The sequence below is a fragment of the Paenibacillus sp. V4I3 genome, assembly GCF_030817215.1.
GTDB lineage: Bacteria > Bacillota > Bacilli > Paenibacillales > NBRC-103111 > Paenibacillus_E.
Genome location: NZ_JAUSZA010000001.1, coordinates 3420887 through 3478557 on the forward strand (window position 1 = coordinate 3420887; position 57671 = coordinate 3478557).

Genomic DNA, 57671 nt, shown 5'->3' on the forward strand with positions numbered 1-57671 from the left:
GCGTCAGCGGCTTCAGTTTGAGCGGATTCCTTCAAATGCGTTCATTACCAAATGCTGCACATAGGAATCGTCTAACTTTCCACCGATCACCAGCAAGCGATAGAAAATCGGCCCGTAAATGAGATCGGTGCTTAATTCAATATCGAGATTTTTTTTTAATTCCCCGCGCTGAACCCCCTGCTCCAGAAGACTCCTGGCCTCAAGCCGACGTGGATGGAAATATCGGGTCCGATAGGCCTCCGCTAATCCTGAGTCAAACTGCCCCTCGCCTATTAACTCCGTAATGATTGTACCCTCCCGACTTGTCAAAAACCGGGCTAAATTCGTGGCGTGAATAAGAACATCATTGAATGCCGAGCCCGTGTTAGGCACGGGCAATCTTGCCGATGCGGCAGATAGAAAACCATCAATCACCACGGCAGACTTATTAGGCCACCATTTATAAATGGTGGCTTTGCTAACCTTGGCGCGATCAGCAATTTTTTCAACTGTGACCGATCCAAAGCCATCTTCCAGCAATAAATCATAGGAAGCGGAAAGGATAGCCTTTTGCGTTTCAACATTACGCGGCCGCCCTCTTTTGACCTGCACCGGAATCATCCCTTTCGAATCAAAACTAGATAAGTATAAACTATACGTTCAGTATATCAAATATGAAACAAAAAGTAAAAATAAAACTGGCTATTTACAAAACGATACGTTCAGTATATGATTTAATCAATAATTAATGAACTATACGTTCAGTATTTAATTTGTGATGGGAATCAAAAGTGATTTATGCTTCCGTAACTTGAAAAATAACCACGAGGAGGAGGAGCTACAAAAGAACAAGTAATGAAAGAGAGCTGCATCTGTCTGATAAATAAAATTATTTCCAAATAAGGAGTGGTACCTATGATTGCTTCAAAAAAACAAGTAATCGAGAAAAATATTCCAACATGGTTAACCATGCTTCTTGCGACTGCGTGCGGTATCATTGTAGCTAATCTTTATTATGCACAGCCTTTGGTGGGGTTAATTAGCTCTTCAATCGGGCTGTCTGCTAGCAGTGCTGGCTTGATCGTAACATTAACCCAGATTGGATACGTTGTCGGCTTGCTATTTATTGTACCTTTGGGTGATATTGTTGAAAACCGAAGGCTAGTAGTATTATCGTTACTTCTCACAGCAGTTGCCTTAATCGTAACAGCAATGACGAAAAATCCTATGCTTTTCTTAGCGGCTTCCCTTTTTATCGGATTGGGGTCGGTCGCAACGCAAGTGCTCGTACCTTTTGCATCATACCTTGCATCAGAATCTACACGCGGCCGCGTTGTTGGCAATGTCATGAGTGGTCTGTTACTTGGCATCATGCTTTCACGTCCGTTATCGAGTCTGGTGGCTGACTTCTTTAGCTGGCAAGCAATATTCGCCTTATCAGCCACAGCTGTCATTGTCTTGGCGATCTTACTGTCAAAAGTGTTGCCAGCAAGAAGGCCAACGGCAAGCACGAACTATGTAGCGCTGCTTGTCTCAATGTGGCATCTGCTGCGAACTACCCCGATCTTACGCCGTCGCGCTGCTTATCATGCGTGTGTGTTTGCGACTTTCAGCTTATTCTGGACAACTGTTCCGTTATTATTATCTGGCCCCGTTTTTCATTTTTCTCAGAAGGAGATTGCTTTGTACGCACTTGTTGGAGTCGCAGGTGCAATAGCTGCGCCTGCGGCTGGCCGCTTAGCTGATCGGGGCTGGACTAGACCCGCCACAGGAATAGCTCTCGGTATTGTCATCGTTTCAGTGTTGTTGCCGCTGATGATCCAAACCAATTCCCCTATCGGAATAACAGTTTTAGTTATATCAGCTATTCTGTTGGACGCTGGAGTATCCGCAAATCTTGTACTGGGACAACGTGCGATCTTCTCGTTGGGACCGGAAATTCGAAGCAGATTGAACGGGCTATTCATGGCTATTTTCTTTTTTGGTGGCGCTTTGGGATCTGCTTTGAGTGGATGGGCATACACATCAGGGGGGTGGAGTGCAGCACTATGGATTGGAATAATTTTTCCGATCATTGCCCTGCTTTATTACGCCACAGAGAAGAAGTAATTCTTTGAAGAGAAGTTCTTTAAGTTAAACTTTAGCAGTCAGCAAATTTGACTGCTAATTTTTTTGAAAATCCTAAGAAAACGCAAGTTAACGTGCCCGATGATCTATGGCGACTATTACTTCGCTGAAGCGGTATGCAAGCTGCGCGGCTTACAGGAAACATTCTGGTAAGAAAAGGCAATTAATGATATGAATTAACAGATCCAATTCTATAACCGGTACAATAGAAGAAGCGGCCTTCTCGAATAAGAGAAAAGGCCGCTTCTTTTTACTACCTACTGCGATTTCCCAACTAACTTTTTCGATAATCTCATCTACAATCCATGGGGCTTATCTACAGAAAATCGTAGTAGGGGATACTTTTCCGCAACAAGGATTGAATGATGCCGCGAAAGAAGTCACAACTATGAAGAAGGAGAGTAAGAATTAAAATATCTATTTATTTCGTTTAATAAATCGTGTATGATATATCATGTGAAACATAATGAAAACTACTTAACATAAATCCCATTAAGAAGGTGAGGTGATTGAAATGAAAAAGAGCCTAAGCCGCTATGTACTAACCGATGAAATCTATACATTGTTAAAGGAACGAATCCTTAACCATGAAATTGCTTCTGGTGGAAAAATCAATATTGATCAGCTAGCCCGCGACCTTGAAGTCAGTAACATTCCTATTCGAGAAGCTCTCACTAGATTAACAGCAGAAGGCTTGGTGAATACAGTGCCTTTTAAAGGTATGTATGTGGCTGAAATGTCGCTGCAAGAGCTGGATGAGATGTTTGAAATTCGGATGGAACTGGAAGGCTTGGCTATAAAGAAAGCCGCCCCCCAAATACCGGGTGTTTCCATTGCGGAACTGGAGCGGGCCATGCAAAGCTGGTCTAGCAGAAAACCGGCGGAATGCGAAGAAAAAATTCGTTTCATTGCCGAAATGAACGAAAGCTTGCATGGTTTAATTCTGGATCACTGTGACAACCATTCTTTAAACCAACTTATCCATTTATATATAGAAAAAATTCAGAGATACTTAACATTCATCCATAAAGGGATAGATCAGCAAGTGATTGAAGAAGAGTGGAATGAACATATGCTTGTCGTAAAAGAGTTGGCTGTTGGCAATTTTGAAGCTGCAGAAGAAGCTTTGCTTCAGCATTTAAAACATTCTCATATTCGGACTAGAAGTTTCTTTCTTTAATTTCTCAGAAAAAATCATACATGATATATGATATCGAAGAATGGAGGTAAGGTAACTCTAATGAATCTAGCAGGAAAAACAGCCATTGTAACGGGGGGCGGATCGGGTATCGGCGAAGCGATTGTCCGCTTGTTTGCTGCCCAAGGCGCTGCTGTCATCATAGCCGACTGGAATGAGCAGGGAGCATCACGGCTAGCAGAGGAATTAACATCGTCCGGACATCAAGTTGTGGAGGTAAAAGTCGATGTTTCAAGAGATTCGGATGTCCGGGAGCTTATTCAAGAAACCCTACATAGATTTGGACAGTTAGATGTACTAGTCAATAATGCAGCGGTTATTTTACCTAAGTTTCTGGAAGAAGTGGAGGAAGAGGAGTGGGACCGACTTTTTAATATTAATTTGAAAAGTGTGTTCCTGATGGTCAAGCACGCCATTGCTGAGTTAAGAAAAACGCGTGGTGCGATCGTCAACATGGCTTCCCTCAACGGTTTGATTGGGCAAAAGATGAATCCCGTTTATGCTGCAACGAAAGGCGGAGTTGTCGCCATGACCAAGGCATTGGCATTGGATTACGCACCGGATGGTGTCAGAGTGAATTGTATATGTCCGGCCGGTGTCTCTACACCCCTCCTGCAGCACTGGATTCAAGAGCAGGATGATCCGATGGCTACGATAAAGATATTGAATGATATGCATCCAATTGGCCGACCGGCAACCTCGGAAGAAGTTGCACAAGCTGCGTTGTTCCTAGCAAGCACACAATCCGGTTTCATTACAGGTGTTGCTCTTCCGGTCGATGGCGGAGCTTCACTTGGCTACTAATAGATTTTACTCATAAAAACTAGGGAGATGTATCCGATGAAAATTACAAAAGTAGAAAGCTTTGTTTTGCATGTACCGATTACACCGCCAATTACAGATGCCATCAACGTCGCCACACACTGGGGATTAGCCGGTGTTCGCATCTATACAGATGAAGGCTTTGTTGGATACGGTTACACAGGTACGTGTGCCCAGGGTGATGATATGATCGTCGATACCATTGATAAATACTATGCTCCACTTTTGGTTGGGAAAGATCCGTATATGGTAAGAGAATTATGGGATGACATGCGTTTTGGCAAAATGCACTGGATCGGCAGATCCGGTGTAACGCACATGGCGCTTGCAGCTGTGGATATTGCGATATGGGACATCATGGCGAAAGCCTCGGATAAACCTCTTTGGCAGTACCTCGGCGGGGCTAAGTCCAAACCGATTAAAGCCTATAATACGAACGGCGGCTGGCTCAACTGGTCAAAAGAGCGTTTGCTGAAGGATGTAACGGAGATTGTAGAGTCAGGCTTCACAGGCGTCAAAATCAAAGTCGGTAAGCCGGATCCGCGTGAGGATTATGATCGCTGCAAGGCGGTAAGGAAGGCGATTGGTAACGATGTCATCTTTATGATTGACGTCAATCAACAGTGGAATATTAATACCGCTATGACTTGGGGCAAAAAGCTTGAAGAATTCGATTTGTTCTGGTTGGAGGAGCCACTTAATCCTGATGACATTATGGGTCACAAAAAGCTCGCTGACGAGTTAAACGTTCCGATTGCTTTAGGGGAGCATGTTTATAACAAATATGCGTTCAGAGATTATATTCACCAAGGCGCAATCGAATATTGCCAAGTTGACGTAACTCGTGTCGGCGGTATAACGGAATGGCTGCAAGTGGCAGGTTTAGCAGCTTCCTATGATGTGCCGATCTGTCCGCACGTGGGCGATATGGGTCAAATCCATCAGCATCTTGTAGCATCTACACAAAATGCAATCATGCTGGAGTACATTCCATGGATTCGTCATATTTTTGAAGAGCCGGCTACGGTGAAAGAAGGGCATTATGTACTGCCTCAAATGCCAGGTGCTTCCACGACGATTCTTCCTAAATATTTTGAAGAATATCGGATTAGATAGGGCTTCGATATACACAAACAGGATGGTGGTCGTTTTTGAAGCGATATGGAAGCGTAATCGTTGATATACAGCCGATAAAGCATTTAAATTATGATATTAAATTTTAAGAAAACTTCAAGGAAGTACATTCACTTATAGAACAAAAGTCGATTGGCAGATGCATTGCGGAAGCTGGTCGGCGTAAGATTCGTCATCTGTTTGAACGATTTCATAAAATGCTGGCTGTCATGATAGCCGAGCTCCAGCGCAATTTCATTGATGGTCATATTCGTGTCAGTCAACAGGAAGGAAGCGGCTTCAATCTTCTGCTGCAAAATAAACCTTTTGAGCGGCACCCCGGCAATCTTGGAGAAAAGGTGCGATAAATATTTTGCATTGTAGCCGAAGTGCTCCGCAATATGTGAGGCCTGAAGCTGTTCACCTCGGTTCCACTTAATATAGTCAACAATGTCGTTAAATAGCTGCAGCTGTTTCAACTTTGGCTGAGAGGCATTCCTGCTTCTAAAAGTTTGATTGTATAGCTCACACAGAATACTCGTTGCCAAATAGTTATTCAACGTTGGATCTTGATAACTTCGAATAGAATCTTGCAATTGCTTCATCATGACAATGATCCTATCCGCACTTCTTAACGTGCCTTTGCTTGGAATCGCGATGGATCCTGCCGGGCACTCAAAAGCTTCTTCTTGATAAGACCCGGTCAGTTGATCATCTGATGTGAAATGCAGCCAATAAAAACTGCAGTCGGAGGCCTGGTAACCGTATTGTTTGGTCCGAGGAGGCATGAGCAGATAATCGCCTTCGTGCAAGACGTGCATCTCCTGTTCATCCGCGATATACAAAATACCCTTGGTCTGCACGAAAAGTTCGTACTCCATCAGCGTTCTTCTCATGTGCATCCAATCAGGTGAGGGAGCAACGAACTTACCCGTCATGACCAGCTGCAGCGGTTTCTCTACTTGAAAAGTATGGATCATCATAGGGGCTCGCCGCCAATCTAACCTTTTGACACCTGGATGAGGTGCGCTTGTTCTAAGCATAACAAGGTATTCGAACGATGACAACCTTGGTGATGTGCCTTTTCCATTATCATATATCTGACTTTTTTACACGAATTCGATCGTTTTGCCACTTACCCTTTCGCTCGTTTAACGGTAATCTGAAGAAGATTAGAGCACTAATAAATAGGGTCAGTTGAAAGGGCGGGAATTAGAATGATGGAAGCTACGCTGATGCGGGACGCATTGCAAGATTTTGGATTGGATCAAGTAAAGCTTGTCGGCGAGTATCATGTCAATGCGGTTGAAAAAGAACTTCTTTACTTACGCAGCTACGATGTCGATCGCTTGCTGGCCGGATTCCGGGAGACCAGGGGGCTGGTACCCAAGGCCGAGAAATACCCCGGTTGGGAAAATACAGAGATTCGGGGCCATACGCTAGGTCATTATATGACGGCGTTAGCGCAGGCATACTCCCATACGAAAGATCCGGCATTCCTAGAGAGGTTATCATACATCGTTTCTGAATTGTCACAATGCCAATTTAGTAGCGGTTATCTTTCAGCGTTTCCAGAGACACTCATTGATAATATTGAGAACAAGAAGCCGGCATGGGTTCCCTGGTATACGATGCATAAAATCATTGCGGGACTGGTCGCTATCTTCCACGCGACGCAATCCCAAGCGGCACTCGACGTTGTCGTGCAATTAGGCGACTGGGTCGCGTCTCGAACATCGCGATGGTCGGATGAGCTTCAAGCTACCGTACTGGCTGTGGAATATGGCGGGATGAATGACTGTCTCTACGAGTTGTACAAGATTTCCGGCAGCTGGAAGCATCTGGAGGCGGCTCATCAATTTGACGAGCTTCCATTGTTTGAAGCGATCCATCAAGGCAGGGATATTCTGGCGGGGAAGCATGCCAATACGACGATTCCTAAATTTATCGGAGCCTTGAATCGTTATTTGGTATTGGGTGAGAGCGAAAGCTTCTACCTTGATGCCGCTAAGAAGTTTTGGGATATCGTTGTCCATCATCACAGCTATATGACCGGCGGCAACAGCGAGTCGGAGCATTTCGGAGAACCGGATATCCTCGATAGGAAACGTACGGACATCACATGCGAAACCTGCAACAGCTACAACATGCTGAAGCTGACCCGTGAATTATTCAAGCTCACAAAGGATAAAAAATACGAGGACTTCTACGAGACAACGTATATCAACGCAATTCTCTCCTCGCAGCATCCGGAAACTGGAATGACGATGTATTTCCAACCGATGGCGACAGGTTACTTCAAAATCTACAGTTCGCCCTTCGAGCATTTCTGGTGCTGCACAGGCACGGGGATGGAGAGCTTTACGAAGCTGAATGACAGTGTCTACTATCATAAAGATGATGAGCTTTATGTGACTCAATTCGTCAGCTCGAGCGTCGACTGGCGCCAGAAGCAAGTAAAGCTTACACAAAGCTCCGGCATCCCTGATTCCGATCAAGTGACGCTTAGGATTGAGACCGAAGATCAGCAAGCCAAAGCTTTCAAGCTCTATATTCGCGTTCCGCATTGGGTCACAGGGAATATCGAGGCCAGATTGAACGGCGGGCTGATTGCTTTGGACATACTTGATCACCGCATCGTGATTGAACGGAAATGGCAGCATGGCGATATGCTTGTATTGACGCTGCCCATGAACGTATTCGTCTCGCGGCTGCCGGATAATCCGAATGCGGTTGGTTTTCAATACGGACCCGTTGTGCTGAGTGCAGCACTGGGCACGGAGGATTTGAACCAAGCCCAAACGGGCATTATGGTAAAGGTGCCTACCCGCAGAATGCTGATCAAAGATTTCTTGATACCGACCGGGATGCTGCCTGACCAATGGCTGGAAGGGATTGATCGGCATCTTGTGAAGGAAGGCAGTGAGCTTGTATTCAAGCTGCGAAATACGGACGAGGATGATCGGCTCATCTTTACCCCCCATTTCAAGCAGCATGAAGAGCGATACGGCATCTATTGGAACATCGTCGAATCGGATTCCAAGGAATTGAAGCGGCACTTGGAGCAAGCCAGCATGGAACAGCTCGTTAAAGAAGCTACGATCGACAGTGTTCAAGTAGGCAACGATCAGTATGAACTGCAGCATGCAGTTAAGGGAGAAGGAACCGTCAGCGGGGCATGGGAAGGTCAAAATGGACGGAATGCGAATCCCGGCGGGTGGTTTAGCTATGAGCTGAAGGTAATTCCGGGCATGGAGAACCTGCTGCAGGTGACTTACTTATCCATTCACAATGACCGTGTGATGCATATTTATGCAAATGGCGAGCTGTTGACTAGCGAGCGGTCGGCGCCGGTGTCCAGACGCGAATTCGTAACTAAGTACTATTCCATTCCGGAAGCAATGATTAACGGGAGAGATCAAGTGGAGTTTAAGTTTGTTCCGGAAGATAAGCGTAATGGGATTTACGGCGTCCTGCGAACGATGAGATCAGACTACAAAGAATAGAGCCTTAAAAGAAGAGAGGTCGGTGGGAACTCCGAACTTCGGCATAGCTAATCGAACACCGACACAAAAACGCCACCGCATAATACGGTGGCGTTTTTGTGTGCTTGGCACCACATCGTTCTAACGGGTGAAAGAGGGAAACAAGAAGGTTTTCCTTCTTGCTTCTTTTTTTTATTGTCTATTTACATATTTAAAGTCTTAGTGTACTATTGCACTAATACAATAATTCAATTTTTCAGTTTCATTAAGAAGGAGAGATTTGGATGAAGGCGTGGGTAGCTTTATTTAAAAAAGATTTTAAATTAACAAGAACCGTATTTTTCGTAGGACTTGTCATTAATTTATTGATTGTCATGTTGACGTTATATATGGGGATGAAATCAGATCATACCTTACTTATTTTCTTACCCTTAGTAGTTGCTATTGTTTTGCATATTTTATATTTTCCGATAATGGTATTTATTAGTTTGAAAATAGAGGCAAATCAACTGCATCTATGGCTGCATAATCCTAGGCCGGCTTCTTCATTGTTAATTAGTAAGCTGGTGAATGGGCTAGTGATGCTCGTTATTTCATTATTGATGTTATATGTGATGTCTGGATTGCTAATCATACCCAAGTTCAACTTAATTGAAGCGTATTGGACGGATACTTGGAAATCGGGATTATTCATATTTCCTCATATTATTGTAATTTCTATAATGATTGGTGTTTGGGTGTTATTTCTTTGGGCGCTATACCAATCCCTTAAATTTGCAATCGGGCGTTGGAGCTGGTTAGTCGTTATTGGGGCAGTTATCATACTTACTTGGATAACTGCCCTATTCGAATCCACTAAACTGTATAGTTTAGTAACGAAATGGGGAAGTATTACCTATGATTTTCCTTCTTTTTCAATACAACCTATACAAACATATGCAGGAGAATATTTGTATACCTTCATTTTTATCATTGGATTATTCTTTCTGAGCGCATGGATTGTTGACAATAAAGTTGAGGTGTAAGAATGGAAGAATTTAATGCTTCAAAGCCAATTTATCTGCAATTAGCGGATCGAATCAATCGACAGATTGTAAGCAAAGAACTGAAAGCAGGTGAGAAGCTTCCTTCAGTCCGAGAAATGGGGATCAAATACAGTGTAAATCCAAACACAATTCAGCGTACTTACAGTGAGTTGGAGCGTGAGGGTATCCTGGAAACGAAAAGAGGTCAAGGTACATTTGTCACGGAACAAGAGGATCGCTTGGTACATCAACGTGAAAATTTAAAAAATGAGCAGATCCAATCGTTTGTCCAGGTCATGCAGGAAATGGGGTTCACCTCTCATGAAATCATATCAGGGCTACAGAACCACTTAAGCAAATTTGATAAAGGAGATGAGTAATTTGATTCAATTGACGAATGTTTCTAAAAAATATGTTAAACAGCCCGCACTCACTAACATTTCATTCACTTTGCCCATAGGTAAAATCGTTGGCATTGTGGGCGAGAATGGCAGCGGGAAGTCAACGCTATTGAGACTTATTTCCGGACTATCGCTTCCTACGAGCGGGAGGGTAACCGTAAATGGAGAGACTGCCAATCGAAGAATCAGCAAAGTGGTTTCTTATTTATCGGAGCTTGGTTCTTTTTATTCTATATTCACAGTACGTGAAGCAATGGATTTTCAGGCTTCCCAATATACGGACTTTAACATGGCTAAAGCGGAAGAAATCATGAAGTTTACGCAGTTGGAGCCTCATATGAAAATCAAAGATCTCTCGAAAGGAAATCGTGGTCGATTAAAAATCATGCTTACTTTGGCCAGAGAAGTACCCTACATTCTAATGGATGAACCACTGTCCGGACTTGACCCCATGGTGCGAGAATCTATCGTTAAAGGAATGATTTCTTATGTTGACTTGGAATTTCAGACACTCATCATGACAAGCCATGAGATTGTGGAAATTGAATCATTACTGGACTGCTTCATTGCGATCAAAGACGGATCATTACTAAGAATGGCTGGTGTGGATGAATTACATGAATCAGAGGGTCTTGGTATCACGGATTGGATGAAGAAGAATTATGTCTAATCCGGGAATATCTGGGTTAATCTGCTCATTGCAATTGGTAATCATTAGGAGGGGAAGATATGAGAGCAATTGTATACGCGAAATACGGACCGCCCGATGTTCTTCATTTGAAAGAGTTAGAAAAACCTACACCCAAGGACAATGAAATACTGGTGAAAAACTATGCGACAACGGTAACAGCAGGGGACTGGCGTATGCGAAAGGCTGACCCGTTCGTTGCAAGACTTTACAATGGAATCCTAAGACCAAAAAGAGTAACGATATTAGGGTTTGAGTTAGCCGGGGAAGTTGAAGCAGTAGGCAAAGATGTAAAACGGTTTAAGAAAGGTGACCAAGTTTTTGCGTTCTGTGGTATTGGCTTCGGTGCATATGCCGAGTACAAATGTCTGCCTGAAGATGGCATGGTGGCTATAAAACCGACCAATCTGACGTATGACAAGGCCGCCGCTGTTCCTATTGGGGGCTTAACGGCGCTAAATGCTCTTAGAAAAGGAAATATTGAAAGTGGAATGAAGGTTCTTGTTTATGGAGCTTCTGGAAGTGTAGGTACTTATGCGGTACAGCTTGCCAAATATTTTGGGGCGGATGTAACAGGAGTATGCAGTACCACGAATATTGAAATGGTGCAATCGATAGGAGCCGATAGGGTAATTGATTATACGATTCAGGATTTTACAGCGAGTGGAGAACGTTTTGATTTAGTCTTTGATGCTGTTGGGAAAAAAATATCGAAAGTCACAAAATCAACATGCAAGAAAGCGCTTCGGTCGAATGGAAAGTATGTGAGTGTAGATATGTCACGAAAGGATCGTGTTGAAGATCTAGTCTTCCTGAAGGAGCTTATTGAAGGAGGAAAGATAAAACCGGTCATCGATAGACACTATCTGTTAGAACAAATTCCTGAGGCTCATAGGTATGTCGAGAAAAGACACAAAAAGGGGAACGTGGTCATAACTGTTAGGCAATAAATTGCTTGGGTATGTTTACATCACATCCGAAAAAAAGGAGCTAATAGAATGAACGAGGTCTCGTTGTTTCGACTTTATTTTCTGAGGGCGCTGTATCTTCTTATCGTCGTGGGGCTCGGTATCGTGGTATGGCCTGGAGTCATCCACCACGAAAAGCCATGGGAACTTATGGAAGGAGTGGTCCAGTGCATGTTAGCCGCCTTTTCGGCTCTGTCAGTTCTGGGGTTGCGGTATCCGCTGCAGATGCTGCCTTTGCTTCTGTGGGAATTGGTGTGGAAGTCGATCTGGCTGATCGTCGTTGCGTTCCCACTGTGGTACTCCGGTCAAATGGACGAGTCAACCTTGGCGACGGCCTCATCCTGCTTGATAGTCGTGATTTTTCCTTTCGGCATCCCGTGGCGCTTTGTGTTTGAACACTACGTGAAGAAGCGCGGAGATCGGTGGCACTGAGGGAAGATAGACAGCGCAGCCCACGGCCGACTCTGATCAGCCGAATGTGGGGGGAATAAATTCAAAATAAGGAGATAAACTAATGAATACGAATAAAAAGAGTGCATTAATTGTTGGAATATTGTTTATACTTGCAGCGGTTACGGCGATAATAGGTCTTATATTATACGATCCTATCCTAAATGGTCCGGATTACCTGATGGAAGGTTCCAAACATGCCAACCAGGTGATACTGGGAGCGCTTATGGAGTTAATGCTTGTCGTTTCAGCGGTTGGTACTGCAACTACCATGTTTCCAATTTTAAGAAAATATAATGAAACTATTGCTCTTTGGCATCTTTGCTTCAGGTTTCTTGAAGCCATTATTATTACGATTGGTATAATCAGCGTACTGTCCCTGTTGACCTTAAGCCGGGAATTTGCTGCAGCAGCGGCTCCGGATACCGCCTCTTTTCAAGCTTCAGGTATATTATTAAAAGCCGTACATGACTGGACCTTTCTGCTTGGGCCTCTTTTCATGCTGGGCATCAACACGATGTTGTACAGTTATATCTTTTATAAATCTAAGCTTGTACCCAGGTTTATACCTATCTTGGGTATGACAGGGGCAACACTTGTTTTTATTTGTGCCTTGTTAGTCATGTTCGGTGTCATTCAACAAGTTTCTTTTTGGGGTGCTATTTTGGCGCTGCCAGTAGCAGCTAATGAAATGACCCTCGCGGTGTGGCTCATCGTTAAAGGATTCAATTTATCTGCACTCTCTTCCGAGTCTGCAAAAACGGATCGAGCGAGCTAAGCGCTTTCTCTCCTGGTATCGGGATTAGGTCATTCACATAGTAGATTGGAGATATATGGCTCTTATGGACTTTGATACGATTTATCGCACGTATAAGCATCTACTATTCTCTGTAGGTTATCGGATGCTAGGCTCCGTGTCTGACGCGGAAGATATGATGCAGGATCTGTTTACATCCCTAAAAACGTTAGACACGGATAACATCAGCAACCTGAAATCTTATCTAGTCAAAATGATGACCAACCGCTGCCTGAATTACTTGAAATCGGCTAGCAAGCAAAGAGAAATTTACGTTGGTGCTTGGCTGCCTGAACCACTGATTAAGGTAAACGACGATGATCCCTCGGGGCAGGTTGTTCAAGACGAAACCATTTCCTATGCTTTCCTTGTACTGTTGCAAGAGTTATCATCTGTGGAGAGAGCTGTATTCGTGCTAAGAGAAGTGCTTGGTTATGAGTACGGCGAGGTCGCAGAAATGCTAAATAAAACGGAAACCAATTGCCGTAAAATCTATAGTCGAGCAAAAGTGAAAGTTAACGAAGGAAAGGAGCGGAATTTTGAGGAACTCGGGGAATCAGAACCACTTGTAAAGAAGTTTTTGCATGCTGTCCATACGGGGAACTTTAAAGATTTTGTCTCCTTGCTGACCGATGATGCTGTGCTGATTTCAGATGGCGGTGGAAAAAGACGAACAGCACTCAAAACCATATTCGGCAAGCAACGTATTCAAGCCCTCTTTGAAGGTATTGCAGCAAAAGGCTCGCTACAGGGGAAATGGCTTCCAATTCTCATAAACGGTCAAACCGGTCTAGTACTCGTAAAAGATCAAATCGCTGATATGGTCATTTGTTTTGATATGGATGAGAATCAATTGCATGCCAATCAGGTTTTTCAGATTTTGAATCCAGATAAACTTCAACACATTTCTTCCATGCTGGATTGTCACAAATCCCCGGACTTATTTGTCTTATAGAGGCAAACCTAAATTAATCGTTTATGGAGGAGATTCACATGGAAGTTAGATTAACGTATAGTCAAGTAAATCCAGAAGCATTGCAAACGATGCTGAAGTTGGAAGGGTTTATTAAAACAAGCGGTTTAGATGCAAAGTTATATGAGTTTATCAAAATCAGAGCGTCACAAATCAACGGTTGCGCTTATTGCATCGACATGCATACAAGAGATTTGCGGAATATGGGAGAAACCCAGCAAAGGATTAATTTACTCACTGCATGGCGTGAAGCCCCCTTTTATTCCGACAAAGAAAGAGCAGTGCTAGAGTTGACAGAAACCGTGACCCGAATCTCGGAGAACGGTGTACCACAAGCCGTTTATGAGAAAGTGAGGGAGCATTTTGACGAAAAGGAATATGTAGTTCTTATCATGGCGATCAATACGATTAATGCTTGGAACCGTATTGCCATTTCTACTGGAATGTTCCCTGTTGAAAAGTGACCTCCTTTACCATTACTTTTTGCGAAAAGTGTCTCTTTGTTAAAGGAATTCTCTTATTGTTGACAACCACCAACCACCATGTTATATTTCATTATACAGTTCAATCGTTTAGAAATTAGTTATTTAGGAGATCGGGGCTAAAGTAATTGGGATACGCAAGTATCTATTTACTTTTAACGCGATCTTTTTTGTTTTTTTATTGTAATAAAAGCAACAGACAATCAAAGAACAAGTTTGTCATCCATGCTTAATCACCAAATGTAAGCGCTCCCTAACATTAGAAAAGTAGTGGTGATATTTTGGGTAATTTTTAGGAGGAGTTCCAATGACGAGTCCAGAAAAGACATCTTTTCCGATCGGTAAATTGTCTATGTTATTAGCTGTTTTGAGGGATCATTCATGGAATGAAGTGGTTGAAAATGAGTTGAAAGAAAAAGGCTATCGATATGTAATAGGCAAGGTTGGAGCGATGGATTTAAACAAAGTTATTGCAGCCATAGAAACGACGGCTAAAAACAATCATATTATCAATAAAGATATTTATCACGAAGTACACGCTTTATACCACGCTATCATTGAAGCTCTTCAGGGAGTTGGCAGAGGTATGGTACAGTTCGGTGATATATTACGGACCGTAGGGCTGACATTCTCCATTGTTCGCGGTAAGTTAGGAGAATCTTCTGAGCAAAGCGGTGAGTGGATCGCTGTATCCATTTACGGAACCATTGGGGCACCAAAAAAAGGTTTTGAGCATGAAGCCTTTGGATATGGATTTAATCATATTTAGATATTTAGTGACTAATGACTATTTTTTGCACATGAAACGATGTAAGTGAATTTGATAATAAAACAGGCTATTAGTAATTTTAGTGATTTAGGAGCCGATACCATTATTTGGTATTGGCTCCTTTTATTTTTTCATACGAGGAGAGACCATGATGCAGACATTAAAGACAGAAATCTTAATAGGTAGTGGAATAACTCTAACATTAAAAGATGTCATTGAAGTCTCTCGAAACAAGGCCAAGGTGGCTTTGAATCATACGAGCGTGGAAAAAATTAATCGTAGCAGAAGTTATGTGGAAAAGCTCCTTCGAGAGAAAAAAACGGTTTATGGACTTACTACAGGATTCGGTAAATTCAGTGATACTTATATTTCAAGTGAAGATACAAAAGAGCTTCAGGCGAATCTCATTCGCAGTCATGCTTGCGGAATAGGGCTTGCATTGCCAGAAGAAGTCGTTAGGGCGATTATGCTGCTTCGAATCAAATCGCTTTCGTTAGGTTACTCGGGCATCCGGCTTGAGGTTGTCCAAACGATGATCGAGATGCTGAATAAAGATGTCGTTCCGGTTGTTCCAGAGAAAGGCTCGCTCGGTGCCAGTGGCGATTTGGCTCCTTTGTCTCATGTGGCATTAGTCATATTTGGAGAAGGTGAGGCGGTTTATGAAGGTCGGCGTATGGATGGCGGAATGGCTATGAAATTGGCGGGCATTCAACCGGTATCTTTAGAAGCTAAAGAAGGATTGGCGTTAATTAATGGAACCCAAGTCATGACCGCGGTAGGGGCAATCGCCTGTTATGACGCTTTGAATTTAGCGAATTGGGCGGATGCGACGGGAGCTCTAAGTTGCGAGGCCTTATTGGGTATAAGGGACGCTTTCGATGCGCAAACGCATGAAATTAGACCGCACAAAGGCCAACTGCACGTTGCCGAAAATATAAAAAGATTGACGATGGGAAGCCAGTTGATGACAAATCAAGGGGAATTAAGAGTTCAGGATGCCTACTCTCTTCGCTGTATCCCGCAGGTGCATGGAGCGAGTCGTGATGCACTTTCGTATGTAGTGGAAAAAATTGAGGTGGAGATAAATTCAGTCACTGATAATCCACTTATATTCGAGGAACAAGAGAGGGTAATCTCTGGCGGCAATTTTCATGGGCAACCGATCGCATTGGCTATGGACTTTTTATCCATTTGTATGTCAGAATTGGCCAACATATCCGAGAGAAGGATCGAGCGCTTAGTAAATCCGCAGTTAAATGGTGATCTACCTCCCTTTTTGACGAAACATGGGGGTCTTCAATCCGGGTTTATGATTGCCCAATATGCTGCCGCTTCGGTGGTGTCCGAAAATAAATCTTTAGCTCATCCAGCTAGTGTCGATTCAATTCCATCTTCAGGCAATCAAGAGGATCACGTGAGCATGGGAACGATCGGAGCTCGAAAAGCGAAGCAAATTGTAGAAAATGCTTACTCAGTTATCGCTATTGAGCTTTTATGTGCTTCTCAAGCTATCGATTATCGTAATCCCGAGCTTCTGGGCAAAGGGACAAAATGGATTTATGCCAAGTGCCGCGAACAGGTACCGTTTTTGGAAAAAGATAGAGTGCTGTCTTACGACATCAAAAAAATAACTTCCATGTTACAAGAGACAGATGTTGCGGCTGAATTGGCACCAATTACAACTATTCAATAATTTTATTGGGTGCCGAGGCCCTACGGACTATCGCTCATCCACTCAGTGTTAACTTTCAATAATAAAGCAAGAAATCCAACCCGTTTTAGGGCTGGATTTCTTGCTTTTCAAGACTTCGTTATATCTCTGATTGAACCGTAAATCATTATATGTGGTAAACTTTTCTTTAAAAAGTGCGGTTTGAAAACCTAAGTGCAAGGCATCATGCAATCATGGTACAATATATGTTATAAAATGAAAACGCATACGTATGAACCGGACGAATGGTCCGAGAAAGTTAAAGGGGGCTTGTTATGAGAGTAATGCCCAAGTACAGAGATACCTATTTTACCCGTCTTATCTTATCTTATACGATTTTGGCTGTCGTCCTGATTGGGCTTACGGGAGGTTACCTATATTCTCAAGCCAATCGATTGATGGTTGGCGAAATCGCCAAGGACAGCCAAAACCGGCTTGTTACCGCAAAGGATTATGTCGAACAGACGCTGCTTAGAAGATTCGAAGATAATCTACAGAATAAGGCTTTATCAACCATTTTCATTCAGAATAATTCCAATTTGAATTATTTGTTGGATAGCGGCTGGGAAGGCAATCTCAGCCGCATTGCGTCGTTTCGCCAGGATCTCGATAATTATAAATTGGCTATTGAAGGTGCTTCTAAAATGACGGCCTATTTTCGTACGGGAAATTATGTCGTTGACAACAATTCCTTTTTTATGAAGCCGGATAACTCTACAGACGCCGCTTTCATCGGTCAGCTAAATCAAACTGTTCCCAACCGATGGATAACCCGAACATTGCCGGACACAAGCCCTAGTATCGCCGAAGGGAAGCAGGTTATGACTTATGTCGTTAAGCTTCCGTATGACATCCCAAGCGCCATGCCTAAAGGATACTTGTTTGTTGATGTCGAGCAGGAGTACGTCAAACAGGCTGCTGCCAAAATTATGAACTCCCAGAACGAAAGGCTTTATATATTTGATGCGGTCGGGAATTTGATCGTTCAAACAACGGATTCGAATCCGGACGAAATTCACCTTCTTCAGAACGTAATTGGATCCGGTCAGACCGTTCGGGAAATCGCTGACGACAAGAGCGGCACAATTGTGATGTCGTACCTTGACAAATCGAAGTCGGGGAACGGTTGGACCTATGCGATGGTTCGTCCTATGAATACGTTTGTATTAGCTTCCGAACAAATCAAAACAAAAATATTTATAGGCTGCAGTTTGGTACTCTTGTTGGGGTTTGTCATTTCCTACATGATTTCAAAACGATTTTATATTCCAATGAAAAAGCTTGTCCAGCATATCCGCAGCCTGCATCAACCTAATTCGGCACAGTCCCAAATGAACGAATACGCAATCATCAGAAATGCGTTGAATAGCTTGGGACAAAAAATCGAGACCTTGGAATCCCTGGCGAAAACGAACGAAATGAAAAATCTTGTTTTGGGCGCCAGCCTTGGTTTGGAGAATATGGACGACTTGCCTCAGGACCGCCAATTTCTAGTCGCGTATATTCCGCTCATGGAAGGCCATAGTAAGGAGTTCAAGCAGCGTTATGAGCAGATCGACCACTCCATACGCAATGAGGTTGTCTGCTTGAATTTGAGGGAAGCAGCTATCATCTTCTTCTTTGATTCCCTCGACATGGTTGATGATGAAGCGATTGCTGCGGATTTAGTTCGGGTAAAAGAGGTAATTAGAGACGAGATTCGTTTCGGGGCTGCGATCGGCTCTTTAGTTCAATCGCTCGAAGAAATCCCACTCTCTTATCAATTGGCGCAGCAAGCTTATCGCTATTGCTTTTTTTATGGTCAGGAAGCGATTGTTCAGCACTCGAAGATTTCTGCATTGAACCCGACGCCGTACATGTTTTCGTTCGATCTCTATAAAAATGCATTGAAGGTCGGGAATGTAAACGGATCGAATCAGTTTATCGATGATTTCACCAATATCCTGGAGGAACAGAGCCTGCAGCTCGAAGTGGTGGAATTAGCGCTGCTTCAACTGGTTTCCACGCTTTATCAGGTCGTGATCGAGCTGGATTTACAACAGTTGATTCCTTCCTCCAATCTATTTGACGAACTGAAAAAAGCAACGCTATCGGGCACGATGGACGCGATTCGCAGCCTCTCGGGGCAGATTGCTTTACATGTAAGCGAATCGGGCAATCATGCTCATGCGGACGTCATATTAAAATTGAAAGCATATATCGACGAACATTTGCACGAAGATCTTTCGTTGAATCTTCTTTCTGAAATGGCCTCGCTCGCTCCGGCCTATGTTTCAACCTTGTTCGGCGAAGTCATGAGGGAATCATTTACCGAATATGTCACTCGGGCAAGGCTGGACAAAGCAGCAGCTCTGTTGCGTGAAGACGTTCGCTTATCCGTCACGGAAATCGCGTCTCTCGTCGGATATCGTAACCCGCAATATTTTCATAATAAATTTAAAGCCCGCTTCGGCGTCACACCGGTTCAATACCGGCAGGCGAAACACGCAGACGCGAAAGCAATCTAGTGGGATTATTCATCAATCAGCCTTTGCAGGCTGATTTTTTTTTTGCGAACTCGATTATCGCGGATTCATTAAAGAAAATGCAATCCGAACTGAAAGAATTCTTAGGAAATTGAACAATATTACAATAGGAAAAACGCTTTCAACCGTATAGAGTAAAGGTATGAAACGAGGTACTAGCCTCATCTATGAAAGGAGTTTATGAGCATGAATCCGGCAAACACCTCTGAAATCAGTGTAAGCAAAAAGATTGATAAAAAAACGGAATCGAGATTGTCACACACATGGAGAGAATATAAGAAGAACAAGTATTTGTTCCTGTTGCTGGCTCCTGTGCTGATCTGGTATGCCATTTTTCATTACGGTCCCATGTATGGCATTCAATTGGCATTTAAAGATTTTTATGTCATGAAAGGAATAGGGGAAAGCCCTTGGGTGGGTTTCAAGCACTTTCATTATTTGTTTGTCATGTCCCCCGACTTTTGGAAGATCATGAAGAATACGGTTGTGATCAGCTTTTACCACATCCTATTCGGCTTTCCGGCCCCGATTATAATGGCTTTGCTGTTTAACGAAATCCGGCTTTCGATATTTAAGAAGATCGCTCAAACGATTTCGTATTTGCCTCACTTTCTATCATGGATCGTACTCGGGGGCATTATGATTACGATGCTGTCTCCGAATAGCGGGGTCATCAATTATTTTATCCAGTTGCTCGGGTTTGAACCGGTCTATTTTCTGGGATCCGAAACCTATTTTAGGTTTACGCTGGTCGTATCTGCCATTTGGAAAGAAGTCGGCTGGGGAATGATCATCTATTTGGCCGCATTGGCCGGTGTGGATCAGCAAATGTACGAAGCTGCTGTCCTTGACGGAGCTAACCGCTGGAAGCAAACCTTGCATATTACGCTTCCCTCTATTCTTCCGGTCATCAGCATCTTATTTATCTTGCGGGTCGGCGGCGTTCTGGACGCAGGTTTCGACCAAATCCTCAATTTGTATTCACCTGCCGTATATGGCGTATCCGATATTTTGGACACGTATGTGTACCGTGTGGGGCTGCAAAACGCTCAGTTCAGCTTGACGACGGCTGTCGGATTATTCAAGAATGTGATCGCGCTGACGTTGGTTCTGCTCACCAATTATATTGTGAAAAAAATGGGCCAAGAAGGAATTACCTAACGTAATGGCCGGAAAGGAATGAACAAACATGAAGATTAGCTACGGAGAAAAGGTGTTTCAGGTTTTCTTGATCGGATTTATCACTCTGCTCAGCATTTGTATGATCTATCCGTTTATCCACATCCTCTCGATTTCCTTCAGTACGTCTGCGGAGGCGCTTCGGCCTGGTATGCATTGGTACCCGCAGAAGATATCGCTATTCGCCTGGAATCGGGTGTTGACAGATAATCACATATGGCTTGCTTTAGGGAACACGGTTTTTCGTACCGTTGTCGGGACGTTTCTAACGCTCCTTATTATGTCGATGGGAGCTTATCCGCTCGCGAAGAAACATCTTCCGCATCGCAGTTTTTACATGATGTTTATCGTCATTACGATGTTTTTTAGCGGAGGGCTCATTCCTTCCTATCTCTTGATCAAATCGCTCGGAATGATCGATTCGCGATGGGCCTTGATTGTCCCGGGCTTGATCAGCACATATTCGTTGCTTATTCTCCGCAATTTCTTTATGAACATTCCGGAGGAGCTGGAGGACTCGGCCAAAATCGACGGGGCAAGCGACTTGCGAATTTTGTTCACCCTTGTACTTCCGCTATCGAAGCCGGTTTTGGCTACCCTTGGGCTTTGGTCTGCCGTCGGTCACTGGAACGCGTGGTTCGATGCGCTTATATATCTTCAGGACCCAAAGCTGTACGTGCTTCAAACTTTCTTGAGACGGCTCGTGATTACCACCGAGGGCGACCCGCTTCTTCCCGTTCCAACACTGTTTGATACGCAGGAAACCGTCAAAGCTGCAGCCATTATGTTTACTGCATTGCCAATCCTGATTATTTATCCATTTCTGCAGAAGTATTTTGTTAAGGGAACCTTAGTCGGTTCGCTTAAGGGATAACGTATTTCACCTGATTTAAACGGATCGCTTTTAGCGTGTTTCGTCTAAATATAACTTGCTTTTTAAAAAAAGGGAGGAAAAAAAAGAATGAAAAAATGGTTGGGAATGACTTCTATCGTCTTGTCGATGTCACTTATTGCTGCTGGATGCGGCGGAGAAAAATCCGCGACACAAACGCCGGCTGGATCCGTGAAACCGGGAGAGACAGAGAAACCGATTGAGATTACGTGGGCCAATAACTTTAATGCTCCGGAAGTTGACGGCAACTACGTGCAGAAGCAAATAGAAGCCAAATTCAACGTCAAGATTACGAACGTTAAAATGGAACGCACGTCCTGGAAAGATAAATTCAACGTTCTGCTTGCCTCAGGTCAAATTCCCGATATTTTCCCGGTCGATGCAAACGAAACCGATATGGCTGGGTGGGCTGATCAAGGTGTCATAGCCAGTCTTAACCAAGATGAAATCAAAAAATCGATGCCGAATTATATCAAAGCACTGGATTCGGTTGATTCCAGCGCATGGGGAGTCGGCAACTACAAAGGCAAGAACTGGGGGATTCCAAAGGTATGGCCGGCCGGAAATGAAGGCTTCATACCTGGTTATAACGAGGCTTGGCTGAAAAAGGTTGGCTACAACGAGCCTCCGAAGACGCTCGCGGAGCTGGAGGATGTACTTACCAAATTCGTTAATAACGATCCGGACGGCAATGGGAAGAAGGATACGTTCGGGCTGTCGGGCCGAGGCAAGCTCCCGATCCAAATGTTCACCTCCGTATTTTCGGCTTATGGCGTATCGCCATATCAGTTCAAGCTAGACGCAAGCGGCAAAGTTGTATATGGCGGGGTAACAGAAGAAACCCGTTCAGCACTTAAGCTGCTAAACAAGTGGTACAAGGGCGGACTAATCGATCCGGAGTTTATTACGACAGACAACAATCAGCTCAATGAAAAATTCGCCGCCCAAAAGATCGGGATGGTCGACAACATGAAGTGGGGCAACTTCTACAAGCAATCCGGCTTTATTACGAAACCCGGATTGGATAAGGGCCAACAGATCATTGCCGGAAAGCCGGTAATCGGATCGGCCGGCAAATCGTACGGCTTCTCTTACGGAGCGCTTCAAGCCCCCGTCCTGTTAGGCGCTCAGCTCGAGAAGGATGAGAAGAAGCGGACCAAGATTATGCAAATTCTGGATTACGTTGCAACAAATCCAGAATTCTGGCTGCTGACTGTTTACGGTCAAAAGGACGTTAACTATGATATGGACGGCGACTTTGTAACTGCGCGGACGACACCGGAAGCTATTGCACCAAAAGCCGGCGCCGGCAGCTTCTACAATCCGCTCAACGCCGTAGATACTTCCATGACGAAATATACAACTAACAAGGAATTGCTGGATCTTAAGGCGAAACTTAATGTCGGTTATGAGCCGTTGAAGGACATTTTGGGAGTGGCCATTTTGAGCACCAAAGCGAAATATTGGGCGAATCTGCAGACGCTCGAGGACGCCTATTTGATTAAAGCGGTCACTGGCGAAGCGGATACAGATAAAGCCTTTGACGATTTCAAGGCGAATTGGCTGAAATCCGGCGGTCAAGAAATGACGGATGAAGTCACTAAGGTGTATGCAGAGCGGAATAAGAAGTAATCAACAGTAATTAGAACTGCTTTAACTCTGGGCCGGTCGGTTGGAACATGCCATTCATGTTCCAGCCTTTCCGGCTTTGATTTTCAACAAATAGAAAAAGTTCTTGGAGGCGGAGTCTATTGAAGATGGTTCAAAATGATTTGATCACATATCCTGCACCGGCAGAAGCGGCGGGAAATTCCGATTTCACAGTACGGGTTCGCACGTTACACGGAGAGTGGCAGGAGTTATTTTGTTATAACGTGAAGGTCGATATGCATGACGTGCGGAATGCCTCCATGGTTTATTTCGATTGCTCCGGACCCGTCGAAGTAGAGGTGTTAAAGAACATAGGGGTTGTAAAGGAAGCGGTGATTCGCCCCTTATCTTCTGGGCTCGATTGTGCCTATAACGGTAACCGGGTGGCGTTCATACTTGATCGTCCGCGTAAATTATCATTGGAAGTGAATGGAGATCGGTTCCATAATCTTCACATTTTTGCAAATCCATTGGAAGAGAACGTTCCCGATCTGGCAGATCCCGATGTGATTTACTTTGGACCGGGTATACATATTTTGGAGGAGCCCCAATTTCACATTCCCTCCGGGAAAACGGTTTATATCGCTGGAGGTGCCGTTGTTGTAGGGGCGTTAGTGTGCGAGCATGTACATGATGTGACGATAAGGGGCAGGGGGCTGCTCTATATGTCGGATTTTGAAAAAACCACTTATTATCGTGGAGTTCAGATTACCTTCTCAAAGAACATCACGATAGAAGGAATTATCACGGTTGATCCACCACACTATACCGTACTGATCGGACAATCCGAACATATCTCAATCCGTAACCTTAAGACGTTCAGTACCCGAGGTTGGTCGGACGGCATCGACATGATGTCCTGTTCTCATATTGACATCGACGACGTCTTTCTGCGAACTTCCGATGATTGTATTGCCATATACGGACACCGCGGGGAGTTTGACGGAGACAGCCGGCACGTTACGGTTCGAAACTCGATCCTTTGGGCGGATGTTGCCCATCCCATGAATATAGGTACCCATGGAGATTCCGAGAACGGTGGAAATGTCATTGAAAACATCGTGTTTGAGAACATCGACATTTTGGAGCATCACGAACCGCAGCGCGACTATTGGGGATGTATGGCCATCAATCCAGGGGACAACAATACAGTCCGAAACATCAGGTATGAAAATATACGGATTGAGCAATTTGAGCTCGGAGAGCTTATTAACATTCGGGTCGTGCATAATCCAAAATATAACCCGCATCCGGGAAAACGGGTAGAGAATATACTTTTTAAAGATATTGTCTTTAACGGCATTTGCGAAAATCCTTCTCGCATCGAGGGGTTCGATGAAACCCGGGTTGTGGACGGCATCACTTTCGAGAATGTAGTAGTGAACGGCCGACAGCTGAAATTAGATTCGGAGGATATCCTCATAGGGTCCTATGTGCATAATGTGAACATCATTCGAAATAAAGATTCGATATAATGTATGGCTCACTTATTTCAATTCAATAGCAGAAGGCTATCCCGGGTATCAAGACCTCGGGATAGCCTTGAAATATTGCGCCGCTTTTAGCATGCGATCGGTCAAATTGAAAGAAATCTGATGAAATTGAATAATTTTGCAATGGATAGAGCGCCTTCATTTTGATAGGATTCATTGTGAAAGTGCTGAAAGATGCTTATTTGATTGTTGTAAAAAAAGGTGTTTTGTGGAGGTGTTGTTTGAGCACTGTCCTTATCTAGGGGCCGTACTAGTTGTAAGCTAAGAGGTTGAGGTTTTTGAATTTGAAGGGGGATAGAAATAGTAAGCGCAATCAATCTACTGCTGATTACCTCGATAAAATTGTATTGGCAATACGAGACTTCACGTTGAAGTTTTGGGGCGATGATTTTATGAATGTTTACACCAAGGCATAACAGAATGAATGGGGGAGTACAAATGAAAGGGCTTACTTTCAGAAATGCGTTTAAGCGCATTTTGTCTATCGTTGTTTCCATTACTTTTATGGCCACGCTCCTGCCTTTATCGGCAGGAGTAGCTGCAGCAGCAGACACAACAGCTCAATCGATTATGACGGAGTATCAACCAACGATTACTGAGACCATCGATGCAAGCGGTTTCAAACATCCCGGTGTCGGACTTACCAAGGATGTTCTTGAAAATATGAGGACCGAGGTACGGGCGCAAAAAGAACCTTGGAATACCTATTTTAACGCGATGCTTACCTCTTCATCCGCTTCTAAGACCGTCACGTCCAGCAATCAGAGCGGCACCGATTCTACGAAACCGGGCACTTATACATTTAATAGTCAGGGCGTTGAATCCAAATTTATTGCAGATGCTTTGAAAGCGTATACCCAGGCGATTTTGTATGTTGTAACCGGTGATGAGACTTACCGGGCCAATGCGATGCATATTATCCGGATATGGTCCCAGATGGATCCTGGGCAATACGCGTATTATAACGATGCGCATATTCACTCGGGAATCCCGCTCAACCGTATGGTTACCGCAGCGGAAATCTTGAGATATTCCAGCTATCAAACTGCATCACTTGCGTGGACGGATCAAGATACGGCTAATTTTACGACCAATCTGATTACGCCGGTCATCGAAACCTTACAGCATAATAACAATTATTTTATGAACCAGCATCTTTATCCGCTAATTGGTGCTATGGCGGGTTATATCTTTACCGGCAACAGAGACCGATATTATGAGGGCGTAGAGTGGTTTACCGTTAACAAGACGGCTGTAGACCAGGGGCAAAACGGCTCCATTAAGCAATTATTCAGATTGGTGACTAAAAATGACTTGACAGGTGAGACGGTTGATCCACCGGTAGTTCAACACGTCGAAATGGGCCGCGACCAAGCGCACGGCGCCGGAGACGTCACCAATATGGAACTTTTGGCGCGTTTATTGCTTGCCCAGGGAACCAAGGTAGATCCGGTGGAAGGGACGCTTTCCACAGCGCCGAATGCTGTAGGTCCTTACGAATTTCTGAATGACCGAATCCTGGACGCTTCTGAGTTTTTTGCCAACTACATGTTGGGTAACGATACACCGTGGGTTCCTACTGCGGCACATACCGATGCCAACGGCAATCCAACCATCATTTATAAACAACTGGCAGGTGGTTATAGAGGAAGGCTGACACAAAATACGTGGGAGCTGTTCTATTACTATAAGTATGTCAGAGGAATCAATATGGAAGAAAGAGCTCCTTACTTTACCAAAATGTTCTCTGATCGGGTGATTTACAATTGGGACGGAGTAGATGGAGGCGGAGATTTCTGGCTCTTTATCCCCCCGGCAGCCGAGGCTGAGGGTACCAAGTATCTTGTGAAGCCTATAGTAGATCCATATCGGGAAATTGAAGACCGGTACTCGGCGCTCGACAGCAACTCTGCTACTATGCAAGATGGAGCGACTTCTTACGTTAAGATCAACGCAACGGAAGCGGGGAGCAGAATTGCGCTTGTTGGTTCCGGTAACGGGACGAGAAACATTGGATTCAGGATTCGGACCAATGGCGTAGCTAAAATGGAAGCGTTCGGTGATACATTAACGCTGCCGGATACCAAGGGGCAGTGGAGATATGTGACCTATGCGTTTAATGCTTACCAAGGCTTGGGCGATCTCCTTTATATCACTATTAAAGGCACTGGCACGACGGTTGATATCGACCACATTAATGTGCAAGCAGGAACACTGCTGACACCACCGGTATTTACGGCGGGAAGTGCAGATTTGAATGTATTTACCTATGTAGGGTCTACTACCACGATCAATTATGATTTCTCCGCAACGGACACAGGTGCAACCGATGTAGTCACTTATCAGATCGATAATAAGCCTGAGGGTGCCGTGTTCGATGAGAGCACTGGAGCATTTTCGTGGAAGCCGACACAAGTGGGGACCTATTCCTTCGTAGTTGAGGCGTCAGACGGAACTACGGTTACAACGAAGGACGTAAAAGTAGTAGCAACCAATGACCGGCAATCAGCAGTAATCGCAGTAATCGCTCCGTATAATGCCAATACACTTTATATTAGTTCGACTGTTAGTAATTATAATCAAGCGAATGCTGACGTGATGAATGTGATCTCAAGTGCGTCTGATGATGTGTTCTATCAGAAACTGGCGAACTTGAGCAGTGCAGTTAAAGGGCTTCAAATATTGACGCCGTCGTTAAGCGACGAAAGCATGAATTATTCTAATATGTTTGTTTCTTCAACCTTCGGCACTGCAGTGCCAAACCTTTTGGATAATACTCCTGACAGCTTTGTATGTTATTGTGTAGCTCAGAATTTGAGTCATATCATGGACTTTGGGCCTAGCTTTAAAGTTTCGGCAACTGCTTTCCAGCTTCAGGTAAGAGCCAGTTTTCCGGAACGTATCGGCGGTGTTGCCATGTTTGGATCCAATGATAAAGAGACTTGGACACGGTTAACACCCGGCCTGACAACGGTTACGGAAGATATGCAAACTCTTCAGGTGCAAGATGACCTCAAGAATCAGCAATTCCGCTTCTTGAAAATGCAAATGATTCAACCATCGAGTTCCATGCTTGAAGTGGCTGAATTCAGAATCTTTGGAGAACGTCATGAGGCGTTAAACAAGCTTTCGTCGGTTTCCATCAGCTCGGATCAGAGCTTGAAAAACCGAATTGTTGCAGGCAACACAGTGAAACTGAACTTCACATCAACAGAACCGATCAATAATGTGAATGTAACGATTCAAGGGCAACCCGCAACAGTTACAACTGCCGACAATTTGAACTGGACAGCTGCGTGGGTAGTCAATAGCAGTGCTGCAGCAGGTACAGTTAAATTTAACATCAACTACAAAACGGCTGCAGGTACTGATGCCGTACCTACCATTTTCACAACCGACGGCTCTACATTGTCCATTGCCGACCAGACAGGGCTGATCAGCAATCTGCTGGATATTACCACATTAATAGATTCCAGTGGAAGAAACCAGACAGATCTGCTGGCAACGGCAAGTACATTGTTTGACAACAATTTAGGCACTATAACGGATTTTCGGCTAAATGGCAGCGGATACGGAGCCTATATCACCTTCGACTTTAAGGAAGGCGGCCAGGCAACGCTATCGAAGGTCGACGCAATCTCTAGGCAAGATAGTAACTACACCAGAATCAGCGGTACCGTGGTTCAGGGCTCCAACGATAATACGAATTGGACCACCATTTCTAACGCAGCAGGAAAGACAGATGCTTGGCAGACCTTAACTATCAGCGGCACACAACCGTACCGCTATATCCGCATCACCAACGCGAACAACTGGTATGGGAATATGGCTGAACTGAGAATGTATGGCGTGACGGAATCCATTAACAAAATCCAGTCGGCTTCAATTAGCTCAAGTCAGAACCTTAATAAGAGGATTGTTCCGGGGAACACAGTCAAATTAGCCTTCACAGCAAAAGAAGCGATCAATACCGTTAATGTCACGATTCAAGGCCAGGCTGCAACGGTCAGCACGACAGATAATATCAATTTTACGGGTGCGGCGACCATACCTCAAGGCGCAGCAGCGGGAACCGTGAAATTCGCCATTAGTTACAAGCAGCAAAATGGAAAGGACGGATACCCGGCCTCTTCTACAACCGACGGAACTTCGCTATACCTTGTTGATGAGTCGGATACGATTAAAAATGTGACCAGCATCGCCACTTTAATCGACTCCACTTCGGGAAGATCTGCAGCAACAACCTTATCACAGGTGAATAGTCTGTTTGATAGCAATTTAGGTACGATTTCCGATTTCCGTTTGGGCAGCAGCTCCGGAACGGGAAGTTACATTACCTTTGACTTTAAGACAGGTAATCAAGCTACGCTGACGAGTGTGGAGTTGATTGCAAGACAAGATACCAATTATACGAGAATTAGTGGTACCGTGATCCAAGGCTCCAACGATAAAACGACATGGACGACGCTCACAGCAGCAGCGGGAAAAACGATGGATTGGCAAACCTTAGCAGTTGCCAGTAAAGTACCGTACCGTTATATCCGGATTTTCAATGGAAACACTTGGTATGGGAATATGACTGAAGTGAGATTCCATGGGGTTGTGAAAGCAGCGGACGTGACGCCTCCGGTAACAACCGATAATGCATCGCAGGGATCGGTCAACAATAATTCGACGGTAAGCCTCAATGCCGTTGATGCAAGCTCCGGTGTTGCGGCAACCTACTTCAAAGTAGACGGCGGCGCGCAGCAAACCGGGAACACGGTTACGTTGACCACCGAGGGAACGCATACGATCGTGTATTGGAGCGTGGACTGGGCAGGCAATGTGGAGCAGCAGCATACGGTCACTGTAAATATCGCCGATACTACTCCGCCTGTTGTGGCCGGCTTGTATGCAGATATTACAGTACCGACCAACAAAGATGTTCATGTGACCGTCTACTATCCGCTTGATGCGGCGGTGAAGGAGTACAAAGTGGGGGATAACGGCGTATGGACCGTCTACACTGCTCCTGTAACTGTTTCCGACAACGTAACGGTGTATGCAAGAAGTACGGATGCTGCAGGCAATGTCTCGGACGTGGCGAGCTACACGGTCAGCAACATTTACAAGACAGCACCTTCGGACGCCATCTTCACAGCTGACATGACAGATCTGACCAATGGCAATGTCACTTTGACGATCAGCTATCCGGACAACGTGGTGGTCAAGGAGTACAAAGTAGGAGAAAACGGCACATGGACAGCGTATACTTCGCCTGTGACCACATCCGTCAATGTTAGCGTCTATGCACAAAGCAAAGACATTGTGGGCAATGTATCGAATGTGACCCACTATACCGTAAGCAACATCGACAGGATGCCGCCTGCGGACGCCGTATTGTCCGCCGACGTTACAGCGTCGACTAACCAGGATGTCACTGTAACGGTCACCTATCCGGACGATGCTGCGATGAAGGAGTACAAGGTAGGGGATAACGGAGTTTGGACCGCGTACGGCGCTCCTGTGGTTATCTCCGAAAATAGCACAGTGTATGCAAAAGCTACGGATGCTGCGGGCAACGTCTCAAACGCCACCCAATATGTGGTCGGCAATATCGACCGTATTGCACCATCTGAAGCAACCTTGGCAATAGATACCACAGCTCCGACCAATCAAGGGGTCACCGTAACGGCCACCTATCCGTCCGATGCGGCGGTGAAGGAGTACAAAGTAGGCGAAAGCGGCCCGTGGACAGCCTATACGGATCCCGTTGTTGTCTCAGACAATGACACCGTATATGCAAGAGGAATGGATGCTGTAGGCAATGTATCAAATGTAACAAGCCTTATTGTCAGCAACATCTATAAGATTGCTCCTGTCACCACCGCAACATTAATCCCTGTTTCACCTGACGGTAAGAATAGTTGGTATACAACGGATGTTACCGTTAGCTTATCCGTATACGCTAGTGTATATGGAGGAGCAGTGAAAACGGAATATCAAGTGAATGACGGTGCTTGGATCACCTACACCGGTTCCATTCCTGCCTTTGGTGATGGAGCTTATAAGCTGGGTTACCGCAGTACGGATGAAGCCAGCAATGTAGAACAACTCAAAACGATTGAGTTCAAAGTGGACAAGACAGCCCCTGTATTATCTGTCCAGTTGGACAAGACGTCGATTTGGCCGCCGAATCATACCATGGTGCCTATCAATGCCACTCTGCTTTCGAACGACGACGGTTCAGGAGTTGAATCTGTGGTGTTAACCTCCATCACAAGCAATCGACCGGATAGCGGTAAAGGCGATATTCTTGCCAATTTCGGTACAGCCGCCACTTCATTCAGCGTGCGTGCGGAAAGAGGGAATATCTACACCATCACGTACACGGCAACTGATAAAGCGGGCAACAAAACGGCTGTATCTGTAACCGTCACCGTGCCTCACGATCAATCCAGCAATTAATAAGTAGAATCACATGAAACCGGAAGGAAAGCATTCATGTCTTCCTCCCGGTTTCAATAAATCTTCTCTTTCTGTGCGCATCTATCACCATGAAGCCTCCATAATCGAAAGGTGCTAATGTCGGCACAACGCAACTGAATTTCTGTTTCTGGTTGATTTTTTAATTAAATGGAGGAATGCATAATGAAGGTTCGGAAACGGCTTAGATATGGAAATAGTCTTAAAAGTATGTTGTCTTTACTTGTTTCCATTTGTGTAATGGCAATGATTCTGCCTTTAGCGGCGGGAGTAGCTGCTGCGGAAACAACAACTCAATCGATGATTACGGATTATCAACCAACGATTAATGAGGTCATCGATGCAAGCGGTTTCAAACATCCCGGTGTCGGACTTACCAAGGATATCCTTGAAAATTTGAGGACACAGGTAAGGGCGCAAAAGGAACCTTGGAATACTTATTTTAATCAAATGCTATTATCTTCTGCCGCTGCAAAGACCGTCACGTCCAGCAATCAGAGCGGTACTGATCCTACGAAACCAGCTAGTGATGCTTTTAATAGCCAGGGCTTTGATTCTAAATTTATAGCCGATGCTTTGAAGGCTTATACCCAGGCTATTTTATATGTTGTAACCGGTGATGAGACTTATCGAGCAAATGCCATGCATATGATCCGCATTTGGTCGCAGATGGACCCTGCGAAATACGTATATTTTACAGATGCGCATATTCACACGGGAATCCCTCTCAACCGTATGGTTACCGCTGCGGAAATCTTAAGGTATACAAGCACTCAAACAGAAGAACTGAAGTGGACGGATAAAGATACGACCGATTTCACGACTAATCTGATCACTCCGGTAATCGAAACCTTTCAGCATACGAATTACCGCTTTATGAACCAGCATCTTTATCCGCTGATAGGAGCTATGGCAGGTTATATTTTTACCGGCAACAAAGACAGGTATAACGAGGGAGTTGAGTGGTTTACCGTAAACAAGACCGCTGTAGACCAGGGTCAAAACGGCGCTATCAAGCAACTATTCAGATTGGTGGATAAAAATGACTTAACCGGTGAGACGGTAAATCCTCCGGTAGTTCAGCATGTCGAAATGGGCCGGGACCAGGCGCATGGCGCCGGAGACGTCACCAATGCGGAAATTTTGGCGCGTTTATTGCTTGCCCAGGGAACAAAAGTCGATCCGGTAGAGGGGACTATTTCCACAGCGCCGAATGCTGTAGGACCTTACGAATTTCTGAATGATCGAATCCTGGACGCTGCTGAATATTTTGCCAAGTTCATGATCGGTTATGATACACCATGGATTCCTGTGGCGGCACATAGAGATGCCAATGGAAATCCAACTATCATTTATAAAGAACTGTCACAGCAATACAGAGGAAGATTGACTCAAAATACGTGGGAGCTGTTCTATTACTATAAGTATGTCAAGGGAATCAATATGGAAGAAAGAGCACCATACTTTACCCAAATGTTCGCTGACCGAGTGTTTTACAATTGGGATGGCGTAGATGGAGGAGGAGATTTCTGGCTCTTCATACCTAAAGCAGCTGAGGCTGAGGGTACAAAGTATCTTGTAAAGCCTATAGTAGAGCCATATCGGGAAATTGAAGACCGGTACTCGGCGCTTGACAGCAACTCGGCAACCATGCAAGATGGGTCGGCTTCCTACGCCCGGATCAGCGCAACGCAAGCGGGAAGCAAAATTGCGCTTGTTGGTTCCGGCAACGGGACAAGAAACATTGGATTCAGGATTAGGACCAATGGCGTTGCTACAATGGAAGCGTTCGGTGATACATTGACGCTACCGGATACCAAGGGGCAGTGGAGATATGTAACCTATGCGTTTAATGATTACCAAGGTCTGGGCGATCTCCTTTATATTACAGTTAAAGGCGCCGGTACTACGGTTGACATCGACCATATTAATGTACAAGCAGGAACACTGCTGACCCCTCCGGTATTTACGGCAGGAAACAAAGATTTACATTTATTTACCTATGTGGGGTCTACTACCACGATCAATTACGATTTCTCCGCAACAGACGCGAGTGCTACCGATGTAGTTACTTATCAGATCGATAATAAACCTGAGGGTGCAGTGTTCGATGAGAGCACCGGCGCATTTTCGTGGAAGCCGACACAAGCCGGAACCTATTCCTTCGTAGTGGGGGCGTCGGACGGAACCACGGTTACAGCCAAGGATGTTACAGTTGTCGTAACCAATGACCGGCAATCGGCGGTAAGCGCAGTAATCGCTCCGTATAATGTCAATAACAGTTATATTTCGTCAACCCTTAATACTTATAATCGAGCGTATGCTGACGTCATGAATCAGATCTCCAGCGCATCCGATGATGTTTTCTATCAGAAATTATCGGACTTGAACAATGCCGTTGAAGGTCTTCAATTATTGACGCCGTTGTTAAGCGACGGAAGCATGAACTATGCCAACATGTTTGTTAGTTCAACCTTTGGAACTCAATTACCCATGCTGCTGGATAATTATGCAGGCAGTTTTGCAGGGTATTACTTGGCTCAGAATTTGAGTTATTTCATGGATTTTGGGCCTGGCTACAAAGTGTCGGCCAATGCCTTCGGGCTCCAGGTAAGGGCCAGTTTCCCCGAACGGATCGGCGGTACTGCCCTGTTTGGATCCAATGATAGAGTGAATTGGACCCGGTTAACGCCCGACCTGACAACGGTTACGGAAGATATGCAAAGACTTGAGGTACAAGATGATCTCAAAAATGAGCAGTTCCGCTTCCTGAAAATTCAAATGATTCAGCCTTCGAGCACCATGATTGAATTGTCCGAATTTAGAATCTTTGGAGAGCGCCATGAGACGGTAACCAAAATGGCGAGCACTATTGCCGATGCGTTGGCGGAAGCGGCAAAGCTGCCTGCCGAAAATTATTCGAAACAAAGCTATTACCTGTTCCAGAAAGAATTGGAATACGTGAAGAACGCCGTCGGCAATCCAGATTATACCGAGCAAGAGCTGATTAACGAAATTTATGATGCCCGCAGTTTGTTGGTGCCGTACACGTCGTCGCTGTATTCGTTCGAAGGGAACGCTAAGAATACGTTCGGGTTTACTTCGTCCACTGACGGAACCGTCTTTGGAACCGCAGCTTACGCAGCAGGAAAGGTCGGGCAAGCGATCAGCTTGAACGGGACGGATAACTACGTTATGCTGCCGGCGTCGCACCCCATGACCAATTACAACGAGATCACCCTCGCAACCTGGGTGTATTGGAATGGAAGCAGCCAGTGGCAGCGGATCTTCGACTTTGGCAGCAACACCAATCAATACATGTTCCTTACGCCGAGATCGGGCAGTAATAAGCTGCTTTTCGATATCAAGAACGGCAGCAGCGAACAATCCGTGGAAACTGCGCAAATACCGGCCAATCAATGGGTGCATGTGGCGGTGACGCTGGGGAATGGCACGGCGAAGCTGTATGTGGGCGGCGCGCTGAAGGCGACCAAAAGCGGTTTCACGATCAAACCGAGCGATATCCAGCCTGGCACGAACTACATCGGCAAAAGCCAATTTCCCGATCCGCTGTTTAACGGCATGATCGACGAATTCCAAATATACAATCGCGTCTTGAGCGATGCCGAGATTCAAGCGGTGTATAACGCTCAAACAGCAGTCGGGTATGATAACAGCTTGCTCACGTTCTTGCTGAATCAAGCTGCTGCAGCAGGCAATGCCAGTATCTATACGGCTGACAGCGTGCAAGCTTTGCAGCAGGCAATCCCTGCGGCACAAGCTGTCGCTTCCAACACTGGCTCAAGCCAGGCTCAAATTGACTCCGCAGCCGACAGCTTAAAGGTGGCATACGAAGGTTTGGTCTATCTGCCGGGCGTTCCGGCAATCGCTCCCGTAGCGGACAAAACCGTTATAGCGGGTAATCAGCTCACCTTCAAGCTTCATCAATTGAACTCCGTTGCCGGCACCGTATTCAGTGTCAGCGGGTTGCCGCAAGGAGCGGTTTACGATGCGGATAAGCGTACTGTCATATGGACGCCGGACATAACGCAGGGAGGCGTCTATACCGTAACCTTAACAGCTGCAGCGAACGGAGGGGCAACTTCCCGCACCGTCAAGCTCACCGTAAAAGGTCAGCCGGTCATCGCCTCCAATGAAACTGTGGAGCTTACCTCAAAACAAACGTTTACGTATCAGGTGAAAGGGGCGGATCCGACGGGTGCGACGCTGACCTACAGCGCTGCCAAATTGCCTTCGGGCGCGGCGCTCGATTCGGTCACTGGCGTCTTCACATGGACTCCGGCTCATGCGAATTACGGCGACAACTTTGTCACCTTTATAGTGAGCAACGGCTTGTATAAGATCAGCCAAACGGCCCAATTTAAGGTCAATCTCGGCATGTTGAAGCCGGACGGCTATACCAAGGGCAGCTACTATCTGTATCAGAAGGAATTCGAGCGGATCCAAGCTGCGCTCGCTTTGCCGGGTGCCGATAAAGCGGCGCTTGTCGCGCAGCTCGCTCAAGCCGAAGCGGCGCTGGTGTCAACAATCACACTCACTGCGCCGAAAGTTGACGTGTCGTCTTCGATGGTCGTTGCTTCCACTGTAGCCTGGCCTAACGCCAGCGCAGGGTCGGCCGCAGTGAACGGATGGCGGGCGTTTGACGGCAATACGGGCACCTATACCGATGCCACGGCCAACCCAAGCTGGATTCTCGTCGATTTGGGAGAAGGCAATGCCAAATCAATCGGCAGCGTCAGGTTCTATCCGAGAAGCAATTTTGTGCCCCGGATCAACGGCTCGATCATTCAAGGTTCGGGCGATGGAACGAACTGGACCGATCTTTATACGATTAACGGCATCGGTGCGTTGGCATGGAATTCAGGCGCGATTACGAATACGACGGCCTTCCGTTATCTGCGCTTCTATTCTCCGAGCGGGAGCTCGAACGTCGCCGAGCTTGAGTTCTTCGAGAAGCCGATCGACCGAACCCTGATTAATGTCTTGAATTCGGAAGCCAATGCGCTGAACGGCACGAAGTACCCGGCGGATCAATGGCAAGCCCTACAGAGTGCACTTGACAAAATGAATGCTGTGCCGGCTGCCGCGTCTCAGGAGATCATTGATACGGCTACCGCGGATGTGATTGTCACGCTGAAGGCGCTGCAGATCGACAAGACGCCGCCTGTGACGACGGCTGTCGTTGCACAGTCTCAGCCGGATGGTCAGAACGGATGGTATGTACACGCTGTAACAGTTAGCCTTAGCGTTTATGACAATCTGTCGGGCGCAGCCAAAACCGAGTACAGTCTGGACGGCGGCAGCACATGGCAGGCTTATACATCGGCGTTAACGTTCGGCAAAGATGACAAATATACCGTGAGCTACCGTTCGACCGACAATGCCGGCAATGCTGAAGAGGCCAAAACAATTAGCTTTAATCTGGATGCAACCCTACCTACGATTACGGTATCTGGCGTGGTGTACGGAACGTTCAACGATTCAGGGGATATGACTCCGATCATTAAGCTGAGCGATATCTTGTCTGGGATTGACAGCAGCAAGTCGACGGTTACGCTGGATACGTATGGCGTACAGCAAGGAGCGACTATTCCGCTCTATACGCTGGCACTCGGCTCGCACTCGCTGATCGTGACGGCAAGTGACCTGGCAGGGAATACGAGCAGCCAGACGATCATGTTCCAGATTACGACCAGTATCCAATCCTTGCAGGCCTTGGTCACACGCTTTAAGACTGCCGGATGGATCGATAACGCCGGCATCGCAAACAGCTTGCAAAGCAAATTGGCTGCCAACAATCTGGCCGCTTTTGTAAATGAAGTACAAGCGCAAAACGGCAAGCATATCTCTGTGCAAGCCGCAGGCTACTTACTTCGGGATGCCAAGTATTTGCCCACCTCCATAAAATGACGCATCAAATTTGCTTAGTGTAATCGCCTTTTGTTTTTCACTCCCTCTTGTGCAGACAGTATGGAAATAAACTTTCCTAATGCACGAGAGGGAGTTTTTTATACACCCTGATTCGGCATGAAAAAGTTGATATTTTGCAAAGGGGGGATGCGATTGGAGAAGCGCCGGTAACAGCTGCGGTGATAATAGCGCAATGAGTGTTTATCAAAGTTTAAAGGAGATGATTTGTGATGAGGAAGATTTTAGCATTTTCAATTATTTTAAGCCTCTTGGTGAGTATGATTGGGTATGTTAATGAAGGGAAAGCAGCAACTGCCTTTGTTCATCCTGGCATAATGCAGACACAGGCAGATTTCGATCGCATGACGCAGATGGTGGGCGCGGGCACGCAGCCGTATCTGGACGGTTATAATCAACTGGTGGGCAGCCCGCTTTCATCGTCCAATTGGACACCGCGTGCCACTGCTACGATTAATCGCGGCGGGACTGACGACAATGTAGCCTTGTTGTACATCGATGTTGCCCGCGCTTACCAGAATGCCTTGCTATGGAAGATTACCGGAAACACGGCTAACGGAAACACGGCGCGTGACATTCTGAACGCCTGGTCTTCCACACTTACGACGATCGGCGGCACTGCAGACCGCTATTTGGCTTCCGGACTTTACGGATATCAAATGGCTAACGCAGCAGAGATTATGCGGGGCTATTCCGGTTTTAATGTGACCCAGATGCAAAACATGCTGTTGAATGTATTTTACAAGCCTCTTAACGAGCGCTTCCTTATTGGCAATGAATACGGCGGGGATCACAACGACGCATATATCCAAAATTACTGGGCGAACTGGGATCTGGCCAATATGGCCACGACAGTTGCGATTGGGATTTTTTGTGACCGCCGGGATATCTATGACATAGGAGTCGAATATTTTAAAAACGGCGCTGGAAACGGTTCCATCTATAATGCGATTCCATTCCTGCACCCGGGTGGGCTCGCACAGTGGCAGGAATCTGGACGCGATCAGGCGCACACACAGCTGGGCATTGGATTAATGGCTTCGATCAATGAAATGGCCTGGAATCAAGGCGAGGACTTGTATGGGTGGGGAAACAACCGCTTCATGCGCGCCGCCGAATACGTTGCCAAATATAACAACGGAAATGACGTACCGTTTGCGACCTATGAATGGGGCTCCGGCACCAACGGCGCCGTTCAAACACAAACCGTGATTTCCGATGCCAGCCGCAATGAAATGCGTCCGGTTTGGGAAATGATATACAACCATTACGCCAACCGCAAAGGGCTGTCGGTACCCAATATTGCCGCCCGCGCCCAACTCATGAGACCTGAAGGCGGTCCCAACACTTCCTATGGCTCGACATTCGACCAGCCCGGATTCGGTACACTTCTCTATACCCGGCCGTCCGGCAGCGGCGGAACTGCAACTCTTCCCGGTGGTAATATTCCTGACGGCACTTATCGGATCATCGTGCGCAGTACCAGCAAAGCTCTGGATGCAGCCGGAACAGCAAATGGTTCAGCAGTACAGCAATGGACACCTAATGGAGGAACTAATCAACAATGGGTGGTTACCCATCTTGGCGGCGGCCAATATAGTGTTAAAGATGTGCGGAGCGGTAAAAATCTGGATATAACCAGTGGGTCTCTGGATCATGGCGCCAAATTTGAGTTGTGGAGCAGCACTGGCGGAGACAATCAGAAATTTGCTTTTCTCCCTGTAGGCAGCGGCTATCACCGCCTCACCCCCGTGCATAGCAACAAACCAGCAGACGTGGAAGGCAATTCCACCTCAGATGGAGCCCTTATCCAGCAATGGCGATATGTTCTTGGCAATAACGAGCAGTGGAGGCTCGAGCCGATATCCGTAAACGTTCGCTTGCAATCGTATAACTTTCCGGACCGTTACATTCGTCACAGTAACTATCGTGCACAGATAGATGCCAATGTTTCTCCGGTTCAAGACTCTCAGTTCAAGATGGTTACCGGATTGGCTGATTCGACGGGAGTTTCGTTCGAGTCCATCAACTTCCCTGGGAGCTACCTGCGAGTCCGATCCAATGGAGAAGTTTGGCTGGATTCGAACGATAGCACGACAACTTTCAAAAATGATGCAACCTTCCGTCGCGTGGCAGGATTGGCGGATGCCCAAAAATCGTCCTACCAAATGTGGACGGATTCGACCAAATTTCTGCGCCACTCCAATTATCTAATGTATGCTCAGGCTGGATCAGGATCGACGTTTAACGCTGATGCGACATTCACTGAAGTCGCTCCTTAAGCCCTTTCTGGAAGAAATATGAATATCGGAGGATGGTAAATCTGCCATCCCCCTTTTTTTTGCGGATATTGCAGGCGGATTTAAAGAAATCTGATGAAATTGAATAATATTGCAATAGATAGAGCGTTTTCATTTTGATAGAGTTTATTGTGAAAACAAAGAACAAGCATTGGAGTGAGGGCAAGTATGATATTTATCATGGCAAATACATTTCGGTGCGGCCCAGAAGTGCGGTTGCACATTATAAATGAGGGACAATTTTATGTGGAAACTTCTTCGGATGGCGGAAGTGTACATCTGGATGGTTCCCATTATTCACAAGGAATTTGGGTTGATTATGATTTCGTGACAGCCGATGTGTACCACGAATCCCACGATGTATTAGTCATTATTTTTACCTTTCAGGATGAAGACGGTCGTTCGATTTCCGTACATTTCGGCGTACTTCCGTATGTAAAAACGCGAGTATGCTTGCCTTTAAATGCCTTAAACGGAGAAAAATTGTTTTTGGACCGGTTTCCCGGTGTCATGCAATCTGTTCTTAGGGGCGATTCTTCTGTGGATCGGAGCCGGATCGACGGGTTCTCGATCTCTACAATCCCATCGGTTTCAGCCAGACGCTTCGAAGTTACTGGGTTGCAGTTGACCCTTTCCGTACCGGACTTCCTATATGAGCCAAGCCCTTATATCGATGAACTCGGGCAGTTAGCCTGGAAGGAATGGCCAGGAAAAACGAGTTCCCTGGACGAATTGGAACGCGGCTTGAAGGAACAGATTCTTCTGGCCAGGGAACGTTCCGATGCCTGCACGTCGGATATAAGCTTATACGGCGGTTGGAAGGAGCTTCGCTTCGATCCAACCGGTTATTTCCGTACTGAATTCGACGGGATGCGTTGGTGGTTTGTGGATCCGGACGGGTATGCGATGTTCAGTACGGGAATGGACTGTGTAGGACCCTATGGAGAAATGCGGATTTCCGGTATGGAGCATTTGGTTCCCCCCCTTCCGGATAAGATTGGGCCGTTTCGTGATGCATGGACGCCGCACGGATATTGTTTGGCAGTTTCCAATATGATTCGTATTTTTGGCGATAAATGGCGGGAAGCTTGGACAGAGCTGACAGAGCATCGATTGAAGGATTGGGGAATCAATACGATAGGGAATTGGTCCCAACCGGATTTTATCAGCCGTTCTGAGATTTCGTATGTTTATCCGATGGAAGGGTTTCCGTCCACGAAAGAAATGATTTTTCGGGATTTTCCAGACGTTTACAACCCGGAATACGAGCGGAATTCCGCAGGTTTTGCGAAACAGCTTATTTCCTTGAAAGAAGATAAACGTTTAGTGGGATATTTTATGCGGAATGAACCCCACTGGGCATTCGTTGACGGATTGAATTTGACGGAGGCCATGCTGCGGCATTCTTTTCCATTTGCCAGTAAACAACGGTTTATCGAATGGTTGAAGGAGAAGTATGAGACGCTTGCCCGATGGAATGCCGCCTGGGAGGCTTCCTACCAAGATTTCGGGGATTTGTTGGATAGCGGGAAAGTGGAGTTTAACGATAGTCGGGTACGTCAGCAAGATTTTGCTTTATTTAACCGTATGATGATCCGGCGATATGTAGAAATTCCTGCACGTCAATGCAAAGAAGCGGATCCCCACCATTTGAACATGGGCATGCGTTATGCTTGGGTGGCAAACGATGACATTCTGGAAGGTTGCGAAGCTTTCGATGTGTTTAGTATCAATTGTTATCAGTTTCAACCGGACCAGGAACTTATCGAGCGTATCAGCAAGAGGTTAAAGAGACCGGTGATCATCGGCGAATTTCATTTCGGGGCTGCGGGTGCCGGAATGCTTGCCTATGGCATTCGGGCGGTTGCCACCCAGGAAGATAGAGGGGTGGCATATCGATATTATGTGGAACAAGCTGCAGCGATTCCGGAACTGATCGGGGTTCATTATTTTCAGCTTAATGATCAGCCCGTATTAGGGCGGTTTGACGGAGAGAATTATCAAATCGGAGCGGTCGACGTGTGCCAGCGGCCATATCAGGCTTTTGTAGAACAGATGAAGCTGGCCCATCGAAACATGTATGAGGTCCGAACAGGCCTCAAACAGCCTCTGGACCAAGCTCCGATGGAAATTCCTAAGACCGGATTTTAGTGGGTCAGATTATGATGACGGGAGTACCCCAACCTTAGGTCAAGGTAGGGGGGCTCTTGAAGTCAGCCGAAGAGGCTATTCCTGGTTTCTGAACCAAAGGGATAGCCTCATCTTTTTTTATCTGTTGTTTAATTGATACTAACATTATCGAAAGTAACTAGAAGAATCGTATTAAATGAAGCAGGCAAATGTAAGCTATTTGTAGTTATTCAAACCGATTAAGAAGCGAGGAAAGAGATTCATGGGCCGATTTGGAAAACTTAGCCTTATCCGGCAAGTCCTTTATTTGATCTTGATCATGCTGATCATACTTCTGATTTCATTTGTCATTTCGAACAATATTGCAGGGCGCATAATCGAGAGGAAGGTCACGGACTCCGTTAGCAAAATACTTCTTCAGGTTGAAGAAAAAATGGAGAGCTTTTATTCGGACATGGAGGGAATCTCAACATCTCTGTTATATAGTCCGACGGTTCAAACCTACATGAGTTCGACGGATACCTTATCGATGGTCCTAATGAACAGTGAAATCATTTCGGTGTTCAGCAACACCATTACACTAAAAGAAAATATTAGAGGCATCCAGCTTTTCGACAAGGAGGAGACGTTGATCGCCAATATCGGAGCAGGAACCAGCGAATCCGTTAAATTTCCGGTGGAAAGCACAGAGTATTCAGGGGTTTTGACATATCCGGATTCAACCTACACGGGACCCTACTACTCCATTTCCGTTCCGATTTATAATCTGAAAAGCAACATTCACAGAGATTACCGAGGTTCAAGTGTTTTTATCATGGATGTAAATAACTTTAATAATATATTGAAAAACGCAAAAATTACAGCCCATTCCCGTCTATTGCTTCTCGACCAAAACAACAAAATAATGGCCAGCGAAGGAAATACGCTCAATTTCGATACATTCAATATAGAGGAGTGGAAGCTCGATAAACGATATATCGTGCAGACGATAACGCTGTCCCGTACCGGATGGAAGCTGATCAGCGTGATACCGAAGAACGAGCTGTTGCAGGAATTGGATACCGTTCAAAGGCTGAACATTGCGACGTATATCGTCATGTTTTGTATGCTCGGTTTATTTCTGTTTATCTTTTTCGCCCGCATATTAAAGCCGATAAAGGCTTTAATGGACTTTATGAAGTCCTACCCGAAAAAGGGTGGAGAAAACCGCTTCAACGTTGTATACCACAATGAAATTGGCGTTCTCGCCGTCAATTTGAATAAAATGCTGGACGAAATTGATACGCTAAGCACAGAGATTCAGCTTACGCAAAAGCAGATGTACGAAATCGAAATCGCGAAAAAACAGATGGAAATCTCAGCATTTCGCAATCAGATTAGCCCTCACTTTTTGTACAACACAATGGAATGTATTCGCGCCATAGCCTTCTTTTACAAAGCTCAGGAAATTGCGGATATATCAACATCTTTATCCAACATGTTCAGGTACTCCGTTAAAGGGAATGACTTCGTAACGATCCAGGATGAAATCTCGCATGTCAAAGAATATGCGAAAATAATCGAGCTTCGCTTTATGGGAAGAATGCAAGTAGCAATCGAAGCGGATGAGGATCTGTTGGAAGTGAGGACGCTTAAAATGCTGCTTCAACCGATTGTGGAAAATGCTGTTTTTCACGGATTGGAGAAAAAAATCGACAACGGCACTGTTCAGATTACTGTGCAAAAGACTGCGCAGAACAAAGTTCAATACGTAATCTGGGATGACGGATACGGGATGGAAGATAAGCAGCTTGAGGAGCTGCTAAATTGCCTGCGGCAATTTGACACACCTAGCTATTCGAAGAATGATGCTAAACTAGGAATTGGGTTATCCAATATTTATCGGAGAATCAAGTTGTTTTACGGTGATGAGGCTGAGATGACCATACAAAGTAAATTACATTTGGGTACAACGATCAGTATCACCTTCCCTGCGCAGGACCATTCCGAACAACTGGAGGACAAATAACCATGTACAACGTATTGATTGTTGACGATGAGCCGTGGGTCGCATACGGGATAAAAGCGTTGATTGATTGGGAGAGCTTGGGCTATACCGTGATCGGAGAGGCGTATAACGGGTTAACGGCGCTGGAGACGATTTTGGAAAAAAAACCTGAGATCGTGATATCCGATATTCGAATGCCGGGTTTAAACGGAATTGAGCTGTTGGAGCAAATCAATGAGAAGCAGCTGGATACCAATGTCATTCTTATTAGCGGCTATGCGGAGTTTGAGTATGCGCAAAAAGCGGTCCGACTCGGCGCCTTTGATTATTTGTTGAAGCAGGTCGATAAAGACAAGCTCATCGATACTTTATTGCGGTTAAAAAGCGTGTTGACGGAGAAGCAAAAAGCGTACAAAGGACTGGATTTGTTCCTGGATGATCTATTCGAATTATTTGAGCCCGATAACAAAATTAAAATCAGCAATTTTTTAACAAATAGAGGAATTGGTTTCGTACTTCCTCATTATCGGTTCATTAGTTGTTTATATCCGCAAACAACGCTTTCAGAAGCCGGGGATGGAATTATAACGAGTAACGGGATAAAGTGTATCCGCTTTCGTACAGGGCAAAATAAAATCTCCATTCTATTAAACTACGATGAATGCAAGAATCCGATCGGTTTATTGGATTTCATCTCGGTAAACCTTTCCGGTACCGAGTGTATCGGAATAAGCAGCATAGGTGTTTTCTCTACACCCGTTGCCAAGCTTTATCAGGAATCGGACATTGCCCTGTTCAGTTCTTTCTTCGGGCAGGGACGACAGATGGTCGATTATAAAACGACTGAACTTGCCGCAGCTCTGACGAAAACGATACTTCATATCGAAGTAGCCATTAAAGAACAAAAACAGGAGCAAATTTATAAAGGTCTGGACGAGCTTTGTGAGGAATGCAAGGCTCGGCACATGTTGATCGACCAAATATCCACGATTTACAATCAAATCGTCTCGCTCATTTTAAAATATTATAGCAACAGCGATGTAATTAACGAAATCGAATATTTAAACTACTACCAAATTGTCCGTTATTATAGCTCAATCGAGCAACTATTCGAAAGGATCAAGGCAATCTTCGAGCAACAAGCCGGCGAAGAGCTGCTGATTTCCAATGAGACGGCGAAGAAGATTATCGATCATATCAATGCCAGCTTTACGGAGGATATTTTACTCGGCGATTTATCCAAGCAATTTAATATCAGTCTCGGTTATTTAAGCACCCTTATTAAGAAGGAAACGGGAATAACATATACGGATTATATAACTAACAAGAGAATGGGCCTGGCCAAAGAACTATTGTCTGGCTCTTCGCTGTCCATACATGAAATCGTAGAGCGTGTGGGATATAAGGACTATTTCCATTTTAACAAGCTTTTCAAAAAAAATTGTGGAATTACGCCAAGCAAATATCGGAAAATGTAATCGCTATCTAAAACCTACACCAAAATAAAAAAAATCAAACATATGATGTGATAGCGAAGCGGGCTAAGATGAAGAAGTACCAAACAAATATGCGTGGGCAGGGGTGTCGTCGATTATGAAGTTGAGATTGTTTACAGTATTGACATTGGCAGGGGCAGTCGCGTTATCGGGCTGCAGCGCCAACAAATCGGGAAGCGGCGCCGAACCGACGAAGGCGGCGAAAACCGAGACGCCAGCGGCGCCGGTTAATGTTAACTGGTTCTCTACAGCAGGATTCTGGAACCCGCCTCAATGGAACACGGAGCCTGGAACTGTTACGGGCGAACTTACGAAAAAGACGGGGCTCACTTTCAGCTACAATATTCCGGCTCAGGACGGCGATACAAAATTGAGTCTGCTGATGGTTTCATCATCGGATGCTTTCCCGGACGTCATTACAACTGTAGGCCCGGATATGTCTAAGAAGCTGACTCAATCCGGCAAGGTATGGAAATTGGAAGAATTCCTTAAGAAATATGATCCGGAGTCCCATTTGCTGAAGAGTTTTCCTGCTGATGTAAAGAAGCAGCTTATCAAACGAGATGGCGACTGGTACGCCATTCCGAGTCATATGGGCAGTGATGATGCGAAGAAGACATTTCCTCCGTCAAGCACTTACTTTGCAGATGTGGCAAAGTATTCAGAAAACAAAGGTGTTTTGATCAACGAGAATCTCATGAAGCAGGCAGGCCTTACGCTTGACGATCTGAAAACCGAGAATGGTTTCCTCGCGGCTCTCAAAAAGGTGAAGGACATGAAGCTGACTGTTGACGGCCAGGCTGTCATTCCGCTCCAGTTGAATGGCAAGAACTATCAGGGCGAGTCGCTCCAACTTCTTCAGCGATCTTTTGGGGCCATGCCGATTGATAAAGAAGGGAAAGCCAGAGATGTTCTCTTAACTCCGGAAAACAAGCATGCCATTCAATTTCTGTTTAAGGCAGCTCAAGGCGGGTACTTCGATGCTGGGCAGTTAACAACCGATAATGCAGCCATGGAAGCAAACTTCTTGTCTGGACGTGTGTTTAGCTTCATCGGCAATATGGCTGGCGCTAAATTTGATAAGCTTGATTTCTGGGTTTCTCCTGGCCCGATCTTGTCGAACGAAGGCACAAAACCTACTTTCCCTTACTGGTCTGAACCAGGGGAAGGCTGGATGCAAACTTTCATTTCCAAATCAGCCAAGGAACCGGAACGCTTGGCGAAATGGCTCAGCTATATGGCCAGTCCTGAAGGGATGACACTCACTCACTGGGGCATTGAAGGCGTTCATTATACGAAAAATGACAAAGGTCTCATCGTACAAACTGACAAAGGGATACAAGACACCAAGGACAGCACCAAAACAGCATTAGATATCTTCTGGCAATTCACCAATTTGTCATTCTTTGAAAGCGTGATGCCGGCTCCTACAAAAAGGTCTGGCGCCGGTGGATTGGCTGAAGTGGAGGCACGGACCGCTTTCGCGAAAGGAAAGGAAGTGGTCAGATATAATGCTTCTGTAATGGTAATGCCTGGCGATTTCTATGCGGTCGGAAGCAAAAATAAAACGATAAAAGATCAAGTGCAGCAATACATCCAAGCTCAGATTTCCAAGATGGTTTTGGCGAAGGACGAGGCAACGTTCAACAAGCTCTATGACGAATATATCGCCAAACTGAAGGAATTGAAGATCGATGAGCTTGATGCAGCGGTAGACGCAGAAGTCCAAAAGAGGTTCAAAGAACTGGGCGTAACGGTAAAAGGCGTTAATTCATAACTTATGATTTGACCGATGAATAGTGCCAAAGTGCGGGTGCCTTCGCATGCTGCACTTTGGCACTATCAATGTTTGTCTGGAGGGATAATGATGGCGAAAAGCGCCTATGAGGGACACATCCCGTTAGCAAAAGCTAAAAGCAAGAAATCATTCAGGCTTGGACACGATCTTCGCACCCAGTTGGAGCTCAAGACCATGCTGTGGCCTGCAATTATTCTTATTGTCATATTCGACTTTGTCCCGATGTACGGGCTGTTGATGGCATTTAAGGCCTACGATCCCTTTACTGGAGTCAAAGGCATTTTTACGAGTCAATGGAACAACTTTGAGAACTTTATGTTTGTTTTTCGGAACTTTGAGTTTTGGCCGATGGTGAAAAATACACTCGGAATCAATCTCTTGGGGTCGCTGATAGGGATACCGGTAACCCTGATGTTCGCTTTATTGTTAAACGAGATCCGGAATCCCAAGTTTAAATCATGGATTCAGACCGTCACGTACCTGCCGCATTTTCTATCGTGGGTTATCTTTGGCGGATTGTTTATTACGCTGCTGAATCCAGATGGCGGTATCGTGAATTATATGCTCCTGAAACTGGACTTGATCGATAGACCTATTCAATTTCTGGGTGATCCCGATTATTTTTGGGGCATTGCTATCGGGACATCCTTGTTGAAGGAAATAGGCTGGGGCGCCATCTTATATTTGGCTGCCATTGCAGGCATCGACCAGTCTTTATATGAGGCTGCTGCAATTGACGGTGCGGGCCGTTTCAAACGGATGATGCACATCACGCTGCCTAGCATTTTGCCTACCGTGATGATTCTGATCATATTCGCAGTGAGCGGCATGCTGAACAATAACTTTACGCAGATTTACGTCCTGCAAAACTCATTAAACTTGCCTGCAAGTCAGGTTATAGATACTTACGTGTATCGAACAGGGATTCAACAGTTCCAGTTTGCTCCGGCTACGGCAATCGGTTTGATGAAATCGATATTTGCGCTTGCGCTATTGCTTGGAGCGAACATTCTATCAAAAAGACTTACAAAATCAGGTTTGTTTTAAGCGTATGCTTCCGGAGCGAGTTTTTCGCTTGCATAGAAGATACTACATGGAAGCAGCGCGAATAACTTTTAGGAGGTAGTCCGGTATGGTCGGAGGCAGGAGCTGGGGAGATCGCATTTTTACTGTATCGAATGTCCTCATCATGCTGTTTGTGATGCTATTGACGGTGTATCCGTTTTGGTTTTCTGTCGCAAATTCTTTGAATACAGGCGACGATCTTGTGCGTGGTCCCATATTTGTATGGCCAAGGGAATTTACATGGGCGAGCTGGCAGACGGTTATGTCGGACCCGGGGATCCTTCAGGCTGCATGGATAAGCGGGTCGCGAACTGTTATTGTAACGGTTGTCTCTATTTTGTATACGGCGATGTTTTCTTACGCCTTTTCCCGTCCTTATTTAAAAGGCAAATGGTTTTATGCGGGAGTAGGCTTTGCAAGCATGTATTTTGGCGGCGGGCTGATTCCTTCATTTATGTTAATGAATTGGCTTGGTTTGTATGATAGCTATCTGGTTTATATCATTCCTGCCCTTTTTGGCGGATTTTGGAACGTTATTATTTTCAATGCGAATTTCAAAGCGATTCCCATCTCTCTGTTTGAATCGGCCAAAATGGATGGGGCGAATGAATTCACCATATTCTTCCGCGTTGTTATCCCGTTATCAAAGCCGGTTTTGGCTGCTCTTTCGGTTTTCACGGCTGTTGGCGTATGGAATGATTACGGAGCGACGCTGTATTTCACCCAATCCAGTGATTTACAGACGCTGCAGTATCTGATCTTAAAGCTGGTTCAGTCGACTGATGCGCTTGAACAGATGGCTAACACCGTGAATGCCAACAATCCCGCTATCGCGGATCTCTACTCCAAAGTTCAAGGCCAAGGAACCGTTACAGCCCGAACCCTTCAACTGGCGTCGATGGTCATGGCGTCGATTCCAATGGTAATTATATACCCTTTTGCGCAAAGGTTTTTTATTAAAGGCGTGCTGCTGGGTTCTGTAAAAGAATAAAGGAAAAGTAATTATTTGTAGGAGAGCTTCTAAAGAAATCGGATGTGGTGCGATAGATATTTCTACTAATGGTTCGATATGGACAACAGTAGTGAGTAAAACCGGTATTGGCTTGCCAAATAATGGTGCGAGCCAATCATTCGCCTTCGGCACCCAGAATGCCAGATATGTATCAAAATGACCGTCTAAACAGCTTGAGCCCGGCTAATTGCCGGGCTCAAGCTGTTTAGACCTATAGGTCTATTTTCCGCTTCAAATACTTACATCTTCACTTTCACTTATTTATTCTAAATATAGTAATCGTATGCAAATCCTCCAAAACAACCTGCGCATGAACACTATTCTCCTGCACATTTACAAACTTGACGATGACATCCCCTGTGGAACGTTCGAAACTTGCTGAATAATACAAAGGTTCGATCACCGGAAGCTTGTCTTCCGTGTCATGGAATAACACGTCGTCGATCCAAGCACGGATCTATCTTCCCGATACTTCTAACGTATACTCGTGTTTGATGCCGGGTTCCACATTAAATATACTTTGGGTCAGGCAAGAGGTTCTGCCATTCACGCTGGAACACAGCAAGGAATCCTGATTCTGCCACCCGCCAATTTCCCAGGTCAGCTGATTGTTATCGTCGCGTTTTCCAAAAATGTATTTATCCCACAAAACTATTCCCTTTAACATTAATTCGGCTAATGCTACAATAAAACGGGGGGGAAAGCTATGATCCATTACATCACGTCTTTCATGCGCAACAAAAACTTTCTGATCCGGATTGTATCGTCGTATGTTCTTGTCGGACTGCTGATCATTGCGGTCTTGACGTTTGTCATCACTTCTAAAGTTTCAAGGAATTTGACGAATGAAATCAATCGATCCGCGGATCGCTCCGTTGAGCAGTCGTATAATGCGGCGAACATTTTGCTGACATCAATGTTTGAAAATTTTGCAATCGCTTTCCAGAGCGCAGATGTCCAATATGGTTTTTATAATGAAGATTTCAATACGAGCGCATTGGGTAGAATAGGTGGTAAGCTGTACGAGCTCAGCAGTACGAATCCTTTGGTAAACTCGATTTATTTGTTCAATTATCAAAAGAGACTCGTATTCTCCTCATTATCCACTGTCCGGACCTTTGACGATTTCTACGATACAGGGATGATCCAGCTGCTCAGTAACTTACAGCCTGCTAAGTCCGGCATATTTTTTTCTCGCCATATTCGGTATGACATCGACGCGAAACAGTATGACAACGATCTAATCTCCATTGTTTATTTGAACTCCATTGGAAAGAACGCGAACGGCGCCATGGTAGTGAATCTGAATCAGCAAACCTTGCAGAGGATGGTCATGAACGGGGCGGGCAGCAGTTCTTTTCAATCGATGATTTTGAACAAGCAAGGTACGGTCATTTCTCATACGAACAGCGCTATGATCAACACGAATATGTCTGATCAAAGCTATGTGCAGAAAATCAGCGCTTCGAGCGAGCCCAGAGGCACCATGGAGATCACGCAGGATGGCCGAAGTTACCGCATCTCGTATATCAAATCTGAAAGCTTGGGCTGGACTTTCATAGGCGTTACCGACTATGAGAGTCTGCTCCGCAATGTGAAGGAAATGAAGCGATATATTTTATCGGTAACGGCTATCCTGCTATTGACCGTACTCGGTCTCGGCGGCTTCTTTACCCGCCTCATTTACGGTCCGATTCATCGTCTGATCCGAAGCGTTCGTGATTCTTCCTTCGATTCAAGGCAGCAACAGCCCGTTTCCGAGTTGGACTTGCTGAGCGGTACATTTGCTTATTTGGAGAATAAAATTCAGGATTTGCAAACCAGCGTCACGGACTATCAATCTGCGAAACGCAATGAAGTGTTACGGATGCTGACAGCCGGCGGCTGGACGGACGATGCCGAGATCGCCCGTAAGCTCAAACAAGTAGGCATCGAATTTGAATATCCTCATTTTCTCGTATGTTTGCTGCGAATCGACTCTTTTCGCAGCCTGCAGGAGGCCTATAAGCAAACGGATGTTTCTTTGTTCAAATATGCAGTTTCCAATATCGCCGTTGAGCTTGGCTCAGGCTCGTTCCGGATGGTCTGCTTTGATTGCGGGGAGGATGCGATTGCGCTCGTCGCCAATATCCCGGAGGATATGACGAACGCGGACCAACGGCTTGCAGATTCACTTGCTGACATTCAGACGAATGTCCGCAAATATTTGAAGCTGTCCGTTTCCGCAGCAATGGGTACACTTGTTCATGGTTTGACGCAGATCAAGTATTCCTGGAGCACCGCATCTGACGCTTCACGATACAGAATCGTGCTGGGAGCGGGTTGTTTGATAACCCGTGATTTTCCGGAAACACGAGAACCGCTGCAGGAGAGCCATGTTACGCTGCTGGAGAAGCAAGTGACAGACAGCATGAAGCTGGGGGATTTGGGGAAGACGAAAGAGGCTGTCGGGGAATTCGTCGCTTATGTGCGTTCGACTTCATTCGATGAAATGATGCTGGTATTCGCCCAGATGCTGATCGCGATTGTCCGTGTTGCCAGAACGATGGGAGTCGCCGATCATGAGGATGCCAGAACGTACATTGGCAGCCTGAATCAACAGTTATATATGAAGGAATCGATAGAAGAGATCGAACTATGGTACATGGGCTTATGTGAGAAGTCGATTAGCCAGAGAGATCAACAGTCGCTGCAGAAGAACAAATGGATTGTCGACAAAGTGCTACGATATATTCATGAAAGCTACAGCGATCCAAGCTTGACCGTGGATACGCTTGTGGAGGTCGGAGGATTATCGACCAATTACATGCGCAAAATGTTCAAAGATATCGTAGGGCAAACGATGACCGCCTATTTGACAGAGTACCGTTTCGCGAAAGCGAAGGACCTGCTGATTCAGACGGATTTGCCGGCGAACAGGATCGGAGAAATGGTAGGAATCGAGAACACGAATTATTTCTATGTATCATTCAAGAAGCACTGCGGCAAAACCCCGGACCATTTCCGTAAGCAGGCGAAATATAGCATAATTGATGACAGCGAAAGTACCATTTAATGAAAGTGGTCGGATTTTAAAGCTTTGAATCGTTGCCGATCGTTGAATGTGATCTAAACCTGAACTATGACCAAGCCTTGGCCTCGACTATGATTATAGTCGAGACTAAGGCTTGGCTTTTTCTATTGCTAACACAACGATTCGGAAGGCGTGATTGAATGACAAGGACTATCGAGAATCTCTCCTTGTGGACGGGGATGAGCGGATCAGCTGATGATTATGCTCTTCTAAGACCCGATGCGGAGGCGATCTTTGAATACGGGGAGGCGCAGGATTGGCGGCCATGGGACGCGCTTTCGCTGGAGGTTTACCTTCCAAAGAATACGACGGTCCAGCTGACATTCCGTATTTATCCACTTGCAATTGGCAGACAGGAATATATTCCTTTTACGACGGTTGCCGTGGCAGTGAGCGGCGAAGGCTGGACCTCAATAGAAGTATCGTTCGCTGAATTCGATTATTCCCATGCTGTACCAGCATTTTGGCGCATGGTAAGCAGGGTGGGTTTGAAGGCTCAATTTGTTGCCGACGGACAAGCGGAGGAGCTGCAGGTCAGAAAGCTTCGGCTGAAGAAACTAGGTTGGATTTCCCTTGATGCGCAGCAGTTGTCCCGATCGGCTGAACCGGAGGAAACGGTCATCTATGACCTGTCGGTCCGCAATGAAACGGACGAAACGCAGGCTGTAGCCCTCAGCTTGGAACATTACGGGTACGAATCTATGGAGCTGCTGCTCCAACCGAAGCTGCTTCTGCTCGGTCCCGGCCAATCAGGCAAGGCTTCGCTGCGGACGGTGATTCATGATGGAATCGCTCCAGGCGGGTTTGAGAAACATGCGATTAAGGCAATACCGAATGGTAATGCTAACTATGCCAAACGACTGACCTTGTATACCGTACGAAAGCTCCGCCATCCTTACATCATTCATACGGAAGCCGGGTGGGAGCAGGTCAAGCGAAACGCCAAGACCTACGACTGGGCGAGGAAAGAGTTGGACAATTACGTCCGAATGGCGGAGGAATGGGTTGTCCCCGAGACGCAGGGAGCAGGAAAGCCTCATGCCTTCGAGCTGTCGCAGCGGTTTCATCTGCACGCGGCAGGCGTGGCCTGGAAGCTGACAGGACGCGCGGATTTGCTCGAAAAGGCGGTGCTGTTTCTGCGGCGATTCGCAGATCCTGAGACCGGATATCCGACTACGGATGCTCCGTTTCTACACATTTATGCCACTCGCGAAGAAAGAGCATTGCCGACTCCCAGGGCTGTAAAGGTAAGTACCGGCGGGCTCATACACGAAGGCGAATTGATGCTGGATATCGCTTCCATCTATGACTTGCTTTACGATGCGGAATGCTGGACGGAAGAAGACCGCCGCAGGATCGAGGTGGCGTTCCGACTCTTTATCGAGAAGGTCGATTGGATGATCACCGACGGGGATACGAATAATATTCCTTCAGGAGGCATGGTTGGAGCGTTCCTTTGCAGCTTAGTCATTCAAGACATGCATTGGATTCAGCGCTTCCTCCACGGACCGGGCGGTTTCGTTGACATGGTGGCAACCGGCGTCATGGATGACGGCTGGTATTTTGAAGGGGCAACCAATTATGTCATCTTGTTCGCCGATATGTTTACGCGCCTAGTTCAGGCCTGCGAGCCTTGGGGTCTCAATCTGAAAAACTGGCATGTGCCGCCTTCCTACCTAAGGAATGCGATGCTTTCGCCCTGGTCTATGCCGAAGGAAAAGCCTTTTCTCGGCATGTCCTTCGAGAAATTTGGCCCAGTTTGCCGTAATTACAGATCAGTGCGCGACGTCTGGGATGCGATGCTGCCTTTCATCGACGACCGCGGCATCCTGTTCGGCACCAACGACTCTACGGCGAAGGATATGGTGAAGTGGTACGATCTGGCTTATTATGTTTGGCGCGAGCCGAAATATACATCGGTAATTCACACTGCGGACAGACGCGATTTGATCTACGGCGTCGGGGAACTGCCCGAGCCGCCGGAAAGCCATGACGAACGATCCGTATATGCCGACAACGTCGGATTGGCTCTGCTGCGCTCACGCAAACCTGATGTTGCACCTTCCTCACAGCTACAGGCTGTGGTGAAATACGGCAGCCACGGCGGATACCACGGACATTTCGACAGAATGGGACTAACCGCTTTGATGAGGCATGGCAGAAATGCATACGGCCCGCTCGCCTCTTGGTTCGGCTATCATTCGTTTATGTTCAAGATGTGGGTGCAGGCTTCCATGTCTCACAATATGGTCGTCGTCGATGAGAGTATGCAGGAGCCGGTACCATCAGAGCGACTATTGTTCTACAGCGGCCCGATGCTGAACGTTTGTGCTGTCGAGACGTCAGCAAGGTGGAGCGATCCGCCGTACGGAGGCCAGACACCGTACCCCGAGACGTTTCCAGAGGAACGGAGTCTAATCGAAGGTCGCGACGTTCCGGTTCCCGCCATCGCCAGAAAACAGGGAGATATCGGAACGTATTCCGAGCCGGTTCTGCAGCGCAGGTTGGTCGCGGTGACGGATGATTACGTCGTAGTGGCGGACTACCTGCGGGGGGAAGAAACGCATACGTTCGACTGCCTTCATCATTATCAGGGTTTTCAAGAGCTTGCGGCAGAGCGGAAGCGGCACATTCGCCATACAGGCCAAATGAACGACGATCCTTACGGCTCCGGCCAGTTCATTACCTATTGCGATTGGTATGAATGTGAAGCTCCCGTACAAATTCGTTTTTCTCACCAATACGACCGGGTAAAGGACGATAGTGACGGCCGACACGCCATGTACAACGAAAATGGGCTTATGAATCTCCATGTGCATTCGCTTTGGCCGCGTCGGCAGGAGGTTATGACCGGTTGGTATGCCGAGGCCGACCAGATCAACAAGACGATAAGCTACAAGGTGTCGGGAGACGGAGTAACGCTGGCGGAAGGACGATTCGGCGCCTGGATATTGGGGAAAAGAAGCGTACAGATTGATCTTTCGGGCGTGAAGGAGCTTAAGCTGCAGGTCGATACGGATAGAGCAGCCAAGAAAACCGTCTTCTGGGGAGATCCCTTTGTGCTGACCAAGGACGGCCGCCGTATTCACCTCTCCGAATTGCCCGTCCGTTACGACAATGTAGATCGCGGGAACGGCATCGGTATCGATTACTATGGGGGTCCCGTACATGTTGAAGGGAAGAGCTACCGAAGGGCGCTGCCGTTCGAACCATTGGATTCCGGGCAGCCGGCCGAAGCAGTATTCGACTTGATCGGTCTTGATGTCGTCAGCTTCGAAGGGATCATCGGTGGTGATTATCCGTTAGGCGACGATACTGCCCGCAGGAAAACCGTTAGTGTCCGCAGCGTCGGCAAAGAAGCGTGCTTCCTGACGATTCTGGAACCTCACGAAGGAAACTCGGCGATTGTCTCGGCCGAAGCTTCCGCTCCGGGGGAGCTGAAGGTTTGTCTCGCCGACGGAAGGACGCAAGAGCTGTCGATCCGAGGCCTAGAAGGAGACGGGAAAAGCATTCACGTTCATGTCCGAGAGCTTATAAACGGCGTTATAATGCGTGAGGAAACAGCGGAATGAACGATAAATCGTTACTATTCAACCAAACTAGTGAGATTTTACACCCGGAGTTTGATGGGGAAATAAAGCTTTTATCCGAAATCCAAACTTTCGCCATGCCGACAATGGTTCTATAGTAAGGATGTAATAGCAGACAAGATAAGATTAAGGAGGAGGGATCAGGATGAGCGAGACGATGTCAGCGGCACGCCCTGAATACACAGGCAGCCGCATCAAGAAAAATCGCGGAGTCATCGGGCGCTTCTTTTATGAACTGCTCCGCAATAAATTTATGTACGCTTTAGCCCTTCCCGGGATGATATGGTTCTTTGTATTCGCTTATCTTCCAATGGGAGGCATTGTTATTGCTTTCCAGGACTTCAAAGTGGTAAAGGGGATAACGGGCAGTAAGTTCATCGGATTTAAAAATTTCGAGTTTTTCTTTCGATCAAGCGACTGGATCAAGGTAGTGAGCAACACGTTGTTTCTAAATATTTTATTCATTGTAATCGGAACGATTGCCGCCGTAGCCATTGCAATTATGGTGACGGAAATCAGCGGCAATACGTTCAAGAAAGTGACGCAGTCGGTCATGATCTTCCCGAACTTTCTGTCATGGACGGTTGTGGCTATGTTTATGACCGCATTCGTCGCGACGGATGGAGGCTTTATCAACCAATTTCTCGGGGTATTCGGTATCGCGCCGATCACTTTCTTGTCGTCGCCGCAATATTGGCCTGCCATTCTGGTGCTGCTGAAAATTTGGCATGGCGCCGGATTCGGCTCCATCATCTACATGGCCACAATTGCAGGAATCAACCCAGAGATATACGAATCCGCTTCAATGGACGGTGCCAGCCGCTGGCAGAAAATTCGCTTCATTACGCTGCCGTTATTAAAACCGACGATTATCTTGCTGACCATCCTGGCGGTTGGCGGCATATTCAACGGCGATTTCGGCTTGATTTATGCGATTATCGGACGCAACCCGATGCTGTATCCAACAACGGACGTCATTGATACTTATGTATTCCGCGCCTTGATGGACCTTGGAGACTTGGGGATGTCGGCCGCCGTTGGCTTTTTACAATCGTTCATCGGATTCGTACTTGTCATAACCGTCAATGCTGTCGCCAAGAAAGCGGCGCCGGATTCCGCCATTTTCTAGCAGGAAGGGAGTTTTAGAATGATCAAGGAAAGTTTACCAGATAAGCTGCTCAAAGCGGCATTTTACATCATCATCGCTGTCTTTTCAGCGTATTGTCTCGTTCCGTTCTATGCCGTTGTGGCCAACTCATTTACTTTAGAGTCTGAAATTGTAAGGAACGGGTATATGCTGTTGCCCAAGAAATTCAGTCTGGAAGCCTATAAGCTGATTTTTCAAGACAATACCATCTACAGAGCTTATGGTGTGACAATATTCGTTACATTAGTCGGCACGGCATTGTCAATGCTTTTCACCTGCGCATTGTCTTACGCCGTCTCATCGAAAGCGGTAAAGTACCGTAATGCAATCGCTTTCTACGTCTATTTCACAATGCTGTTCCATGGCGGCTTGGTCACCTCCTATCTGCTCATATCCAAATATTTGGGCATGAAGGATTCGATCTGGGTGCTGATTATTCCCGGCATGATTAGCGCGTGGAACATGTTTCTACTGCGGAACTTCTTTGCTACCATTGATGAATCGCTCGCGGAATCCGCCAAAATCGACGGAGCCAACGATGCCTATATTTTGTTCCGCATAATATTGCCGATTTCGCTTCCCGCAATCGCAACGATTGGCCTGTTCTATGCGTTAGGGTACTGGAACAATTGGTTTAACGCGCTTCTCTACATTAACGACGCGCATAAGTATCCGCTACAATATTTGATTCAGCGCATCATGAACAATTTGGATTATATCAACTCGGTGTCTCCGAACGCCAACGTAAGCATTCCGGATTACGTTCCTCCAGCGATAACAGTTAGGCTGGCAACGACGATCGTGACGATCGGTCCGATCATTCTCCTGTATCCGATTCTTCAGAAATATTTTGTCAAAGGCTTAATGGTCGGCGCAGTTAAAGGCTGAACCCGCCTATATGGCGGTTTAGTATAGATGACTTTCGAAGAT

General features: G+C 46.0%; 35 protein-coding genes. 33 read left to right on the top strand and 2 right to left on the bottom strand.

Features of this window, described 5'->3' with window-relative positions:
* Positions 1–12: 12 nt before the first annotated feature.
* Positions 13–600, bottom strand: coding sequence for a TetR/AcrR family transcriptional regulator (locus tag QFZ77_RS15890; RefSeq protein WP_307440954.1), 588 nt, complete (start codon positions 598–600; stop codon positions 13–15).
* A gap of 294 nt (positions 601–894) precedes the next feature.
* On the opposite strand from QFZ77_RS15890, the gene QFZ77_RS15895 reads away from it, so the two are divergent.
* From QFZ77_RS15895 to QFZ77_RS15910, 4 genes are all read left to right on the top strand, one after another.
* A complete protein-coding gene (locus tag QFZ77_RS15895) occupies positions 895–2088 on the top strand; it encodes an MFS transporter (protein WP_307440955.1) in 1194 nt (397 codons plus the stop codon).
* Between the two features lie 532 nt (positions 2089–2620).
* A complete protein-coding gene (locus QFZ77_RS15900) occupies positions 2621–3286 on the top strand; it encodes a GntR family transcriptional regulator (RefSeq protein ID WP_307440956.1) in 666 nt (221 codons plus the stop codon).
* A gap of 60 nt (positions 3287–3346) precedes the next feature.
* Positions 3347–4108, top strand: a complete 762-nt coding sequence (locus tag QFZ77_RS15905; protein ID WP_307440957.1) for an SDR family NAD(P)-dependent oxidoreductase — start codon at positions 3347–3349, stop codon at positions 4106–4108.
* A gap of 36 nt (positions 4109–4144) precedes the next feature.
* The gene (locus QFZ77_RS15910) at positions 4145–5242 is read left to right on the top strand and encodes a mandelate racemase/muconate lactonizing enzyme family protein (RefSeq protein ID WP_307440958.1); all 1098 of its coding nucleotides are present in this window, start codon (positions 4145–4147) and stop codon (positions 5240–5242) included.
* 128 nt (positions 5243–5370) lie between these two features.
* Here QFZ77_RS15910 and QFZ77_RS15915 read toward each other — a convergent pair whose 3' ends face one another.
* Entirely contained in the window at positions 5371–6222 is an 852-nt protein-coding gene (locus QFZ77_RS15915) for an AraC family transcriptional regulator (RefSeq protein WP_307440959.1), read from the bottom strand.
* A gap of 234 nt (positions 6223–6456) precedes the next feature.
* Here QFZ77_RS15915 and QFZ77_RS15920 point away from each other — a divergent pair, with 234 nt between their 5' ends.
* The 29 genes from QFZ77_RS15920 (at position 6457) to QFZ77_RS16060 (ending at position 57629) form a co-directional block, all read left to right on the top strand.
* Positions 6457–8745: a beta-L-arabinofuranosidase domain-containing protein gene (locus QFZ77_RS15920; protein WP_307440960.1), complete on the top strand. Its 2289-nt coding sequence runs from the start codon at positions 6457–6459 to the stop codon at positions 8743–8745.
* Between the two features lie 263 nt (positions 8746–9008).
* Complete coding sequence (locus tag QFZ77_RS15925) at positions 9009–9749, top strand: hypothetical protein (protein WP_307440961.1); 741 nt, start codon at positions 9009–9011, stop codon at positions 9747–9749.
* 2 nt (positions 9750–9751) lie between these two features.
* Entirely contained in the window at positions 9752–10129 is a 378-nt protein-coding gene (locus tag QFZ77_RS15930) for a GntR family transcriptional regulator (RefSeq protein WP_307440962.1), read from the top strand.
* A complete protein-coding gene (locus QFZ77_RS15935; RefSeq protein ID WP_307440963.1) occupies positions 10122–10820 on the top strand; it encodes an ATP-binding cassette domain-containing protein in 699 nt (232 codons plus the stop codon). Before QFZ77_RS15930 ends, QFZ77_RS15935 begins: the two co-directional genes overlap by 8 nt.
* Positions 10821–10879: 59 nt before the next feature.
* Positions 10880–11788 carry an NAD(P)-dependent alcohol dehydrogenase gene (locus QFZ77_RS15940; protein WP_307440964.1) on the top strand — a complete coding sequence of 303 codons (909 nt, stop codon included), beginning with the start codon at positions 10880–10882 and terminating at the stop codon, positions 11786–11788.
* 48 nt (positions 11789–11836) lie between these two features.
* Positions 11837–12238, top strand: coding sequence for a hypothetical protein (locus tag QFZ77_RS15945; protein ID WP_307440965.1), 402 nt, complete (start codon positions 11837–11839; stop codon positions 12236–12238).
* A gap of 82 nt (positions 12239–12320) precedes the next feature.
* On the top strand, positions 12321–13034 hold the full coding sequence (locus QFZ77_RS15950; RefSeq protein ID WP_307440966.1) for a DUF4386 domain-containing protein: 714 nt from the start codon (positions 12321–12323) through the stop codon (positions 13032–13034).
* A 64-nt stretch (positions 13035–13098) separates the two neighbouring features.
* Positions 13099–14007 carry an RNA polymerase sigma-70 factor gene (locus QFZ77_RS15955; RefSeq protein ID WP_307440967.1) on the top strand — a complete coding sequence of 303 codons (909 nt, stop codon included), beginning with the start codon at positions 13099–13101 and terminating at the stop codon, positions 14005–14007.
* A gap of 38 nt (positions 14008–14045) precedes the next feature.
* On the top strand, positions 14046–14489 hold the full coding sequence (locus QFZ77_RS15960; protein WP_307440968.1) for a carboxymuconolactone decarboxylase family protein: 444 nt from the start codon (positions 14046–14048) through the stop codon (positions 14487–14489).
* A 325-nt stretch (positions 14490–14814) separates the two neighbouring features.
* Complete coding sequence (hutP, locus tag QFZ77_RS15965; protein WP_307440969.1) at positions 14815–15276, top strand: histidine utilization transcription antiterminator HutP; 462 nt, start codon at positions 14815–14817, stop codon at positions 15274–15276.
* A 172-nt stretch (positions 15277–15448) separates the two neighbouring features.
* A complete protein-coding gene (gene hutH, locus QFZ77_RS15970; RefSeq protein WP_373462745.1) occupies positions 15449–16969 on the top strand; it encodes a histidine ammonia-lyase in 1521 nt (506 codons plus the stop codon).
* Between the two features lie 293 nt (positions 16970–17262).
* Entirely contained in the window at positions 17263–19494 is a 2232-nt protein-coding gene (locus QFZ77_RS15975; protein ID WP_307440970.1) for a helix-turn-helix domain-containing protein, read from the top strand.
* A gap of 204 nt (positions 19495–19698) precedes the next feature.
* Entirely contained in the window at positions 19699–20673 is a 975-nt protein-coding gene (locus QFZ77_RS15980; RefSeq protein WP_307440971.1) for an ABC transporter permease, read from the top strand.
* Between the two features lie 28 nt (positions 20674–20701).
* A complete protein-coding gene (locus tag QFZ77_RS15985) occupies positions 20702–21565 on the top strand; it encodes a carbohydrate ABC transporter permease (protein ID WP_307440972.1) in 864 nt (287 codons plus the stop codon).
* A gap of 87 nt (positions 21566–21652) precedes the next feature.
* Positions 21653–23215 carry an extracellular solute-binding protein gene (locus QFZ77_RS15990; protein WP_307440973.1) on the top strand — a complete coding sequence of 521 codons (1563 nt, stop codon included), beginning with the start codon at positions 21653–21655 and terminating at the stop codon, positions 23213–23215.
* A 125-nt stretch (positions 23216–23340) separates the two neighbouring features.
* The gene (locus QFZ77_RS15995) at positions 23341–24708 is read left to right on the top strand and encodes a glycosyl hydrolase family 28 protein (protein ID WP_307449564.1); all 1368 of its coding nucleotides are present in this window, start codon (positions 23341–23343) and stop codon (positions 24706–24708) included.
* A gap of 456 nt (positions 24709–25164) precedes the next feature.
* Positions 25165–31176 carry an OmpL47-type beta-barrel domain-containing protein gene (locus QFZ77_RS16000; RefSeq protein WP_307440974.1) on the top strand — a complete coding sequence of 2004 codons (6012 nt, stop codon included), beginning with the start codon at positions 25165–25167 and terminating at the stop codon, positions 31174–31176.
* A gap of 183 nt (positions 31177–31359) precedes the next feature.
* Complete coding sequence (locus QFZ77_RS16005) at positions 31360–37125, top strand: LamG-like jellyroll fold domain-containing protein (protein ID WP_307440975.1); 5766 nt, start codon at positions 31360–31362, stop codon at positions 37123–37125.
* Between the two features lie 230 nt (positions 37126–37355).
* On the top strand, positions 37356–39425 hold the full coding sequence (locus QFZ77_RS16010; RefSeq protein ID WP_307440976.1) for an AbfB domain-containing protein: 2070 nt from the start codon (positions 37356–37358) through the stop codon (positions 39423–39425).
* Between the two features lie 264 nt (positions 39426–39689).
* On the top strand, positions 39690–41594 hold the full coding sequence (locus QFZ77_RS16015) for a beta-galactosidase (RefSeq protein WP_307440977.1): 1905 nt from the start codon (positions 39690–39692) through the stop codon (positions 41592–41594).
* Positions 41595–41835: 241 nt separating this feature from the next.
* Complete coding sequence (locus QFZ77_RS16020) at positions 41836–43581, top strand: sensor histidine kinase (protein WP_307440978.1); 1746 nt, start codon at positions 41836–41838, stop codon at positions 43579–43581.
* A 2-nt stretch (positions 43582–43583) separates the two neighbouring features.
* Positions 43584–45038 (top strand): response regulator transcription factor, encoded by a 1455-nt coding sequence (locus tag QFZ77_RS16025; RefSeq protein WP_307440979.1) that lies wholly within the window; start codon positions 43584–43586, stop codon positions 45036–45038.
* Positions 45039–45153: 115 nt separating this feature from the next.
* Positions 45154–46833 carry a type 2 periplasmic-binding domain-containing protein gene (locus QFZ77_RS16030; protein WP_307440980.1) on the top strand — a complete coding sequence of 560 codons (1680 nt, stop codon included), beginning with the start codon at positions 45154–45156 and terminating at the stop codon, positions 46831–46833.
* Between the two features lie 87 nt (positions 46834–46920).
* Positions 46921–47901, top strand: a complete 981-nt coding sequence (locus tag QFZ77_RS16035; RefSeq protein WP_307440982.1) for an ABC transporter permease — start codon at positions 46921–46923, stop codon at positions 47899–47901.
* A gap of 85 nt (positions 47902–47986) precedes the next feature.
* Positions 47987–48910, top strand: a complete 924-nt coding sequence (locus QFZ77_RS16040; RefSeq protein WP_307440983.1) for a carbohydrate ABC transporter permease — start codon at positions 47987–47989, stop codon at positions 48908–48910.
* Between the two features lie 727 nt (positions 48911–49637).
* Positions 49638–51986, top strand: coding sequence for an AraC family transcriptional regulator (locus QFZ77_RS16045; protein WP_307440984.1), 2349 nt, complete (start codon positions 49638–49640; stop codon positions 51984–51986).
* A 158-nt stretch (positions 51987–52144) separates the two neighbouring features.
* A complete protein-coding gene (locus tag QFZ77_RS16050; protein ID WP_307440985.1) occupies positions 52145–55576 on the top strand; it encodes a hypothetical protein in 3432 nt (1143 codons plus the stop codon).
* 163 nt (positions 55577–55739) lie between these two features.
* On the top strand, positions 55740–56723 hold the full coding sequence (locus QFZ77_RS16055) for an ABC transporter permease (RefSeq protein WP_307440986.1): 984 nt from the start codon (positions 55740–55742) through the stop codon (positions 56721–56723).
* Between the two features lie 18 nt (positions 56724–56741).
* Positions 56742–57629 carry a carbohydrate ABC transporter permease gene (locus tag QFZ77_RS16060; RefSeq protein WP_307440987.1) on the top strand — a complete coding sequence of 296 codons (888 nt, stop codon included), beginning with the start codon at positions 56742–56744 and terminating at the stop codon, positions 57627–57629.
* Positions 57630–57671: the final 42 nt, after the last annotated feature.

What these genes read in the sequence shown, in the direction of transcription:
- QFZ77_RS15890 (WP_307440954.1), bottom strand. Translation starts at nt 600, where the DNA reads ATGATTCCGGTGCAGGTCAAAAGAGGGCGGCCGCGTAATGTTGAAACG.
- QFZ77_RS15895 (WP_307440955.1), top strand. Translation starts at nt 895, where the DNA reads ATGATTGCTTCAAAAAAACAAGTAATCGAGAAAAATATTCCAACATGG.
- QFZ77_RS15900 (WP_307440956.1), top strand. Translation starts at nt 2,621, where the DNA reads ATGAAAAAGAGCCTAAGCCGCTATGTACTAACCGATGAAATCTATACA.
- QFZ77_RS15905 (WP_307440957.1), top strand. Translation starts at nt 3,347, where the DNA reads ATGAATCTAGCAGGAAAAACAGCCATTGTAACGGGGGGCGGATCGGGT.
- QFZ77_RS15910 (WP_307440958.1), top strand. Translation starts at nt 4,145, where the DNA reads ATGAAAATTACAAAAGTAGAAAGCTTTGTTTTGCATGTACCGATTACA.
- QFZ77_RS15915 (WP_307440959.1), bottom strand. Translation starts at nt 6,222, where the DNA reads ATGATGATCCATACTTTTCAAGTAGAGAAACCGCTGCAGCTGGTCATG.
- QFZ77_RS15920 (WP_307440960.1), top strand. Translation starts at nt 6,457, where the DNA reads ATGATGGAAGCTACGCTGATGCGGGACGCATTGCAAGATTTTGGATTG.
- QFZ77_RS15925 (WP_307440961.1), top strand. Translation starts at nt 9,009, where the DNA reads ATGAAGGCGTGGGTAGCTTTATTTAAAAAAGATTTTAAATTAACAAGA.
- QFZ77_RS15930 (WP_307440962.1), top strand. Translation starts at nt 9,752, where the DNA reads ATGGAAGAATTTAATGCTTCAAAGCCAATTTATCTGCAATTAGCGGAT.
- QFZ77_RS15935 (WP_307440963.1), top strand. Translation starts at nt 10,122, where the DNA reads ATGAGTAATTTGATTCAATTGACGAATGTTTCTAAAAAATATGTTAAA.
- QFZ77_RS15940 (WP_307440964.1), top strand. Translation starts at nt 10,880, where the DNA reads ATGAGAGCAATTGTATACGCGAAATACGGACCGCCCGATGTTCTTCAT.
- QFZ77_RS15945 (WP_307440965.1), top strand. Translation starts at nt 11,837, where the DNA reads ATGAACGAGGTCTCGTTGTTTCGACTTTATTTTCTGAGGGCGCTGTAT.
- QFZ77_RS15950 (WP_307440966.1), top strand. Translation starts at nt 12,321, where the DNA reads ATGAATACGAATAAAAAGAGTGCATTAATTGTTGGAATATTGTTTATA.
- QFZ77_RS15955 (WP_307440967.1), top strand. Translation starts at nt 13,099, where the DNA reads ATGGACTTTGATACGATTTATCGCACGTATAAGCATCTACTATTCTCT.
- QFZ77_RS15960 (WP_307440968.1), top strand. Translation starts at nt 14,046, where the DNA reads ATGGAAGTTAGATTAACGTATAGTCAAGTAAATCCAGAAGCATTGCAA.
- hutP (WP_307440969.1), top strand. Translation starts at nt 14,815, where the DNA reads ATGACGAGTCCAGAAAAGACATCTTTTCCGATCGGTAAATTGTCTATG.
- QFZ77_RS15975 (WP_307440970.1), top strand. Translation starts at nt 17,263, where the DNA reads ATGAGAGTAATGCCCAAGTACAGAGATACCTATTTTACCCGTCTTATC.
- QFZ77_RS15980 (WP_307440971.1), top strand. Translation starts at nt 19,699, where the DNA reads ATGAATCCGGCAAACACCTCTGAAATCAGTGTAAGCAAAAAGATTGAT.
- QFZ77_RS15985 (WP_307440972.1), top strand. Translation starts at nt 20,702, where the DNA reads ATGAAGATTAGCTACGGAGAAAAGGTGTTTCAGGTTTTCTTGATCGGA.
- QFZ77_RS15990 (WP_307440973.1), top strand. Translation starts at nt 21,653, where the DNA reads ATGAAAAAATGGTTGGGAATGACTTCTATCGTCTTGTCGATGTCACTT.
- QFZ77_RS15995 (WP_307449564.1), top strand. Translation starts at nt 23,341, where the DNA reads ATGGTTCAAAATGATTTGATCACATATCCTGCACCGGCAGAAGCGGCG.
- QFZ77_RS16000 (WP_307440974.1), top strand. Translation starts at nt 25,165, where the DNA reads ATGAAAGGGCTTACTTTCAGAAATGCGTTTAAGCGCATTTTGTCTATC.
- QFZ77_RS16005 (WP_307440975.1), top strand. Translation starts at nt 31,360, where the DNA reads ATGAAGGTTCGGAAACGGCTTAGATATGGAAATAGTCTTAAAAGTATG.
- QFZ77_RS16010 (WP_307440976.1), top strand. Translation starts at nt 37,356, where the DNA reads ATGAGGAAGATTTTAGCATTTTCAATTATTTTAAGCCTCTTGGTGAGT.
- QFZ77_RS16020 (WP_307440978.1), top strand. Translation starts at nt 41,836, where the DNA reads ATGGGCCGATTTGGAAAACTTAGCCTTATCCGGCAAGTCCTTTATTTG.
- QFZ77_RS16025 (WP_307440979.1), top strand. Translation starts at nt 43,584, where the DNA reads ATGTACAACGTATTGATTGTTGACGATGAGCCGTGGGTCGCATACGGG.
- QFZ77_RS16030 (WP_307440980.1), top strand. Translation starts at nt 45,154, where the DNA reads ATGAAGTTGAGATTGTTTACAGTATTGACATTGGCAGGGGCAGTCGCG.
- QFZ77_RS16035 (WP_307440982.1), top strand. Translation starts at nt 46,921, where the DNA reads ATGATGGCGAAAAGCGCCTATGAGGGACACATCCCGTTAGCAAAAGCT.
- QFZ77_RS16040 (WP_307440983.1), top strand. Translation starts at nt 47,987, where the DNA reads ATGGTCGGAGGCAGGAGCTGGGGAGATCGCATTTTTACTGTATCGAAT.
- QFZ77_RS16045 (WP_307440984.1), top strand. Translation starts at nt 49,638, where the DNA reads ATGATCCATTACATCACGTCTTTCATGCGCAACAAAAACTTTCTGATC.
- QFZ77_RS16050 (WP_307440985.1), top strand. Translation starts at nt 52,145, where the DNA reads ATGACAAGGACTATCGAGAATCTCTCCTTGTGGACGGGGATGAGCGGA.
- QFZ77_RS16055 (WP_307440986.1), top strand. Translation starts at nt 55,740, where the DNA reads ATGAGCGAGACGATGTCAGCGGCACGCCCTGAATACACAGGCAGCCGC.
- QFZ77_RS16060 (WP_307440987.1), top strand. Translation starts at nt 56,742, where the DNA reads ATGATCAAGGAAAGTTTACCAGATAAGCTGCTCAAAGCGGCATTTTAC.